Genomic DNA, 54,758 nt, shown 5'->3' with positions numbered 1-54,758 from the left:
GTTTCCTCCGAGATTGGTTCCTTGGCCCGCGCCGAACGCCGCGATGCGGTAGCCGGCCTGCGCGCAGTCCTCGGCGAACGCCGCCGAGGCGAAGTAAGCGTATTCCGCGGCCCGCGCCGCGGCAAGGGTGGAGCGCGCCCGCAGCGCCGCATCGTCGCGCCCCGGGTGGCAGAAGATCAGGGGATGCGCCGGGTGCGTCCCCGCATCGTTGAGGAATTTCTTGAAGAGATCGCGGTAAGGCACGGAAATCCCCAGGTCGTATGCGCCGCGGAAACCGCGGTTGCGGGCGATCCCCGCGGCATCCGCCAGGCGCGCATGCCGCGCCCCGAGCACCGCCAGCACCGCCGACTTGAACGGCGTCACGCCGCGCCGCAGCACCGCGGCGAGCGGTTCTGCGGTGCTGCGCGTCCACGCGGACGCGCCGTAGCGCCGCAGCATCTCGGCGATCAGCGCCTCGCGCACCACCGGAAAGACGTGGACGTGCTGATGCCCATCGACGAAGGCGGGCGCACCGCCGAAGGCATCCTCGAAGGCGTCGAGCTGGGCGCGGATCTCCGCCGCCACCTCCGCCGCATCCAGCCGCCGCAGGTGCGCCGCGCGCAACAGCGCCGAGAGCCCGGGCAGCGCGCCGCCCGGCGCAAGCCGCGGCAGCGGCGCGAGCGAATCGTGGTCGGTGAGCGTCAGGTGCAGGCCGACGTCCGCCGCGCCCGCCGCCGCGGCGCGCAGCCCCGCCGCGCGCTGCCGCCATTCCGCAAAGCCGGTCATCGCGCTCACCGCGCTCAGGCGGCGTTTTTCCAGCAGGTCTTCGATGGCGTCGCAGACCCCCGGCGAGATGCCGAAATCGTCGGCGCAGAGAACCATGCGCCGCTCTTCGTCGCCATTTGCATCCGCCGGTTTTTCGATTACCATGCCCCACCTTTGTTCGGAGTTTTTCTTCGATGCGCCAAGCGCAGCCGACACCGCAATCCGAAACCCTTCCGCCGCGGCAGCCCGCCCTGCTCTCGGTGGTCGTGCCCTGCTACAACGAATCCGACGGCCTGCGCGCCCTCCTGGCGGCGCTGACGCCGGTGCTGGAGCCGCTCGCGCCGCGCCACGAGATCATCCTGGTGGATGACGGCAGCCGCGACAATACCTTCGATATCGCGCAAGAACTGAGCCGTTCCGACCCGCGAGTCAAGGCGTTGCGCTTCGCCCGCAACTTCGGCAAGGAGGCGGCGATGGCCGCCGGGCTCGCCCACGCCCAGGGCGACGCCGTGGTGCTGATGGACGCCGACCTGCAGCACCCGCCCGCGCTGATCCCCGAGATGGTGGCGTGCTGGACCGCGGGCACCGACATGGTGATCGCGGTGCGCCGCCGCCGCGATACCGATTCCTGGCTGCGGCGGCTGGTCAGCCGCGCCTTCTACCACCTGTTCGACGCCGTCTCCGAGGTGCGCATTCCGCCGGGCGCGGGCGATTTCCGCCTGTTCGACCGCAAGGTGGCGCAGGCGATCGTTTCCCTGCCGGAGCGCAACCGCTTCATGAAGGGGATCACCAGCTGGGTCGGCTTCCGCCAGGAGTGCCTGCCCTTCGACGTGGCCGACCGCGCCAGCGGCCGCTCCTCGTGGAGCCTGCTCAAGCTGCTGCGCTACGCCTGGGACGGCATCACCTCGTTCTCCACCCTGCCGCTGCGCGTGTGGTCGGTGCTCGGCGTGACCATCGCCGGACTCTCCGCCCTCTACGGCCTGTGGCTGGTGATTTCCACCACCGTGTTCGGCATCGACGTGCCCGGATACGCGTCACTGATGGTTTCCACCCTGTTCCTCGGCGGCGTGCAGTTGATCTCTCTCGGCGTGCTCGGCGAATACGTCGGGCGGATTTTCCTGGAAGTGAAGATGCGGCCGATGTATCTGGTCGCCGACAGCGTCGGCTTCGACGATGCCGATGCCTCCGGAACCGGGAGAAAACGCCGGTGAGTTCCCTCTTCGCCCGCCTGCGGGCCAAACCCGGACGCACCGCCAGCCTGGCGGTGTTCGCCGTCATGGGCATCCTGCTGCTCGCCACCTTCCACCGCTACGGCATCTCCAACGACGAGGAAGTGCAGCAGACCTACGGCGAGCTTTTGATCCGCTACTACGCCAGCGGATTCGCCGACGACAACGCCTTCCACTACCGCAACCTCTACCTCTACGGCGGCCTCTTCGACCTCATCGCCGCGGGCATCGGCCCGCACCTGCCGATGGCCACCTACGAGTGGCGCCACCTGCTCACCGCGGTCTTCGGCATGCTCGGCATGTGGGGCACCTGGCGGCTCGCCCGCCTGCTCTCTTCCGACGGCTGGGCCTGCGTCGCGGTGCTGCTGCTCGCCGCCACCGGCGCCTGGTGGGGCACCCTGTGCAACCACACCAAGGACGTCTCCTTCGCCGGCGCGATGATCTGGGTCACCTATTACGCCGCGCGCATCGCGCCGCACCTGCCGCGGCCGCGGCCGCGCCACGTGATCGGCCTCGGCGCGGCCATGGGCTGCGCGCTGGGCCTGCGCATCGTCGCGGTCTACGCCGGGCTGGAAATCGCCATTCTCCTCATCGTCGCGGCAATGGACACGCGGGAGGGCTTCCGCGGCTTCGCCAGGGGCCTCGGCTCCTCGATCCTCCACCTTTTGCCCGCGGGCGCGGTGGGGCTTGCGATCATGGCGGTCTCCTGGCCGTGGTCGGTGCTCGCCCCCGGCAACATCCTCGTCGCCATCGACACCTTCCGCCGCTTCCCGATCAATCTGTGGACGCGCCTGGGCGGCGTGGCGATCAAGGCCGCCGACGTGCCGCGCTGGTACCTGCCCACCTATGTGGCGATCCGCCTGCCGGAACTCGCCCTCCTCGGGCTCGCCTGCGGCAGCGCGTGCTCGCTGCTCGACACCTTCCGCCGCCGCTTCGAGCGCCTGCACGCGCTGCGCCTGCTGCCGGTGCTGCTGGCGGTGGCGGTGCCGATGGGCCACGCGGTGTTCTCCGACCCGGTGCTCTACAACGGCCTGCGCCACTACATGTTCCTGCTGCCGCCGCTTGCGGTGCTGGCGACGCTGGGCCTGCGCGCCGCCTATCACTGCATCGTGCGCCGCCTCGGATTGAGGATGGGACGTGCCTTCCTCGCCGTCTGCGCCGCCCTGTGGATGGTGCACGCGGGCACCCTGGTGCGCCTGCATCCCTATGAGTCGGTGGCCTACAACAGCTTGGCCGGCGGGGTTTCCGGCGCGGCGGGGCGTTACGAATTCGACTACTGGGGCAATTCCATCCGCGAGGCCACGAACCGCCTGACCCGAATGGTCGCGGCGGAAGAAGCCTCCGGCAAGCAGGACCGCCGCTTCGGCCCGCCCTACCGCGTCGCGGTGTGCGCCGAGCAGATCCAGGCCGACGAATACCTGCCCGCGAAGTTCAGGATGACCACCAACTGGCTCACCGCCGACTTCTTCATCTCGCAGATCCAGGACGGTTGCGAGAACGATATGGACGGCAAGGTGGTGATCGACATCAAGCGGCTGGGCACCACCATCGGCGTGGTCAAGGACCGCCGCGCCATCACCCGCGCGGAACGAGGCGAAAATTGATCGACTGGCAGATGCAGGCGCGGCGTTTCCTGAGGTTCGCGGCGGTCGGAGTGGTCGGCACCGGCGCGCATTACGCCACGCTCACCGCGCTGGTGGAGCTGCGCGGCATGGACCCGGTGCTCGGTTCGGTGCTGGGATTCCTGGTGGGCGCGCTGGTCAATTATGCGCTCAACTACCGCCTCACCTTCCACAGCACCAAGCGCCACCGCGAGGCCGCCGGCAAATTCCTGGCGGTCGCGGGGAGCGGATTCCTGCTCAATGCGCTGCTGATGGCCCTCCTGGTCAAGGAGGCGGGCGTACCCTATCTGCTCGCCCAGATCGCGGTCACCGGCATGCTGCTGTTCTGGCATTACGCCCTGAACGCGATCTGGACCTTCCGCTGACCCTTATCGGATCGTGGTGTCGCGGACGAGGCGGGTGTCGCGGCCCTGGAGAATCAGCACCCGTTCGCCGACGCCGAGCTGCTGCTCGTTGCTCTGCACGATGGCGACGGTCGAGCCGTTGTCCATCTGCACGATGAACTCGATGGCCGAACCCTCGGTGACGGCGCTTTCCGTCGCCGCGCCCGCGACGCCGCCGAGCAGCGCGCCGCCGATCGCGCCCAGCGCGTTGGCCCGGCCGCCGCCGCCGAGATACGACCCGGCGACGCCGCCCGCCACCGCGCCCGCGCCGATGCCGACGCCGCTCTGCTCACCGCCGGTCTGCACAACGCGCATGGAGAGAATCCGCCCCTTCTGGACGGAGGAGGTCTGCATCATCTGGCCGCGCTGATAGGAGCTGGCCGAAGGACCGGTCTGGCAGCCCGCCACGGCCAAGGCCGCCAGCACCAGAGGAATGTAACGGAGACGCATGGTCGCAAACCCTGTTCAGATATAACCAAGGCTATGATTTTCGGTGCGCATCGGGGTTTCCGCAAGCCCCCGGCGCGTCAAGAAAGCGAAAAATCCCCCGCCGCCCACGGGCTTGACATGCGGAGGCATGGCGGCCAAATCGGAACGGCATCGGCATAAGGCGGCAGTATCTTGAATATCCTGGTGATCCTCAATTCCAAGAGCGCACCCGCCGGGCTGATGGCGGAACGCATCGCGGCGCGCGGCTGGACCATGACGCTGACGGACCCGCACCGGGGCGACCCCCTGCCCGGCCCCACGGCGGCGGATGGTTTGGTGGCGCTCGGCGGCCCGCAGGATGCCTGGGACGACGCCAAGAACCCGGCCTTTTCCGCAATCATCGCCGCCATCCGCGGCTTCATCGGCGCGGAAAAGCCGGTGCTCGGCCTCTGCCTCGGCGGCCAGCTGCTCGCCCGCGCCCTCGGCGCACGGGTGCGGCGCATGGAAACCGGCTTCGAACGCGGGCTGATCGCCATGGCCGCGCCGCCCGGCGCCCCCGCCTCGATCGTCCCCGCCGGGCCGCTGCTCCTCACCTCCTGGCACCGCGACAGCTTCGATCTGCCCGCAGGCGCGGAATTGCTGCTTTCCAGCAATGCCTGCGCGCACCAGGCGTTCCGCGTGGGGCCGCGCGTCTACGGCTTCCAGTGCCACGTCGAGGCGACGCCGCAAACCCTCCTCGACTGGGTGAAAACCGGCTCCGGCAAACCATCCCCGGAGGAAGCCGCGGCGATCGAAGCCGCCGTGCACAAGGATTTCCCCAAGGCCCAGGCCACCGGCGCCGCAATCCTCGACGCCTGGCTCGACCTCTCCGCCGCTGCGGGGTAAAAGCAAAAACCTTGCGAGGGGACTCGGTCCCCTCGCGCACCCCATAACTTTGGTTTTTGCGCGTAGCGCCATAAACTTGTATGGCTGCAACGTGGATATTGCCTGCCGCTTCGCGGCAAAAAAGTAAGGGAGGTTTGGAGGGCCCAAGGCCCTCCAAGCGGGGCGCGGGGCGGCAGCCCCGCCAGCATTTCTGGAGGCGGAGATGTGCACGCGGTACCGGGTCGGAGCGAGCGGGAAGAAGCTGGCGGAGCGGTATGGCGCGGTGGAGGCGGCGTGCGATGCGCCCGGCGTGGAGGCGTTCCCCAAGCGGCGGGGCTGGGCGGTGTGCGCGGTGAAGGGCGAGTTGCGTCTGGGGACGATGGGCTGGGGATTTCCGCCGCCGCCGAACGGCCGCGCGCCGGTGGTCAACGTGCGCAATCTTGCCTCCCCCTTCTGGCGCGACGCGCTGGCGCGCCCGGCGCAGCGCTGCCTGGTGCCGGTGACGGAATTCTGCGAATGGGAGGGCGAGGCGGGCCGCAAGCGCGACCGCTGGTTCTCCGTGCCGTCGCTGGAGATTTTCAGTTTCGCGGGAATCTGGCGGCAGACCGCGGCGGGGCCGGTCTACGCCTTTCTCACCTGCGCGCCGAATGCGCTGGTCGCGCCGGTCCACCCCAAGGCGATGCCGGTGATCCTCCACCCGGAGGACGAGGCGCGCTGGCTCAGCGGCAACATCGCCGAGGTCCTCCCCCTCGCCGCGCCCTTCCCATCGCAGTTGATGGCGCTGGCGGAGTGAACGGAAATGCGTTGCCACCTGTGCGCCCGCTCCATGCGGCGGGTGCAAGTGCGGTTACTTCACTTCAGCCCGGCGACCTTTCGGAGATCGGCATTGATGCGGCTCTGCCAGCCCGGGCCGCCCGCACGGAAATGCTCCAGCACGTCTGCGTCGAGGCGCAGCGTCACCTGTCGCTTCGGGGATTCTGCCTTCGGACGACCGCGCAGCTTGTGGGCGAGTTCGGGGAAAGCCTCGGCGAACGGCTTGGCGTTCTTGAAGTCGGCCTCGGTCCATTCCGGGTTGTCGGAAACGGCAGTCATGTCGGCGTCGGTATATCCCTTACGCGTGGTGGGCATCGAACAGCCTCCTTTCGGTCTTGCTCGCGGGCCGCATGCTGATGACGGCGATGCCCTCGGTTCCGAGCGTGGCGAACACCACGGCAGTAGTGCCGTCCTCGAACCGCCCCTCTTTCGCAGGCACCACGAGCGCATTCAGGAAGAACACCCCGTCCTCCAGATCGGCGAAGTCCATCCCGTGCTTATCGAGATTGGCAAGGCGCTTCGGAGGGTCGTAGGTGATGTTCATGTGAATTAATGTAGCTACATTGATGCTGTGCGTCAAGATTTTCCGTAGCTACAAATAAACCCCATCCCCGCCGTGGGGACAGTGGTTAGAGGTGGAAGATTCCCACTTCTAACCTGACTGCCGGGCAGCATTGACGGAATTCTGCGAGTGGGAGGGCGAGGCGCGCTGGCTCAGCGGCGACCTCGCCGAAATCCTCCCCCTCGCCGCCCCCTTTCCCTCGCAACTGATGGCGCTGGCGGAGTGAACGAAAAAGGGGTTGAGCCTGTCGGCGCAACCCCTTGAATTCTATGGTGAGCGCGGCGGGACTCGAACCCACGACCCGCTGATTAAAAGTCAGCTGCTCTACCGACTGAGCTACGCGCTCGCACGTTTCCGCCGGAAACCGGGGAAGGCGGACCATAATCGGCGCCGCCCCCCGCGGTCAAGCCGCAATTCCGCGAGCCCTTATTTCAGGCCCTTCATCCGTTCGGCGTCGGCCATCACCTTGACCGAGACGATCTTGGTGGGCTCGCGCACCTGGCCGTTGTTGGACTCGGAGCCCTTCTTGATCTGGTCCACCACGTCCATGCCTTCGGCCACCTCGCCCCAGACGGTGTATTTGCCGTCGAGGAACGGCGCGGGCGCGAAGCAGATGAAGAACTGGCTGTCGGCGCTGTCGGGGCTGGCGGCGCGCGCCATCGAGGCGGTGCCGCGCACGTGTTTGGCCTTGGAGAATTCCGCCTTCAGCTTCTTGCCGGAACCGCCGGAGCCGGTGCCCGTGGGGTCGCCGCCCTGGGCCATGAAGCCGGGGATGACGCGGTGGAACGGCGTGCCGTCGTAGAAGCCCTCGCGCGCCAGCTCCTTGATCCGCGCCACATGGTTGGGCGCGAGGTCGGGGCGCATGGCGATCACCACCTTGCCCGCGGGCAGTTCCATGATCAGGGTGTTCTCGGGGTCCAACGGCGCGGCTTCGGCGGTGTTCTCGCTCACCAGGCATCCTCCCATAACTATCATCGCGGCGGCGGCCGGCCCCAGCGCCCAGCGCGCCAGGGACCGCCCATAGGTTTGCATCGTGCGTATCATCGTGCCTCTTTCCGGAACTGTTCCAGCAACTGCTTTTGCACCCGCGACGGCACGAACTGACCGACGTCGCCGCCGAGGCGTCCCACCTCCTTGACGAAACGCGAGGAGATGAACTGGTTGTGTTCCGACGCCATCAGGAACACCGTTTCGATATCCGAGTTGAGCCGCACGTTCATGCCGCACATCTGGAACTCGTATTCGAAGTCGGAGACCGCGCGCAGCCCGCGGATGATGAACTTGGCGCCGCACTCCAGCGCGAAATTCATCAAGAGGTTGGAGAAGGGCCGCACCTCCGCGCATTTGCCCGGCGGCAGGTCCAGCGCCGCGACCTCGCGTTGCGCCATCTCCACCCGCTCCTCCACCGGAAACATCGGCGATTTGCCGTCGCTTGCCGCGACGCCGACGATCAGGTGGTCCACCAGCCGCAACGAACGGGCGACGATGTCGAGGTGCCCGTTGGTGATGGGGTCGAACGTCCCCGGATAGATGCCGATCCCGACGGACATGGTCCAGCTCCCTCCCCCTTAGAGTTCATATCGTGTGCGCCGCCCCCGCGGCGCAGCGATCGGGCCTATGCTTCGCCGGGCGGCACATCGTCCATCTCCGGTGCGCGCTCCGGCGCGTCGGCCCCGGCGCCGTTTTCCGTGTCGTCCAGGACGTCGCCGTTCTCCTCTTCCATATCGGCGTCGTCGAGGCGGGTGGCGGACACCACGCGCTCGTCCTCCGCCGTGCGGAACAGGGTGACGCCCTGCGTCTTTCTCGCAGCAATGCGGATATCATGCACCGGCATCCGGATCAACTGTCCACCGTCGCTGACCAGCATCACCTGGTCGGAATCCTTGACCGGGAAGCTGGCCACCACGTCGCCGTTGCGGTCGGTGGCGTCGATGTTCATGATCCCCTGCCCGCCGCGCCCGGTGATGCGGTAGTCGTAGGCCGAGGTGCGCTTGCCGAAGCCGTTCTCGGTGACCACCAGCATGAACTGCTCCGCCTCGTGCATCTCCGCATAGAGGTCGTCGGAGATCGCGGCGGAGGGTTCCACCGCCTCCTCGCCCTCGGCGGCGTGCTCTTCCAGGCGGCGGCGCTTGAGGTAGGCGTCGCGGGTTTCCACGTCGTAGGCGGTGTGGCGCAGCACGGTGAGGCCGATCACGTCGTCGTCGGCGGCCAGCCGGATGCCGCGCACGCCGGTGGAGGTGCGCCCGGCGAACACCCGCACCTCGTCGATCGGGAAGCGGATGCACTTGCCCTTGCGGGTGGAGAGGAAGAGGTCGTCCTCGGAGGAGCAGTTGCGCACCGAGATCAGGCGGTCGCCGGAATCCAGCTTCATCGCGATCTTGCCGTTGGACATCACGTTGCCGAAGTCCGACAGCAGGTTGCGCCGCACGTTGCCGCGCGCCGTGGCGAAGGCGATGAACATCTTCTCCCACTCGGCCTCGTCCTCCGGCAGGCGGAGAATCGCGGCGATGGTCTCGTTCTCCTGCAACGGCAGAAGGTTGACCAGCGGCTTGCCGCGCGACTGCGGGTTGCCCAGCGGCAGGCGGTAGGCCTTGAGCTTGTAGACCATGCCGAGGGAGGAGAAGAACAGAAGCGGCGTGTGGGTGCTGGCCGAATAGACGCGGCGCACGTAGTCCTCCTCGCGCGTCGCCATGCCGGCGCGGCCCTTGCCGCCGCGCTTCTGCGCGCGGTAGGTGGAGAGCGGCACCCGCTTCACATAGCCCTTCGAGCTGTAGGTGACGACCATCTCCTCGCGCGGAATGAGGTCCTCGATGTCGTGCTCGAACTCGTTCTCCTCGAACATCGTGCGCCGCGGGTCGGCATAAAGGCCCTTCACCTCCAAGAGTTCGCCGCGGATGATGCCGTAGAGCTTTTCGCGCGAGCGCAGGGTTCCCAGGTAATCCTCGATCTTCAGGCCGATCTCGCGGATCTCGTCGTGCACCTTGTCGCGTTCCAGCCCGGTCAGGCGGTGCAGGCGCAGATCCAGGATGGCGCGGGCCTGCGTCTCGGAGAGGCGGTAGGCGCCGTCCACCACGCCGCGGCCCGGCTCGTCGATCAGCGCGATCAGGGGCTCCACGTCGGCGGCGGGCCAGTCGCGCGCCATCAGCCCCTCGCGCGCCGAGGTCGGGTCGGAGGCGGCGCGGATCAGCGCGATCACCTCGTCCAGGTTGGCCACCGCGATGGCGAGGCCGACCAACACGTGGGCGCGGTCGCGCGCGCGCGCGAGTTCGAACTCGGTGCGGCGGCGCACCACCTCCTCGCGGAAGCGGACGAAGGCGACGATCACCTCCTTCAGGGTGAGCAGTTGCGGCCGCCCCTCGTTGAGCGCCAGCATGTTGACGCCGAACGAGCTTTGCAGCGGCGTGAAGCGGTAGAGCTGGTTGAGCACGACGTCGGGCTGGGCGTCGCGCTTCAGCTCGATCACCACGCGCACGCCGCGGCGGTCGGATTCGTCGCGCAGGGCGGCGATGCCGTCGATCTTCTTGTCGCGCACCAGTTCGGCGATCTTCTCGATCATCGCCGCCTTGTTGACCTGGTAGGGCACCTCGTGCACCACCACGGCCATGCGGTCCTTGCGGATTTCCTCGATCTCGCACTTGGCGCGGAGGATCACCGAACCGCGCCCGGTGGCATAGGCGGCGTGCGATCCGGCGCGGCCGACGATGGTGCCGCCGGTGGGGAAATCCGGGCCGGGAACGATCCCCATCAGCTCGTCGAGGCCGATATCCGGGTTCTCGATGTAGGCGCAGCAGGCGTCCACCACTTCGCCCAGGTTGTGCGGCGGAATGTTGGTGGCCATGCCGACGGCGATGCCGCCCGCGCCGTTGACGAGAAGATTGGGGAACCGCGCCGGAAGCACCATCGGCTCTTGCGAGCTGTCGTCGTAATTGGGCTGGAAGGCGACGGTGTCCTTGTCGATGTCGTCGAGCAGGCACTGCGCGCTCTTCGCCAGGCGCGCCTCGGTGTAGCGCATCGCCGCGGGCGGGTCGCCGTCCATCGAGCCGAAGTTGCCCTGGCCGCTGACCAGCGGCAGGCGCATCGAGAAATCCTGCGCCATGCGCACCATCGCGTCGTAGATCGCGGAGTCGCCGTGCGGGTGGTAGCGGCCCATCACGTCGCCGACGATGCGCGCCGACTTTCTGAAAGGTTTCGTATGGTCGTAACCGCTTTCCTTCATCGAATACATGATGCGGCGGTGCACCGGCTTCAGCCCGTCGCGGACATCCGGAATGGCGCGGGCCACGATCACGCTCATCGCGTAATCGAGGTAGGAGCGCTTCATTTCTTCTTCGATGTGGATGGGCTGGATATCGGCCCCGGTCGCTTTGATCGGCGTATTGGTCAAGGCACACACACTTTCATGAAAACCAAGCCTTCCCGTGGCGGAAAAGCGTTGCAGTCTAGCATCCTCACCGCCGGGACTCAATCATCCCAGGCTGTGGCGGGCGCCATTACAACACAATTTCTGTGTTATTTATAGTAATTGACATTCATCAATTGTTGTTAGACCCTACGCCCAGCGCCTCCCCTGCTTTTCGGGGTCAGGGGGCGTAGCTCACCGGCAGTTCGGTGGTGGACTTGATCGTCTCCATGGCGAACATCGAGGTCACGTCGGACAGTTCGATGCGCTCGATGAGGCGCTTGTAGACCGAATCGTAGGCCGCGATGTCGGGCACCACGGCGCGCAGAAGATAGTCGATGTCGCCGCTCATGCGGTAGAATTCGACGATCTCCGGGATGTCCTGCACCGCGACTTGGAATTTCTGAAGCCATTCGCGGGAGTGATGGTTGGTGCGCACGGCGATGAACACGGTGACCCCCACGTTCATCTTCGCCGGGTCCAGCAGGGCGACGCGGCGGCGGATCACGCCGTCGGCTTCGAGTTTCTGGATGCGGCGCCAGCACGGCGTGGAGGACAGACCGATGCGCTCGCCGATTTCCGCGACCGGGAGCGTGGCGTTCTGCTGCAGCAGGGAAAGAATTTTCTTGTCCAGAGCGTCCATTGGGATAATCTACCACAAGATATGTGTGTATGGGCATCTTTTTCTCTAATTCTGGAACATCGCCCACGCACTTAGCAAGCTTTTTCAAACCGCCGTGCTACAATTTGCGGCATTGAAAAAAACCAGCCCAAAGCATGAGCACGTACCGCTTCGGGCCGACGCACCTCCAACCCACGGTGCCCCCGCACCGCCAGCAGGACCCTGACGCCATGAACAGAATGGACCGCTTCCATGCCGCCGTCGAAGGCCGCTCCGTAGACCGCATCCCCTTCATCATGTGGCTGCATTTCGTCACCAGCTCCCTCGACGGGGCCGAATCGGCCCGGCTGCACGCCCGCTTCTTCCGGGAGTTCGACCTCGACGTGGCCAAGGTGATCAGCGACTACCGCTGGCCCCTGCCCGCCGGCATGGAAACCTTCGAGTCCCCGCGCGACATGGCGAAGATCGGCGTCGCCGACATGGCGGACGATTCCTTCCAGCAGCAGTTCCGCCTGCACCGCGTGCTGCGCGCCGACCTCGGCGCCGACTGGCCGCTGATGGACACCTCCTTCGACCCGGTGCAGCAGATCACCCGCAAAACCGGCCTCGACACCACGCAGATGATCTACGACAACCCCCGCGAATCGAAGCCGATGCTCGAGGCGCTGACCGAAAGCCTCATCCTCTACATCCGCGAACTCAAGAAGATCGGCGTGGACAGCGTGCTCTATTCGATCCACGGCGCGATCCGCCCGCCGCACGGCATCGGCATCGACGAGGCCATCTTCAACGAGTTCCACAAGCCCTACGACATCGCCATTCTCGAGGAGATGAAGGGCATGGTGCGCGTGCTGCACGCCTGCCAGTGGCACCTCGACTTCGACCGCATCAAGGACTACCCCTTCGAGGTTCTTTCCTGGGCCGACCGCCACGAAACCAACCCCTCGCTCGCCGCGGCGCGCGAATTCTTCCCCGGAAAGTGCCTGATGGGCGGCTTCGACCACACCAAGGTGATCGGCCGCTCCCTGCCCGCCCTGCGCGCGGAGATCAAGGACGCCATCGCCCAGACCGGCGGGCGCCGGATGATCCTCGCACCGGGTTGTACCATCGCCTCGCAAGTTCCCTGTCATCTGATCGATTGCATCCGTCGGACCGCGGACGAGGCCGGTCCGGTTACCGTTTGACCGAATACGCCATTCATCGAGAGACCCCCTCCAAGCCAGAGGAGCACACCATGAAGAACTACTTGAGCGCGTTGGGTATGGGACTGGTCGCCGCCGCCGTGGGGTTCGCCGGACCCGCGTTCGCGGCCAAATACGAGCTGAAGCTCGCCACCGTGGTCAAGGCGCCGCATCCGTGGATCACGGGCGCGGAGTTCATGTCCAAGGAAATGGCCAAGCGCACCAACGGCGAGGTCACCATCAAGGTCTACGACAGCGGCTCGCTCGGCGACGACAAGACCGCGATCGACCAGATGCGCCTGGGCAGCATCGACCTGATCATCGGCGGCACCACCAACGCCACCGCCTTCGTCAAGGACTTCCAGGTGTTCAGCATCGACTACCTGTTCAAGGACCTCGACGCCTTCCGCAAGGTCACCGCGCCGACCAGCCCGGTGGTCAAGCACATCCAGGAGAAGGTGGCGAAAAAGGGCGTCGGCTTCGAGCTTCTCTCCCTGTGCAGCGGCGGCACCCGCAACTTCAGCAACTCGCTGCGCCCGGTGAAGACGCCCGCCGACCTCGACGGCATGAAGATGCGCGTCCCCGGCGCCAAGATGGCCTCGGTGATGTGGGCCACCCTCGGCGCGGTGCCCACCTCGCTGCCGTGGACCGAAGTCTACTCCGCCACCCAGACCGGCGTGGTCAACGCCTTCGAGAGCACCGTCAGCTCGTACTACGGCGCCAAGCTCTATGAAGTCGCGCCCTACCACAGCAAGACCGAGCACCAGATCATGACCTCCCACATCTCGGTCGGCTCGGCGACGCTGAAGAAGCTGCCGCCCGCCTATGCCAAGATTCTCCGCGAGGTCGCGGCCGATGCCGGCAAGGTGATCACCGACAAGGGCGAGGAATACGACGCCCAGTTCATCAAGCAGCTCGAGTCCAAGGGCGCCAAGGTCACCGCGGTGGACAAGAAGGCCTTCATGGACAAGATCGTCCCGCTGCATGAGCGCTTCGCCAAGGAAGCCGGCGCCGAGGACATGCTGAAGATGATCCGCGACATGACGAAGTAAGACCCGCTTCCGGCGGCGGGGGTTGCGTCCCCCGCCGCCGCTGTCTCAGAGAGACCTCACAACACGATCGATCCGAGCGGAGGGTTTGGTGTTAAAGACCGTCAATTCCCTTGTCGAGCGCGCCCTCATCCTGGTTGCATGGCCGATGTTCTCCCTCTACATCGTCGCCATCTTCACCCAGGTCGTCGCCCGCAATTATCTGCAAATCCCGATTACCTGGCTGGACGAGATCGCCCGCATGCTCTTCCTCTGGACGATCATGCTGGGCTCCGCCGTCGCGGTGCGGCGGCGCGTGCACTACGATATCGAGATCTTCCCGCCGCGCTTCGTGCGCATCAATATCGCGCTCAAGTTCGTCGCGCATACGGTGACGCTGGCCGTCATCCTGGTGATGCTGGTCTACGGCTGGCAATACACCGACATGAGCATGTTCAACGAATCCGAGGCGCTGGAGGTGCCGTGGGCCTATACCTACGTCTCCATGCCGATCGCCGCCGCGGCGATGCTCTCCTTCTGGATCGAAAACCTCATCGACGACCTGCGGTCGTTGCAGCAGACCCCGGCGGAGGCCTGAACCATGGGCGACACCATTCTTCTCATCGGCGGCTTCCTGCTCCTCATCCTGTTGCGGGTGCCGATCGCGTTCGCGCTCGCCGCCTCATCCCTCGTCACCATCCTCACCCTCGGCCTGTCGCCGGTGACGGTGGCCAACCAGATGTTCTCCGGCATCAACTCGTTCTCGCTGCTCGCCGTGCCGTTCTTCCTCTTTCTCGGCAAGCTGATGAACGACGGCGGCATCACCGACCGCCTGCTCAAGGTGGCCGACACCCTCGTCGGCCCGATCCGCGGCGGCCTGGGCCACGTCAACGTGCTCGCCAGCATGATGTTCGGCTGCATTTCCGGCTCCGGCGCGGCGGACACCGCCTCCATCGGCTCGGTGCTCATTCCCGCGATGAAGAAGGCGGGTTACGACCTTCCCTACACCGTGGCGATCACCGCCTGCTCCTCGACGCTGGGCATGGTCATCCCGCCGAGCATCCTGATGGTGCTCTACGGCGCCTTCGGCAACGTCTCGATCGGCGCGCTGTTCATCGGCGGGCTGGTGCCGGGCATCCTCATCGGCGTCGGCCAGATGGCCTACACCTACTACGTCGCGGTGAAGAACGGCATGGAGCCGACGCCGCGCCAGCCGGTTTCCGAGGTGGCCAAGGCGGTCTACAACGCCATCCCGCCGCTGTTGCTGCCCGCGATCATCCTCGGCGGCATCATGAGCGGCGTGTTCACCGCCACCGAGGCCGCCGCCGTGGCCGTGGTGCTGGGCCTCATCCTCGCCCTCTTCGTCTACCGCGAGCTGTCGATCCGCGACCTGCCCTACGTGCTCGGCCGCGCCGTGGTGGACTATTCCCTGCCGATGTTCTGCGTCGCCACCGCCGGGATCATGGGCTGGCTGATCGCCTACCTCAACATCGCCAACGACATCGCCACCTTCATCCTGTCGATCACCCACTCCTCGTTCGGCATCATGATGATGATCTCGGGCTTCCTGATCATCGTCGGCACGGTGCTGAGCCCGGTGACCGCGGTGATCATCTTCCTGCCGATCATCCAGGCGCTCGGCGACGTGGCGCACATCAACGACGTGCACATGGGCCTGATCGTGGTGCTGTCGCTGACCACCGGCCTGGTGACGCCGCCCTACGGCATCTGCCTGCTGATCGGCTGCCAGATCGCCGAGATCTCCGCGACGCGCGCCTTCGTCGCGGTGATCCCCATCCTTTGCATCACCATCGGCATGATCGTGCTGGGGTCGCTGTTCCCCGACCTCATGCTGTTCCTGCCCAAGCTGGTGATGCCGGAGGCCTTCGCGGGGGGCTGACGCCCCACGCCTCGCCGTGGCCCCCGGCGTCCCACGCGGACGCCGGGGATGCCGCGTCGCCACGCCTTGTGGGATAATTTTTTCCATAGAGATATTATAGAAAAATCATCTCCTTATTTTCCCAGATATATGAGTAAATTATTCTAGTTATTGCGTTTCATGCGCAATACTTTGCAAACATATTTTAGCCCCCCGGTGGTAGCTTCTCCTCAGTCGAAAATCTCGCACGGCGGCGCTTGCGCATGTTGCGCATGCCCAGCCGCCGCGGCGGGGACGAATGGTAAAGGAGATTCGCGTGATGCGTGGAGACGTACGGCAGGACATCGGCGAGGCGGCCGTCATCGCGGTTCTCAAAGAGGAAATCTGCCGCGCCACCGGCTGCACCGAGGTCGGCGCCGCCGCCCTGGTCGCGGCGCGCGCCGCCGAGGCGCTGGGCCGCGTGCCGGAGAAACTGCGGATCACCGTCAGCCCCAACGTCTACAAGAACGCGGCGCATGCCGGCGTGCCGGGCACGCCGTTCCGCGGCATCGCCCCCGCCGCCGCGCTCGGCGCGGTGATCGGCAAGGCCGCGGCGGGGCTCGCCGTGCTCGACGCGGTGACCCAGGACACCATCGCCCAGGCCACCGGCCTGCTGCGCGAGGGCCGGGTGCACGCCACCTTCGAACTCGGCGACGACGGCCTCTACCTGCGCGCCGAGGCCGAAGCGGGCGGCGACGCCGCGCTCGCCGAAATCACCGGCGCGCACGACCGCTTCACCCTGGTGACGAAGAACGGCGAGACGCTGCTGCGCGACGACGCGCCGCCGGAAGAGGCCGACCCCGCCACCATGCTGCGCGACGTGCCGGTGGCCCACCTGCTGGACGTGGTGGCGCACATTCCCGCCGCCGACCTGGAGTTCCTCATCGAAGCGGCGGACCTCACCGCCGCCGCCGCGCGAGCCGACCTCGATTCCGGCGCGCCGCTCGGCCGTGCGCTCTCCCAACACGCACAGGCCTCCCCCTCCCCCCGCGCCGCTGCGCAAGCCCTTGCGGGCGCCGCCAGCGAAGCGCGCATGAGCGGCGCGCCGGTCCCCGTGATGGCGATCACCGGCAGCGGCAACCACGGCATCACCAACTTCCTCGGCGTCCTCGGCTTCGCCCAGTCGATCGGCGCCAGCCGCGCAGAACTCGCCCGCGCGCTCGCCATCTCGTCGATCATCACCGTGGCGATCAAGGCCCACACCGGCAAGCTCACCGCCTTCTGCGGCTGCGCCGTGGCCCCCGCCACCGGGCTCGCCGCCGCCGCCGCCTATCTGCTGGGCGGCGGCCTCGCGGCGCAGGAGCACGCCATGCAGTCGATGATCGGCACCTTCGCCGGGCTGCTCTGCGACGGCGCCAAGGCCTCCTGCGCCTACAAGGTGGCCACCGTGGTCGGCGCGGCGATCGACCTCGCCACCCTCGCCGTGGAGGGCGTACACGTGCCCGACGGCGACGGCATCCTCGGCGCGGGCGTGGACGCGAGCTTCGCCAACCTCGGCCGCCTCAACGACCCCGGCATGCGCGGGACCGAAGAGGTCGTCCTCGGCATGATCGAACACTAGCGTTCCGGCGCTGCCCCGCCGAAACGCCAAGGCCGCGGATTTCCGCGGCCCTTTTTTTTGCGGACTCGCCCGGACGACCGCCTCACGAATCTTCCTTGTCCCCGCCCAACGTCATGGCGATCGTTTCCATGATCCTCCGGGTTTCGCACAGAACCTTGATGATGCGCTGATAGTGCTTGATGGTGTCGAAGGACAGAGCCCGTCCCTTGCGGTCCTTCAGCCATTTCTGCGCCGGTTGATACCCGCCGATGAAGAAGGACCATGCCGAATCCGGCACATCGGCGAAAAACTGGGTCTTGTTGATCCGCACCTTGCCGTCGTCGAAACGAACGTCGCCCACCATGCCGTCGCCCTCCCCCCGGAAAGGATAAGGCGCGGGGCCGACGGCCTGCGGTTCCATCAGGTGCAAGCGGCGCAGCTGCCCGCCCTTTTCCGCCACATCCCAGAATTCGGCGGGCGAAGCGGGCCAGGGGATTCTGGGGAAATCGCGGCGCAGGAACTCCGCATAGGCTTCACGGTAAGCCGGACAGTGCAGCACGCCGTAGACATAGTCGAAGACCTGCACCTCGTCCGGCGCGCCACGCCCGGGATTTGCGGCAAGGCGCTTGATCTTCTCGAATATCTTGGGGTCGAAATTGACGCGGCGGGTTTTATCCAGGTCCTGCCCGGACGGATAGAGGTAGAGCGGCATGCAATAATCCTGGCCGCGGTTGCCGAGATAGAATGTACCGTGATTGCAGGCCACATTCGACACGCCGGCAAAGGAAAAATAATCGCGCACCGTCTGGCGATTCACGATAAGGGATATATTCGAGCGCCCCACGATGTGGCTCATGATTTCGCGACGGGGGTAAGACACGAATCCCTTGGTCTTGCCCGAGTAATATAAGTAACGAATATCGAAAGGCTTATACAAGAATGGAACGATGTTCCCATTGCCGTTGAGAACATCTTCCTTGGCGGATCGGATGCTCCAGTCCCTTCCGTCCGGCGGAAGACCGAATTTCGATCGTATCTCCGCCTCATCGAGGCGCTTGAAATCCTCGATGACGGAGATGAGAGCTTCTTTCCCTTCCGACACGCAGATGCCATCCCGTTTGGTCTGAATCCCCGAACTATAGGAGAGAAACAGGCCGTTCACGGGAAAACCGTCGTCATAGGCAATCTTCCCGTCCGCATTCCGCGGCTTGAAGAGGAACAGCGGCGCCTCGGCCCCGATCGCCGAAAAACCGTCCCCGAGGGCGGAATCCTCCAACCCCCTGTATTTGTGCGCGCGCTCCCCGGATATCTCGCCGTACAGCACCTCCGCGAGGCGATCTCGCTGCACCTTGCGGGCAGACATTACGACGATGGCGACGCCCTGCGTGATGTCGAATACGTTTTCATCCTTCCCGGATTCGGAGGATTCACTCCTGATGTCGCCATGCAGATTCAGAATGTAAATCTTATCGAATGTTTGCCGCAGATGCTTCCGCATCTGTCTATGGGTGACTCCATCGAGGAATGAATTGTTCGTGATCATGGCGACGATGCCGCTATCGTTCTTTTCAATGAGAGATTCGGCAAATCTCAGGAATTTGATATAATCATCGTCGAGGTTTAACTTCTTTTCCGACAGCCCTTCCTTATATGCACGGATTTTGTTTTTGATCCATACACCGGTGTTCGTGCTGCTTTTGTTATAGGGCGGGTTGCCGATCACGCACATGATCGGCATGTCGCGCTTGATCGCATTGGCCTGTTTGACTTCGTTGGAAAGCCACTGGGCGAACGGCAGGGTCTGGTCGGCGGGTTCCCCCTCTTCCAGGCTGTTGGTCAGGTACACCGACAGGCGCGGCGGCGCAGCCGTCGGACGATATCCCATCTCCTTCAAAATCAATTCGAGCTTCATGTGACACATGGCATAAGACGCCATGAGAATCTCGAATCCGTGCAATCGCGGGATTAGATCGCGCTCGACATAGGCCGACCACATGCCCTCCGCGACATCCTTCACCCGAGGCGCAATCTGCTTGACGACTTCAGCCAGGAAGGTGCCCGTCCCCGTCGCCGGATCGAGTATCTGGACGCGGTGCACCTCCTTCCTGATCGAAAGCGGCTTGCCCTTCTTGTCGGTTTGCCCGGTGTCCCAGTCGATCACGACCTTGGAGGTGTCGGCCAGGCCGTCTTCCAGGCCGAATTCGCTCCGCAACACCCGGTCCACCGCGCGGACGATGAAATTCACCACGGGTTCCGGGGTGTACCAGACCCCCCGCGCCTTCCGCTTGGCCGGGTTGTAGGCGGCAAGGAAGCTTTCGTAAAAATGCAGGAAGGGGTCGTTGCGGCCGGTCAACTTGCCGAAGTCGTTCATCAACCCGGCCACATCCGCAGCCTGGAACACATCGGCCAGGTCGTCGATGATCCACTTGATGCGGTCGTCGAGGCCGGCCCCCGCGATGTAGCCGAACAGGCTGCGCAGGAACGGATTGGTTCTGGGCAGGAGTTCCAAGGCCTCCTGGCGGCTGAAGCTTTCCAGCGTGACATCGTGCAGACGCGCGGCGAACATGCCGTAGGCGATGGTCTCGGCATAGATGTCGGCGAAGTCTTCCGGCGTGATGTCGTGAATCAGGTGCTCGCGGAACGCCTCGTACTGTCCCCCGAGGTCGGAGAGCAGCCCACCGTCCTCGCGCAGGACCTTGAACAGCACATCCTTGATCAGCGCCGCCTTGCCCGCCATCATTTCCGCCAGGGTGCGCGACGAAGTGATCGTCTGAGGCTTTTGCGCAACGAACTCGCGCAGAAGATTCTCCAGAACCGGGAATTCGTCGGGACGCGGGCGAATTCCCATCAGGCGGTCGGCGATGGCGACCGAAGCGACGCGCTCGCCCGCGCGATAGAAATCCCAATCCAGGCAGTTGGTGTAGATCAGGTTCGGCAGGGCCTTGAGATAGCGCTGCTGCTGATCCTCGTTCGCATCCTTCATCGCCCGCAGGTCGATGCCGATGTCCTTCGCCTCGGCATGGCCGACGACGATCCCGCCCCTCTGGACGATGAAATCGGGCGCGCCGCACTTCACCCGCTTGGGTTCGTTCAGCGCGACGACGCCGTCTTCCAGGGCGTTGAACAGCGCCTCCAGGGCGGGGCGATAGGAATGCTCCGTCGCCACGCCGGTCTTGTGGACGGCCTGCACCTTCGAGAGAAAATCCGCAACGAGAGCCACGTCGGTCACCGTTCCGGTCCGGCATTCACCCTGAACGAGACCGGACCACGCCTTGCCTTAGAACGGGATGTCGTCGTCGAGGGCCGAGGAGGGCGGCGCGTCCCAGCCGCCGCCGCCGCCGCTCTGGCGCGGTGCGGGGGAGGAGAAGCCGTCGCCGCTGCCCGCGGAGTCGCCGCCGCGGTCGCGCGCGCCGTCGAGCATGGTGAGTTCGCCGCGGAAGCGGCCGAGGACGATTTCCGTGGTGTATTTCTCGGTGCCCGACTGATCGGTCCACTTGCGGGTCTGGAGGCTGCCCTCGACGTAGACCTTGGAGCCCTTCTTCAGGTACTTCTCCGCCACCTGGGCGAGGTTCTCGTTGAAGATCACCACGCGGTGCCATTCCGTGCGTTCCTGCCGCTGGCCGGACTGGCGGTCGTTCCAGCTTTCCGAGGTGGCGATGTTGAGGTTCACCACCTTGCCGCCGTTCGACATGCTGCGCACTTCCGGGTCGCGGCCCAGGTTGCCGATGAGAATGACTTTGTTGACCGATCCGGCCATGTGGTTTCCCCTTTCCTATGCGCGTGGTCGTTCGAGGCCGTAGCCTAGTGCATTAACCGCCGACAGGAAAGCCCCCGAGAGGGTCCCCGGGGGCTTTCCCGCATGGTGCGCGCACCGCCTACTTCGCGTAGTCGAAGGTGCCGCCGTTCCACTCGTAGAACACGTAGCCCGGCGCCTTGGGGTCGCCGTTCTTGTCGAACTCGATCATGCCGAGCAGGGTGTCGAACTTGCCCGCGTGCAGCGCCTTGTTGAGGTCCTTCGCCTTGACGCTCTTGGCCATGGCCGCGGCCTGGGCGAACGCCTGAACCGTGGCGTAGCTGTTGAGGGTGTAGCCCTCGGGCTCGAAGCCGGAGGCGCGGAAGGCCTCGACGATCTTCTTGTTCTTCGCGTCCTTGCGCGGATCGGGGGTGAAGGTGAACAGCGTGCCGTCCGCCGCCTTGCCCGCGATCTGGCCGAATTCCGAGGTGGCGAGGCCGTCGCCGCTGACCATGCGGGGGTGATAGCCCTGCTCCGCCGCCTGGCGCATGATCAGGCCGCCCTCGGTGTGGTAGCCGCCGAGGTAGACCACCTCGACTCCCAGGTTCTTCATCTTGGTCACCAGGGCGGAGTAGTCCTTCTCGCCCGCGGTGTAGGCTTCGTAGAGGGTTTCCTTGATCCCCATCTTGTTCAGGCCGGCCTTGGTGGCGTCCGCCAGGCCCTTGCCGTAGCCGGTCTTGTCGTGGAGGATGGCGACCTTCTTGCCCTTGAATTTCTTCGCGATCATCGCGGCGGCGACCGGGCCCTGCTGGTCGTCGCGGCCGCAGACGCGGTAGATGTTGGCGAAGCCCTGCTCGGTCAGCTTCGGATTGGTCGAGCTGAACGACATCATCACGATGCCTTCGTCCTGGTACACCGCCGAGGCCGGAATCGACGAGCCGGAGCAGAAGTGCCCGGCGACGAACGCCACGCCGTGGTTGGCGAACTGGTTCGCCACGGAGACCGCCTGCTTCGGGTCGCAGGCGTCGTCGCCGACTTCCAGCTTCAGCTTCTGGCCGAGCACGCCGCCCTTGGCGTTGATGTCCTTGACCGCCTGCGCGGCGCCCTGGAACACCTGCTCGCCGAAGTTCGCATAGCCGCCGGTGCGCGGCCCCGCGACGCCGATCAGGATGTCCGCACGGGCGGCCCCCGAGCCCAGCGCCGCGAGCGCGACGCCGACGTATAAAGCCTTCTTCAACATGCGCATTACCTCCATGGGGGATGGCCCCGGGTTCCTTTCTTGCCTGCAAACCTAGTGTCGCGGCACGAAATTTCAAAGATGTGTTTTCCGGCGGTATTTTAAATAACACACCCCGACATGGAGAAAACCCCCGGGCGTTCCGGCGCCTCCGAGGATCGGAGGAACCGGCGCGCCGCAGGGGTTTCCGTTCAAACGGCTATGCCGCTTACTTCACGTAGTCGAAGGTGCCGTTCTTCCACTCGTAGAAGGTGAAGCCCGGAGCCATCAGGTCGCCCTTCTTGTCGAAGCCGAAGTCGCCGAGCACGGTCTTGAACTTCATGCCGTGCAGCTTCTTGTTGACCTCGGCGGGCTTGGTGCTCTTCGCCGCTTCGACGGCCTGCGCGTAGGCCTGCATCGCGGCGTAGGTGTAGAGGGTGTAGCCTTCCGGCTCGTAACCGCCGGCGCGGATCGCCTCGACCAGCTTCTTGTTGGCCGGGTTCTTGCGCGGATCGGGGTTGAACGAGAACAGCACGCCGTCGCCCGCCTTGCCCGCGATCGCCGCGAACTCGGAGGTGCCGAGCGCGTCGCCGCCGACCATGGTGGCCTTCAGGCCCTGCTCATACGCCTGACGGATGATCAGGCCGCCCTCGGCATGGTAGCCGCCGAGGAAGATCACGCCGATGTTGGCCTGCTTCAGCTTGGTCACCAGGGCGGAATAGTCCTTCTCGCCCGCGGTGTAGGCCTCGTACATGGTCTCCTTGACGCCGAGCTCGTTGAGCTTCTTCTTCATCTCGTCGGCGAGGCCCTTGCCGTAGGCGGTCTTGTCGTGGAGGATCGCGACGTTCTTGCCCTTGAACTTCTTGAAGATCAGCTCGGCGGCGGTCGGGCCCTGCTGGTCGTCACGGCCGCAGACGCGGTAGACGTTGGCGAAGCCCTGCTCGGTCAGCTTCGGGTTGGTCGAACCCCAGGAGATCTGGATGATGCCCTCTTCCTGGTACACCGCGGAAGCCGGGATCGAGGAACCGGAGCAATAGTGGCCGTTGACGAACTTCACGCCCTTGTTGGCGAACTGGTTCGCCACCGCGACCGCCTGCTTCGGGTCGCAGGCGTCGTCGCCGACTTCCAGCTTCAGCTTCTGGCCGAGGACGCCGCCCTTGGCGTTGATGTCCTTGACCGCCTGTTCGGCGCCCTTCAAGCCCTGCTCGCCGAAGGAGGCGTAGGGACCGGTCATCGGACCGGCGACGCCGACGACGATATCGGCCTTGGCGATGCCCGCGCCCAAAGCCAGAATCGCAACGCCCGCGCACAAAGTCGTTTTCAACATCTTGGTAAACTCCTTAACCGGTTATCGCCATGTGAGAGTCTCTGTCCACCCGTACGCTTCTTCTTGTCGCGGGCCTCAGAATGGATGCCCGCACGCCGGAGCCGTTTCGCTCCTTAATGGGTTTCCTCGGCCACTGCGTGGCGGCGTTCCCGCCAGTCGAAGGGGCCGCTGCGCTCGTAGAGCCAGGGGTACTGCGCAACCATCTTGAAGGCCTCCTTCTCGCGGTGCGAGGCGAAGCCCACCAGAACCAGATACACCGAACCGATCAGCCAGCCGGAAACCGAAAGCAACTGCCCGCCGAACAGCGAAAACACGAAAAAGCGATTCGCCAGGCCGAGCAGCAGGCAATACGGCACCACCTGCCGGCGCGGACGCCAGGTGTTGGCGATGGCGCGCCCGGTCATGAAGGAGATCCACCCCATCATGATGCAGGTGAAGCCGATGAACACCGTCAGACTGGACCCCAGTGCCGCAATCATGCGTGGCCTCCTTCCAGATAGGCGGCGCGGATTTCCGGATTGTCCAGAAGCTCCTTGCCGGTGCCGCTCATGGTGATCACGCCGTTGACCATGACATAGCCGCGGTGCGCCAGTTTCAAGGCGTGGAAGGCGTTCTGTTCCACCAGGAACACCGTCACCCCCGCCTGGTTGATCTTCTTGATGATGTCGAAGATCTGGCGCACCACCAGCGGCGCAAGACCGAGGGAGGGCTCGTCGAGAAGCAGCAGGCGCGGCTTGCTCATCAGCGCGCGGCCGATCGCCAGCATCTGCTGTTCGCCGCCCGAGAGCGTGCCGCCGCGCTGGGTGCGGCGCTCCTCGAGGCGCGGGAACAGGTCGAAGACCATGCGCACGTCTTCGTCGAAGGTGGAGCCGTCGGTGCACAGCGCGCCCATCTGTAGGTTTTCGAACACCGTCATGCGGGCGAAGATGCGGCGGCCCTCCGGCGACTGGGCGATGCCCAGGCGCACGATCTCGTGGGTCGGCACGCGGGTGAGGTCGCGCCCTTCGTAGAGGATGCGGCCGTGGCGCGCCTTGGGCTTGCCGAACACCGTCATCAGGAGGGTGGACTTGCCCGCGCCGTTGGCGCCGATCAGGGTGACGATCTCGCCCTGCTTGATCTCCAGATCGACGCCCTTGAGCGCCTCGATCTGGCCGTAGAAGGTGTGGACGCCCTGAATCTTAAGCATCTGCGCCCTCCCCGTCTTCCGCTTCGCCCAGGTAGGCGCGGATCACCGTCGGGTCGTTGCGCACGAAGGCCGGATCGCCGTCGGAAATCTTCCGGCCGTGGTCCAGCACCACGATGTGGTCGGAGATTCCCATCACCACGCTCATGTCATGTTCGATCAAAAGAATGCCGATCCCCTGCTCGTCGCGGATCGACAGCAGCAGCTCGTTGAGCTCCAGGGATTCGCGCGGGTTGAGGCCCGCCGCCGGCTCGTCGAGGCAGAGCAGGCAGGGGGCGATGCACATCGCGCGGGCGATCTCCAGGCGGCGCTGGTCGCCGTAGGGCAGATTGCCCGCCTCCCAGTCGGCGCGCGCGGTGAGGTTCACCCGGTCGAGCCAGAACTTCGCCTTCTCCACCGCCGCCTTTTCCGCGACGCGGTAGCGGGCGAGCCCCAACAGCCCCGCGAGGGCGAAGACCGAGGCCTTCATCAGCCGGTTGTGCTGCGCGATGATGAGGTTTTCGAGAACCGTCATCTTGGGGAACAGGCGGATGTTCTGGAAGGTGCGGCCGACATCGGCGACCTGCGCGATGCGGAAGCCCTCCATGCGCTCCAGGTAGTATTCCCCCTTGTCCGGATGGCACAGCCGCAGCCGCCCCACCGTGGGTTTGTAGAACCCGGTCAGGCAGTTGAACACCGTGGTCTTGCCCGCCCCGTTGGGGCCGATGATCGAGGTGATCTCGTGGACGCGCGCGGTGAACGAAAGGTCGTCGATGGCGAGCAGGCCACCGAAGCGCATGGTCAGGTGTTCGACGTCGAGAAGCGCGTCGTCCGCCGTCTGAATCATCGTCGCGGCGCTCATCGGGCGGCCTCCGGTTTCTTGCTCTTGCCCACCGGGTGCAGCCGGATGGTCGGTTCGCGGTGGCCCATCACGCCGGTCGGCTTGACCACCATGATCGCCACCATCGCCGCCCCGAACAGGAACATGCGGTACTGCTCGAACTCGCGGAACCACTCCGGCAGCACCACCAGGGCGAACGCCGCCAGCACCACGCCGAGCTGCGACCCCATGCCGCCGAGCACGACGATGGCGAGGATGATCGCGGACTCCATGAAGGTGAAGCTCTCCGGGCTGACGAAGCCCTGGCGCGTGGCGAAGAACGCCCCGGCGAAGCCCGCGAACATCGCGCCGAGCGCAAATGCCGAGAGCTTGACGTTGGTCGGGTTGATGCCGAGCGAGCGGCAGGCGATCTCGTCCTCGCGCAGCGCCTCCCAGGCGCGTCCCGTCGGCAGCTTGCGCATCCGCAGGGTGAACAGGTTGGTGATCGCCGCGAGCGCCAGGATGAGGAAGTAGAGGAACACCACGCGGTGCATCGAGGAGTATTCGATGCCCAGAAGGTCGGAGAAGGTGGTCACGCCTTCCGGCGCGGAGCGGGAGAACGGCGCGCCGAAGAAGCTCGGCCGCGGAATCCCGGAAACCCCGTCCGGACCCTTGGTGAAGTCCACCCAGTTCATCAGGATGACGCGGATGATCTCGCCGAAGCCGAGGGTCACGATCGCCAGGTAGTCGCCGCGCAGGCGCAGCACCGGGAAGCCCAGCATCAGGCCGAACATCGCGGCGAAGGTTCCGGCCAGCGGCAGGCACACCCAGAACGACCACCCCGCCTGGGTCGAGATCAGGGCGTAGGTGTAGGCCCCCACCGCATAGAACGCGACGTAGCCGAGATCCAACAGGCCGGCGAGGCCGACCACGATGTTCAGCCCCCAGCCGAGCATCACGTAGATCAGGAAGGTGGTGCCGATATCCACCACGTAGCGGTTGGAGAACGGCAGGAACGGCAGCACCACCGCAAGCGCGAACCCGGCGAAGCCGATCGCCTTCATGTGGCTGTTGCCCCAGGCGGCCAGCGACGCCTTGGCGTCTCCGGCGGCGGTATGCGCGGTTGCGCGCTGCGCCTTCGCGGCGCTGCGCAGCCGCCACAGCGAAACCAGCACCCGCCCGGCGGCGACCGCGCCGACCATGGCGAGCATCAGGGGCCAGCGGGTAACCAGGGTCAGCGCGGTGCCGACGCTGTCGCTTTTGAGGCCGATGAAGGGAACCGCCAGGACCAGCGCCACCACGGCGGTGAGCAGCGTGTCGCGCGCGATCACGCTGACGGCGGACGCAGAAGCGGCCTTGTGTGAGGTGGTCATCTCGCTCATCGCCTCACACCTTCTCGATTTCCGGTTTGCCGAGCAGGCCGGTGGGCCGGAAGATAAGCACCAGGACAAGGATGGAGAAAGCCGCCACATCTTTGTATTCGATGGTGAAATAGGCCGACCAGAAGGCCTCGATGAGGCCGATCAGGATGCCCCCCAGCATCGCGCCCGGCAGCGAGCCGATGCCCCCCAGCACCGCCGCGGTGAACGCCTTCATCCCGGCGAGGAAGCCGATGTAGAAGTCCACCACGCCGTAGTAGAGCGTCACCATCACCCCCGCCACCGCGGCGAGCGCCGCGCCGAGGACGAAGGTGGTGGAGATGGTGCGGTCCACGTTCACCCCGACCAGCGCCGCCATCGTGCTGTCCTGCTCGCAGGCGCGCTGCTGGCGGCCGAGCGGGGTCTTGTCGATCAGATAGCTGAAGCCGACCATCAGCGCCGTGGTCAGGATCATGATGAAGATCTGCAGCGTCGAGAGCCGCACCGTGAAGCCGTTCTGCTCCATCACCGTGAAGCCGCCGGAGATGATCGGCGCCAGCGCCTTGACGCGCGCGCCCTGGGTCAGCTGCACGTAGTTCTGCAGGGCGATCGACATGCCGATCGCCGAGATCAACGCCGCCAGCCGCGGCGCGCCGCGCAACGGCCGGTAGGCGATGCGCTCGATGCTCCAGCCGTAGATCGAGGTGAACAGCATCGACGACAGCAGCATCACCAGCAGAACCAGCGGAATGTAGCTCAGCCCCAGCGCCGACAGCACGAGGTAGGTCACGACGGAGACGAACGCGCCCAGCATGTAGATTTCGCCATGGGCGAAATTGATCATGCCGATGATCCCGTAAACCATGGTGTAGCCGATCGCGATCAGCCCGTAGATCGCGCCGAGCGTCAGCCCATTGATGAGTTGTTGGAAAAAATAAGCCAAATCGAAACGGCCCCTGAAGATGATCCGGAGTTTCCCGCGCATGTCCCGGTCGCGTCGCTGATTCCGGCCCTCCCCGAGCCGTCAGCGACCTTCACGCCCCCCGGCGATTTCGACCTCAAACATGCGCGTTACCCCTAGCAAGTCAAGCGGCTTTGCGCAAGCCTTGATCAGACGCTTGGCGCGGCGGGGGCGACATCCTATTTTTTGAGCAACGGGTTGGCCGAAAGCTAGGCAACGCTGCCCCGGGACGCCCCCGCCTTGACGCGGACGGAGTCCTCCTTGCATGTTATGAGCCAATGGCTTTCCCGCCTTTTGATGATGGTTGCAAAAACTCCATGACCCACGAACACGCCCCCCGCAGCGAAACCCCGGTTCTTTCGGTCCGCGGCGCGCGGGAACACAACCTGCGCAACGTTTCCGTCGATATCCCGAAGAATCGGCTGGTGGTGATCACCGGCCTGTCGGGATCGGGGAAGTCGTCGCTCGCCTTCGACACCATCTACGCCGAGGGGCAGCGCCGCTATGTGGAGAGCCTCTCCGCCTATGCGCGGCAGTTCCTCGAAATGATGCAAAAGCCGGACGTGGACGCCATCGACGGCCTCTCCCCCGCCATCTCCATCGAGCAGAAGACCACCTCGCGCAATCCGCGCTCCATCGTCGGCACAGTGACCGAAATCTACGACTACATGCGCCTCCTCTGGGCGCGCATCGGGGTGCCGCACTCCCCCGCCACCGGCCTGCCGATCGAAAGCCAGACCGTCTCGCAGATGGTGGACCGCATCATGGCGCTGCCCGAAGGCACGCGGCTCTACCTGCTCGCCCCGGTGGTGCGCGGCCGCAAGGGCGAATACAAGAAGGAACTCCGCGACTTCCAGGCGCGCGGCTTCCAGCGGGTGAAGATCGACGGCACGCTCACCGCGATCGAGGAGGCCCCGGCGCTGGACAAGAAGTTCAAGCACGACATCGAGGTGGTGGTGGACCGCGTGGTGGTGCGCGAAGGGCTGGAAAGCCGCCTCGCCGCCTCGCTGGAAACCGTGCTCGAACTCGCCGACGGCCTCGCCTTCGCCGAGGACGCGGAAACCGGCGAGCGCCACACCTTCTCCGCCAAGTTCGCCTGCCCGGTCTCCGGCTTCACCATCGACGAGATCGAGCCGCGCCTGTTCTCCTTCAACAACCCGTTCGGCGCCTGTCCGGCGTGCGACGGCCTCGGCGTGCGGATGTCGATCGACCCGCAACTGGTGGTGCCCGACCCGTCGCGCTCGCTGGCCGACGGCGCCATCGCGCCGTGGATGGGCACCTCGTCGCAATACCTGACGCAGGCGCTCGCGGCGGTGTGCGCCGGCTTCCACGCCGACGTGCGCCTGCCTTTCCGCAATCTGCCGCAGGAGGCGAAGGACGCCATCCTCCACGGCACCGGCAAGACGCCGATCCGCCTGGTGCTGGAGGACGGCAAGAGCCGCTACGAGAGCAACAAACCGTTCGAGGGGGTGATCCCCAACCTCGAACGCCGCTTCCACGAGACGGACTCCGCCTGGATCCGCGAGGACATCGCCAAGTACCAGACCAGCTCCCCCTGCGAGGCCTGCCACGGCGACCGCCTGAAGCCCGAGGCCCTGGCGGTGAAGATCGACGGCAGGAACATCGCGGAGGTGACGCAGCTCTCCATCGGCGAGGCGCTGGTGTGGTTCCACGGCCTGGAAACCCGCCTGCCGGAAAAGAGCCGCGAGATCGGCCGCCGCATCCTCAAGGAGATCGACGAGCGCCTGCGCTTCCTCGCCAACGTCGGCTTGAGCTATCTGTCGCTGTCGCGCACCTCGGGCACCCTCTCCGGCGGCGAGAGCCAGCGCATCCGCCTCGCCAGCCAGATCGGCTCCGGCCTCAGCGGCGTGCTCTACGTGCTCGACGAGCCCTCCATCGGCCTGCACCAGCGCGACAACGACCGCCTGCTCGGCACGCTCAAACGCCTGCGCGACCTCGGCAACACAGTGATCGTGGTGGAACACGACGAGGACGCCATCCGCACCGCCGACTACGTCATCGACATGGGTCCCGGCGCGGGCGCGCTGGGCGGCACCGTGGTCGCCGAGGGCACCCCGGAGGCGGTGATGGCCGAACCGAAAAGCCTCACCGGCCAGTACCTCACCGGGGTGCGGCAGGTTCCCCTGCCCGCACAGCGCCGCCGCGGCAGCGGGCTTTTCCTCGGCATCCGCGGCGCGCGCGGCAACAACCTGAAGGGCATCGACGTGGACATCCCGCTCGGCACCTTCACCTGCGTCACCGGGGTTTCCGGCGGCGGCAAGTCCACCCTGATCCTCGAAACCCTCTACAAGGCGGTAGCCCGGCAGTTGAACGGCGCGCGCGACCTGCCGCTTGCCCACGACGAGATCACCGGACTCGCCGCGATCGACAAGATCGTCGATATCGACCAGTCGCCGATCGGCCGCACGCCGCGCTCCAACCCCGCCACCTATACCGGCGCGTTCACCCCGATCCGCGACTGGTTCGCCGCCCTGCCCGAGGCGCAGGCGCGCGGCTACAAGCCCGGGCGCTTCTCGTTCAACGTCAAGGGCGGGCGCTGCGAGGCGTGCCAGGGCGACGGCCTGATCAAGATCGAGATGCACTTCCTGCCCGACGTCTACGTGCAGTGCGACGTCTGCAAGGGCAAGCGCTACAACCGCGAGACGCTGGACATCCGCTTCAAGGGCAAGACCATCGCCGACGTGCTCGACATGACGGTGGACGAGGGCGTGGAGTTCTTCAAGGCGGTGCCCGCGATCCGCGACAAGCTGGAGCTGCTGCAACGCGTCGGCCTGGGCTACATCCACCTCGGCCAGCAGGCCACCACGCTGTCCGGCGGCGAGGCCCAGCGCGTCAAGCTCTCCAAGGAACTGGCGCGGCGCGCCACCGGGCGCACCCTCTACATCCTCGACGAGCCGACCACCGGCCTGCACTTCGAAGACGTGAAAAAGCTGCTGGAAGTGCTGCACGCCCTGGTCGAGACCGGCAACACCGTGGTGGTGATCGAGCACAACCTCGAGGTCATCAAGACCGCCGACTGGATCATCGACCTCGGCCCCGAAGGCGGCGACGGCGGCGGCGAGGTCGTCGCCACCGGCACGCCGGAAGACATCGTCGCATCGAAAAAGGGCTACACCGCCCCCTACCTCGCCACCGCGCTCAAACCGCGCGCGGCGGAGTAGCGCCGCAAAGAAAAAACTTCGCGAGGGAACTCGGTCCCCTCGCGCACCCCATAACTTGTTCGTTTTGCGCGCAGCGCCATAGAGCCATCACGCGGCGCGGCGAAAAAAGCAAGGGGGGGGGCCGGAGGGACCGAGTCCCTCCGGAAAGTTTCAGCGTTTTTCAGCTCGCGTACTTCACCGAGCAGCCGTAGGGACGCGTCACCGGCGTGGCCACCGGCCTGCCCTGCACCACCGCCTGCATCGCGTCGCGGAACAGCGGCTTGGCCTTCGGCACGTCGGAAACGCTGGTGGAGGCGATGCTGTCGATGCCGCCCATGTAGCGCAGCACCCCCTCGCGGTCGATGACGAACATGTGCGGCGTCGTCACCGCGCCGTAGAGGCGGCCGAGGTCGCCCTTGGGGTCGAGCAGCACCCCGGCGGGCGTTGCGCCGCGGCTTGCGCTCAGGCGGTTGGCCTCGGCGGCGTTCACATGGCCCTGCTGCCCCGGCGCGGAAGAGATCACCGACAGCCACACCACGTCTTCCCCGGCCGCCTGCTTCTGCAGGGACTGCATGTTGCCGGAGGTGTAGTGTTTGATCGTGAAGGGGCAATCGGCGTTGGTCCATTCCAGCACCACCACCTTGCCGCGCAGGTCGGCGAGGCGGCGCATCGTGCCGTTGGCGTCGGCCAGCGCGAAGGCGGGCGCGGGCCGGTCGATCTGCGGCGCGGCAAGCGCCGGAAGCGCGGCGGCGCAGGCGAACAGCAGCGCGCCGCCCGCGAGCACGGCGCGGCGGCGGAAGCGGGAGGAAAGAAAAGCGGAAGACTGCATGCGCGACCTCCTGTTCGGTCAATTCGGGGAACCCGGCGCGCCCGCAAGCGCGTCGAGCATCGCGGTTTCGGTGAGCAGCGGCGGCAGCACCCTGGGGTCGCCGCCCGGCGGGTAGAAGGCATAGAACGGCACGCCGTCGCGGCCGAAGCCGCGCAGGAACGCGGTGATCGCCGGGTCGCGGCGGGTCCAGTCGCCCTTCAGGTAGACGATGCCGCCCGTCTTGAAGGCGGCGCGCACCGCCCCGGTGGAGAGGGCGACGCGTTCGTTGACCAGGCAGCTCAGGCACCAGTCGGCGGTCATGTTGACGAACACCGGGGCGTCCCGGGCGCGCAGGTCCGCCAGGCGGGCGGCGGAGAACGGCTCGCTCTCCGCCGCCGCGGCCGCGCCCTGCGGCGCTCCGGCATCGACGCGCGGCAGCAGCGCCAGCGCCGCGGCCAGCGCCAGCGTGGCGGCCAAGGCGGCGCGGCGGGAGCCGCCGCTCCGCTGGGCGAGCCCGAGCAGCCAGGCGGCCAAGGCGACGAGAAGCGCCCCCGCCAGCCCGAAGGGCAGCCCCTCGCCGCCGGTCTGGCGCGCCAGCACCCAGACCAGCCATGCCGCCGAGGCGTACATCGGGAAGGCGAGCGCCTCGCGCAGGCGCAGCATCCACGGCCCCGGCCGCGGCAGGCGGCGGGAGAGCGCGGGGAGGAGCGCCAGCGCGGCATAGGGCGCGGCGAGGCCGAGGCCGAGGGCGAGGAACACCGCAAGGCAGGCGAGCGGCGGCAAGGCGAGCGCCGCGCCGAGGGCGACGCCCATGAACGGCGCGGTGCACGGCGTCGCCACCACCACGGCGAGCAGCCCGGTGAAGAAGCTGCCCGCATGCCCGCCGCCCGCGGCGGTCCCGGCGAAGCCCGGCATCCGCACCTCGAACACGCCGGAGAGGTTGAGGCCGACGGCGAGCATCAGCCAGGCCATGGCGGCGATGAAGGGCGGCGACTGGAACTGGAAGCCCCAGCCCACCGCCGCGCCGCCCGCGCGCAGGGCGAGCAGCACCCCGGCCAGCGCGGCGAAGGCGGAGAGGATGCCGAGGGTGTAGAACGCCGCCGAGAGGCGCACCTCGCGCAGTTCGCCGCCGGAGAGCCTGGCCACCGCCGCGGCCTTCATCGCCAGCACCGGGAAGACGCAGGGCATGAGGTTGAGGATCAGCCCGCCGAGCAGCGCGAACAGCACGGCGCGCCACAGCGGCGGCGGCGGAGCGCCGGGGACCGCGGTGAGCGGCGCGACGGAAAACCAGCGGACGCCGCCGCCGCCGTCGGTGAGGACGAGCAGGCCGGAGACCGCCTGCCCCGGCGCGTAGGCCGGGCCGCGGGAAAGCGCGAGGGAAAGCCGCCCCGCCGATGCGGCGGCGCGCGGCGGCGCGGCATAGTCGAGCACGCCCCAGGAATCGGGGAAGAAGTCGGCGCTGCGCACGCTCTCGGCGGAGAGCCCCGCCCCGGCCAGCGCGAGGGCAAGGCCCCCGTCCCCGGCCCGCAGCTCCGCCCGCCACGGCAGCGGCTGCGGCATGCGCGCGTCCGCGGCGGCGAATGCGGCGGCGACATCGCCCCCCGCCGGGCGCGGCGCGGCGGCGACCGGCAGGTCGAGGCCGAAGCGCCCTTCCTCGGGGATGCATTCCTCGGCGCAGACCAGCCAGCGCGCCTCCGCCGAGACCGCGAAGCGGCCGCCGGGGCGCGCCGTATCGGGCACCCGCACGGTGACCGGCAGCACGATCTCGTCGCGGTAGCCGAAGCTCACCGCCGGGCCGGAGACGATGCGCTCCGGCCCCGGCCAGGCGATCCCGCCCGCGCTTGCGCCTTCGGGCAGCGCGAGGCGGATTTCCGAGGGCTCCCCGGCGTCGCCCGGATTCTTCCAGTAGGTGTGCCAGTGCGGCGTCAGGCGCTGCCGCAGGCCGAGGCGCACGCTGCCGCCGGGCGCGACCGCGTCCGCATCCGCCACCAGGGTGACGGTGGCGCGCGGGCTGACCGCGGGCGCGCTTTCGGCGGCGAGCCCGGCACCGGGCAGAAGCGCGGTCAGGGCAAGCGCCGCCAGCCGGAAGAACCGGGGGGCGGAGAAGAAGGCTCGAAGTCGGCGGGGCGGAAACGTCCGGCGCATGCCACCTCCCGGATGGGACGCGGCGCGTCCCGCAACCTGCGAACGAGACGCATTATATGGGAGGCCCCGCCGGGGGCGTGCAAGACGGCGGCGTGAATCCGTGCGCCGCCCTCAGGCGGAAACCCGCGCGGTGAAGGCGGAAAGCTCCGCAACGCTCACCACGTCGTAGCGGTGCAGGCAGGAATCCACGGTGGAGGCGGTCTTGGCCCGCCACTGCGCCAGCGCATCGGCGGGGGTGAACGGCCCGAAGACCTCCAGCGCGCGGCCCGGCGCAAGACGGGCGAAGCCGGTGTCGGCGTACTCGCCGCCCACCACATAGGCCGGGTCGGCGGCGTCCCGCTCCTCCACCACGTAGCGCACCATGGCGTTGTCCACGGTCTTGCCGGTGAGTTCCCGCCACAGGGCGTGGGCCTCGGCCTCGGTCAGCGGGCCGCGGCAGTCCAGGGCTGCGCCCGGCGCCGGGCGTTCGAACGCGGTATCCGCGTATTCGCCCCCCACCACATAGAAACAGCGCTTCCCCGTCTTGGCGGTCATCGGTCGTTCTCCTCCGGCAATGGGGTGGTGGGCAGCCCGGCGGCGCGCCAGGCCTTCAACCCGCCCCGCATCAGGGCGACGTTGCACATGCCGTTGCTCTGCATCAGCTTCGCGGCCAGGGTGGCGCGGTCGATCGCGGTGTCGAAAACGATCACCTCGGCGGTGCGCAGCTCCTGGAACCTGCGGTGCGCCGCCATCTCGCGCAGCCTCGCCGGAACCTGCTCCAGCGGCAGCACCAGCGCGCCGGTGATGGTGTGGGGATCGCGCCTCTTGTGCACGGGCTTGCGGGTGTCCCAGACCAGCGGGTCCTCGCCCGCGGCGATCAGCTCCTGCACCTGGACGGGTTCGAGAATGCGGCCCTTCCAGCGGTCGCGCCGCCAGGCGTAGATCGCCGCCCAGATCGCCACGCCCAGGCACCCCGCCGCCACCCAGAACTGCTGGGTGGAAAGAATTCGGTCGAACAACGCCGCGTCCATGTCGCCCCCGCGATTGCATCTCCGCCCGATGGAGTACCGCACGGCCTCTGCCGACGCAAGCCTGGACAGTGCGGGCAAGAGAGCTTAAGTGAGCAGACCGCCCGCGAGAAAAGGAAAAAAGATGCCCACGGACCGCTCCACCGTCCATGTCGTCGGCGCCGGACTCGCCGGCAGCGAGGCCGCCTGGCAACTCGCGCAGGGCGGCGCGGCGGTGGTTCTCCACGAGATGCGGCCGGTGAGATCCACCCCGGCGCACGTCACCGGCGGCTTCGCCGAACTGGTGTGTTCCAACTCGCTGCGCTCCGACGACGCGCAGGCGAGCGCCGTCGGCCTGCTGCACGAGGAGATGCGCCGCGCGGGCTCGCTGATCCTGGCCTGCGCCGACGCCCACCGCGTGCCCGCGGGCGGCGCGCTGGCGGTGGACCGCGAGGGCTTCTCCGCCGCGGTGCAGGCGGCGCTGGAGGCCCACCCCAACGTCACGGCGATCCGCGAGGAGGTCACCGCCCTGCCGCCGCCGGATGCGGGGCCGTGGATCGTCGCCGCCGGGCCGCTCTGCTCCCCCGCGCTTTCGGCGCAGATCCAGGAGGTCTCCGGCGCGGACGCGCTTTCCTTCTTCGACGCCATCGCGCCGGTGGTGACCAGGGACAGCATCGATTTTTCCAAGGCATGGTTCCAGTCGCGCTGGGACAAGGGCACCGGCAAGGACTACGTCAACTGCCCGATGACCGAGGCGGAATACCGCGCCTTCGTCGCCGCGCTGACCTCCGCCGACTACGTGGAGTTCAAGGACTGGGAGAAGGACACCCCCTACTTCGAGGGCTGCCTGCCGGTGGAGGTGATGGCGGAACGCGGCGAGATGACCCTCGCCTTCGGCCCGATGAAGCCGGTGGGCCTGACCGACCCGCACACGCCGGGGGTGAAGCCGTTCGCCGTGGTGCAGCTGCGCCAGGACAACGCCCTCGGCACCCTCTACAACATGGTCGGCTTCCAGACCAAGCTGAAGCACGGCGAGCAGTTGCGCATCTTCCGCACCATTCCGGGGCTGGAACGGGCGGAATTCGCCCGCCTCGGCGGCATTCACCGCAACACCTTCCTGAACGGTCCCAAGGTATTGGATGAAGCGCTTCGCCTGAAATCTCAGCCGAACCTGCGCTTCGCCGGGCAGATCACCGGCTGCGAGGGCTATGTGGAAAGCGCCGCCGTCGGCCTCATCGCCGGGCGCTTCGCCCTGCGCGAAAGCCTCGGCCTGCCGCCTGCGCCGCCGCCGCCGGTCACCGCGCTGGGCGCGATGCTCGCCCACATCACCGGCGGCGCGGATGCGGAAACCTATCAGCCGATGAACGTCACCTTCGGCCTCTTCCCCGAGCTGCCCCCCGCCGAGCCGAAGAAACCCGGCGGCAAGCCGCGCCACCTCAAAGGCGGCGAGCGCAAGGCGGCGCATGCCGCCCGCGCGCTGGAAGCGCTCGCCGCCTGGCTGGCGGAGACCGCTACGACCGCCTGATCCCCAGACGCCGCAGGAAACGGTAGACCGCGTCCTTCTCCCGCACGCTCTGGTGCGGCGGTGGCGGCGGCGCGTCTTCCTCCGCCGCCGCCGCGGCGCTGCCGCCCCGCACCGACCCCTCCGGCGGGTACGGGATGCTGCCGCGCAGCGCGTCGATGCGTTCCGGCGTGAAACTCGGCAGTTGCATCTCCCCCGCCTCCCGCCACGCCTTGACCTTTTCCTCCACGGCGCGGCGCTTCTCCGTGTCGGGTTCCTCGTCCTTCGCCATGTAGACGGTCTGCGAGGGAAAGGCGAAAGAGGCGCCGCTCGCCGCCACGATGTCCATGATGCGCAGCGTCAGATCCTCCTGGATTTCCAGGAATTCGTTGATCTCCACGGTGTCGATGTAGGCGAAGATCTCGATGCTCAGGCTGTCCGCCCCGAGGCCGGTGAAGCGCACCCGCGCCGGGTCCGGATCGACGCGGGGGTGGCCGTAGAGCATCGCCCGCAACTCGACGAGGAGGTAGCGCATCTGGTCCGGCGTGGTCTCGTAGCGCAGCGACAGGGTGGGATGGAACCAGAACTTGTCGCGCACCGCGAAGTTCTCGATCTGTAGGGCGGAAAACTCGCCGTTGGGCACGGTGATGACGGTGCGGTCGAGGGTGCGGATGCGGGTGGAGCGCATGCCGATCTCCTCCACCAGGCCCAGGGTGCCGTTGCCGAAACGGCAGAAATCCCCCTCCCGCACCGGATGATCGGCGATCAGGGTGAGGCTGCCGATGAGGTTCTCCACGGTCTTCTGCGCGCCCAGCGCCACCGCGATGCCGCCGATGCCGAGGGCGGCGAGACCGGCGCTGACGTTGAAGCCCAGGGTGTGCAGCACGACGATCGCCACCGCCGCGATCACCAAAAACTTGGCGGCGCGGCGGAAGAAGCGGATGGCGGAGAGCGCCTCCCACTGGTTGCGCTGGGAAATCGCCTCGATTCCCGCCGCGCCCAGGGCGTCGGCGATGCGCCAGAGGAACCACCCCAGGCCGACCCAGCCGACGACCTCGGCGGCGAGGCCGAAGACCTGCCGCGCCACCACCGCAACGCCGAGGTAGAGGCCGCCCAGTGCGAACAGCCACACCGCCAGGCAGATGCGCAGCGGCGGCATCGCCGCCTCCACCAGCCGCACCCGCAGCGACTGCTCGCGGCGACGCCACACGGCATGCAGCCCGAAGGAAGCCAGGGCGGTGAGAATCCACGCCGCGGCATAGGAGGCGATGGCGAAGGCCAGCAGCGCCGCCCACTGCACCAGGGGCGCGCCGAGGATGCGCGGACCGGCCTTCAGCCACTCCGGGATGATGCGTTCGATCAGCCCGGTATCGACGTGCGCGAGCAGGCCCGGAATCGCCGTCACGGTCCTGGCGGAGACCAGCCAGATCGGCGCGCCGTCCGGCCCCTTCACCCGCTGTGCGAAGAGATCGACGTTGCCCTTCGGCGTGCGCACCGTGGCGAAGCGTTCGAGGTCGGGGGCGAGCCCGTCGTCGAGGGAACCTTGCGGCTTGTCGCTCAACTGCCATTTGGTGGCGAGCCAGCCGCCCTCGTCCAGCATTTTCAGGAGGTTGCGGGCGGTTTCCTCTCCCCGCGCGGCACGCCGGGACTGCGATATGCCGGAAAGATCGAGGTACTGCGCCGCCCGTGCGAAGTCCTGCTCCGCCATCGCCTTGACCAGGCCGCGGACGAATCCCTCCGGGGTGTCGCGGCCGAGCGCGTCGCGCGGCGCGGCGGGCTCGCTCACCGCGGGCGGCGGCGCATCGGCGGCGCGCGCCGCCCCGACGGGTGCGGCGAGAAAAACCGCAAGGAACGCCACGCACGCCGCGGCGAGAAAGACCGGGGTGCGGCGCGGAACCGCTGTCGTGGGAACGCTGTGCAAGTCGCAGGCCTCCTTCCTGGAACCTATTAGGTAGGACGGCCCGGCCGCTCGCGCACGCCTACAGCCGTTTGCGCGCGCACAGCCAGAGGAAGCCGAGGCTCACCCGGCTGGGGGCGGAGAAGCGCGCATCCAGGATGTCGTAACCGTTGCGGCGGAGGAGGCGCAGATGCCGGTGCGCCAGGGCCGCGGGCGCGGCGAGGAAGAACGCCTCGCGCGGCAGGCGCGCCGCAGCCGCGGCCGCGATCGCCGCCTCCGCGCGGTCCGCCGCGTCGCGGGCGAGCGCGGCGCGCGCCGCCGTATCGGAGAGGTCGGCCTCCCACGGATTGCGCCGCGCCGCGATCAGCCCCGGCGTGGCGCGCAGGATGCCGACGAGGCCGTGGCCGCGCGCCGCGGCGCGCACGCCGGGGGCTTCCGCCAGGTCCGGCAGGCCGCCCGCCACCGCCATCGCGCCCGCGAGCGGCGCGGTGGTGGCCGCGGCATAGGCCTCCGCCGCCGCCGCGCCGGAAAACGGCGGGTCGTCCAGGTCCTTCTGCCGTGCGTCGATCAGCTGCGCGAGCAGCGGCCTCAACTGCGGCCACAGGCGCAGCCCGGCGAGCACGCGCAACAGCGGCGCGGCCTCCGCATCCTCATCCACCGCGGCGCGCGCCAGGGCGTCGCGCCACCATTGCAGGCGGATATGCCCCATCATCGGTTCGGCGACGCGTTCGCGGATGCGCGCGATCTCGCCGTTGAAAGCCAGCACCGCGAGCACCGCGGCGCGGCGCGGCGGCGGGCAGAGCATCGCGGCGATGAAACGGTCCCGGTCCTGGCGGCGCACGCTGTCGGCCAGCCAGGGCTCCACGGTCGCTTCGGTCACGGCAGGACTCTCCTTGCAGCATCGGGCGTTTTGGCTGCCGCGGCGGCGGCGAATTGCCGTATAGTGGGCAAGACCCATCGAACCCCGGAGCCGCCTTGACCCGCGACGCCATGATAGCCTCCCGCATCGACGAATGCACGGTATGCGGAACCCGGCGGCCGGAAAACTTTCCGGTCGCGTCGCTGCTGCTGGCGCCCGGCTGCCGCGTGGCGATCCGCGCCTATTACCGCTTCGCCCGCTTCGCCGACGACATCGCCGACGCGCCGGACCTCGCCCCCGCGGCGAAGCTCGCGGCGCTGGACGCCCTGGACGCGGCGCTGCGCGGCGAACCCGCCGACGAAGCGGCGGTGGACACCGCCCCGGCGGTGCGGCTGCGCGCGGTGCTGGCCGAGCGCGGCATGGAGACCGGGCACGCGCGCGCCCTGCTCGCCGCCTTCCGCCGCGATGCGGAGGGCCACGGCACCGCCGACTGGGACGAACTGATGCGCTACTGCCGCGCCTCCGCCGCGCCGGTGGGGCGCTTCCTCCTCGACCTGCACCGCGAGCCGCGCCGCGCCACCGAGGCGGCGGACGCCCTGTGCGCCGCGCTCCAGGTGCTCAACCACGTGCAGGACATCGCGGAGGACAAGCGCCTGCGCGACCGCGTCTACGTGCCGCTCTCCTGGCCCGACGGCGCCCGTGCCGACGCGGCGGAAATCGATGCGCCCGCCGCCTCCCCGGCGCTGCGCGGCTGCCTCGACCGCACGCTCGCGAACTGCGCCCGCCTGCTCGACGCGGCGGAGCCGCTGCCCGGACTGCTGCAATCGCCGCGCCTGCGCGGCGAGGCGGCGGCCACCCTTTCCCTCGCCCATGCGCTGCACCGCCGCCTGTGCGCCGGCGACCCGCTGGCGGCGCGCATCCGCCCCACCGCGTTCGACGTCGCGCGCGCCGCGGCGGCGGCCCTCTCCGCCCTCGTCGCGCCGCCCTCCCCCGGCCTGCTGCCGCCGGAGGCGCGACGCACCGTCGCCGCCATCGTGCGCGAGTCCGGCAGTTCCTTCCGTCTCGGGCTTTCCTGCCTGCCGCGCCTGCGCCGCGAGGCGATGCAGACGGTCTATGCCTTCTGCCGCGTCCTCGACGACATCGCCGACGACCCGGGCATGCCGCGCGAGGCGCGCCTCGCCGATCTGGACGCGTGGAGCGCCCGCCTCGACGCCCTGGAAAGGAACGCCGTGCCCGCCGATGCGCCGCCGCTGTTCGCCGCGCTGGCCGCGGCGGACGCGCGTTTCGGCCTGGATATCGGCGAGTGCCGTTCCCTCATCGAGGGCATGCGCATGGACGTGGAAGGCCCCATCGTCGCGCCGGACGAGACCGCCTTCGCGCTCTATTGCCGCCGCGTCGCGGGCAGCATCGGGCTGATCTCCCTGCCGCTGTTCGGCGCGCGCGACGCCGCGGCGCGGCGCTTCGCGCTGACCCTCGGCGACGCCCTGCAATGCGTCAACATCATCCGCGACGTCGCCGAAGACGCGGAAATCGGGCGCTGCTATCTGCCGCGCACCATCCTCGAGGACTGCGGCATCCCGATCGGCGATGCCGCGTCCATCGCCGCCCACCCGGCGATCGGCCGCGCCCGCGAGCTGCTGGCGGCGCGGGCGGAGACCCACTTCGCGCTCGCCCGCGGCGCGCTCACCGCCGCCAACGCGCGCGCCCTGCTGCCCGCGCGGGCGATGATGGCGGCCTACCGCGACGTTCTCGACCGCATCGCCAAACAGGGCTGGTCCGACCTCTCGCCGCCGCCGCGCGCGGGCATGGCGGCGCGCCTCTACTGCCTCCTCACCCGCCTGCCGCGCCGGGTCTGAACGCCATGGCCCGCCGCCGCGCCGCCTCCGGGGACGCCCCGGTCTGCCACGTCGTCGGCGCGGGCCTCGCCGGGCTCGCCGCCGCCTGCCGCCTCGCCTCGGCGGGGATGCGGGTGCGCCTCTACGAAGCCGCGCCGCAGGCGGGCGGGCGCTGCCGTTCCCTGCCCGACCAGCGCTTCGGCACCGCCATCGACAACGGCGCGCACGTGCTGATGACCGGCAACCGCGCCGCGTTGTCCTTCCTGCGCGGCATCGGCGCGCCCTCCACCGCGCTCGCGCCGCTGGACGCGCTGGAGTTCCGCGACCTCGGCGACGGCAGCGCCTGGCGCATCCGCCCCGCGGGGGAGAGCGCCGCCTGGATGCTCGGGCGCGGCCTGTCCATTCCCGGCGTGCCGCGCGGGCGGCTGCTGTGGGAGGGGTTGCGCCTGCTGTCCGCCCGCGCCGGAAGCCGCGCCGGGGAGCGGCTCTCCCCCGGCGGCCTCGCCTGGCGGCGGCTGTGGCGGCCCTTCCTCAAGACGGTGTTCAACGCCGAAGCGGCGGAGGTTTCCGCGCCGCACGCCGCGGCGGTGCTGAAGCGCCTGTTGTCCGAGGGCGCGGCGAGCGGCCGGGTGCTGCTGGCGGCGCGTCCGTGGTCGGAGATCGCCGCCGAACCCGCGGTGGCCTGCCTGCGGCGCGCCGGCGCGGAGATCGCCTTCGGCAGCCCGCTCTTGGCGCTGGAGCGCGGCGAAGGCCGGGCGCGGCGGCTGATCTTCCGCAACCGCGCCGTCGATGCCGGGCGCGACCCGGTGATCCTGGCGGTGCCCAACGCCGCGGCGCGCCGCCTCTGCCCCGATCTCGTGCCCGCGCTGCCGCATGCGCCGATCCTCAACCTGCACTTCGAGACGCCGGAGGACCTCGGCCTCGGCTTCCGCTGCCCGGTCGGCGGCCTGGTGGATGCGGTGTTCTGGCGCGGCCCGGTGGTTTCCGTCACCATCGGCGGCGCAACCGGCGACGGCGACGCCGAGGCGCTCGCCGCGGCCGCCTGGGCCGAGGCGGCGGCGGTGCTGCCGCGCCCCCCTTCCCTCACGCCGCCGCCGTGGCGGCGCATCGTGGAGAAGCGCGCCACCGTGGCGGCGACGCCGGAAGCCTTCGCCCTGCGGCCGGGAACCGCGACGCCGGAGGCGAACCTCTTCCTCGCCGGGGATTGGACCGCCACCGGCCTGCCGTCTACGATCGAGGGCGCGGTGGTTTCCGGCCGCACCGCGGCGGAGGCCGCGCTCGCCGCCGGAACGCAGTGACGTTTGTGCAAAAAATCGCGTCAAGGGCTTAATTTCACACGCACACGCATTAACTTTTGCGGTGAAGAAGAATTCTACGCGGCGCCGCCTCCGGCGCCGTCAGCACCGGCAAGGAGACACTCATGGCCTTCGAACTTCCCGCTCTTCCCTACGACTCGACGGCGCTCGAGCCCTACATCTCCGCCAACACCCTGAGCTTCCACCACGGCAAGCACCATGCCGCCTATGTCGCCAACCTCAACAAACTGATCGACGGCGGCCCGCTCGCATCCAAGCCTCTGGTCGATATCATCGAGAAGGCGGCGGGCGACCCGGAGAAGATCGGCGTGTTCAACAACGCCGCACAGACCTGGAACCACACCTTCTTCTGGAACAGCATGAGCCCCAACGGCGGCGGCGCGCCCACCGGCGAACTGGCCGAGCGGCTGACCGCCGCGTTCGGCTCGCTCGACGGCTTCAAGGAACAGTTCAAGGCCGCCGCGGTGGCGCAGTTCGGCAGCGGCTGGGCGTGGCTGGTGCTCGACAAGGGCGAGCTCAAGATCACCAAGACCGGCAACGCCGACCTGCCGCTGACGCACGGCCAGAAGGCGCTGTTCACCGTGGACGTGTGGGAGCACGCCTACTATCTCGACTACCAGAACCGCCGCCCCGACTTCGTGCAGACGGTGCTCGACCGCCTGATCAACTGGTCGTTCGTCGCCCAGAACCTGAAGTAAGGGCCTCTCCCGAACGCAAAAACGGCGGGGATGTCCCCGCCGTTTTTTGTGCCCGCAGCGTCCGGCTCAGGGCCGGGAGGGCTCTTCCTCCTCCAGCGCGCCGACCGCGTCGGTGTTGCGCAGGTGGAAGTAGATCAGCACCGGCAGCGAGATGTAGATCGACGAATAGGTGCCGACGATGACGCCCCAGATCAGCGCCAGGGCGAAGCCGCGCAGCACCTCGCCGCCGAAGATGGCGATCGCCACCACCGAGAGCACCGTGGTGCCGCTGGTCAGGATGGTGCGCGAGAGCATCTCGTTGATGCTCAGATTCATCAGCTCGGCGAGCGGCATCTTCTTGTATTTGCGCAGATTCTCGCGCACCCGGTCGTACACCACGACGGTGTCGTTGATCGAGTAGCCGGCGATGGTGAGCACCGCGGCGACCGAGGTGAGGCTGAACTCCATGCCGGTGATCGAGAACAGCCCCATGGTCGCGGTCACGTCGTGCAGCAGCGTCAGCATGCCGCCGACGCCGTATTGCCACTCGAAGCGCAGCCACAGGTAGGCGCCGATGGCGAGAATGGCGAGGCTCACCGCGAGCAGGCCGTCGCGCACCAGTTCGCCGCCCACCTTCGGCCCCACCACCTCGGTGCGGCGGTCCTCGAAGGACGGCCCCAGCGCCTCGCGCACCTGCTTCAGCGCCGCGTTCTGCACCGTCTCGTTGTCGAAGGCGGGAATGCGGATCATCACCTCGCGGCCGGTGCCGCCGATGCCCTGCAGGCCGATCTCGCCGACGCCGAGGCCGTTGAGCTTGCCGCGCAGGCCCGACAGATCGACCTTCTCGGTGGAGCGCACCTCCATCTGGATGCCGCCCGCGAAGTCGATGCCGAAGTTGAGGCCGTGGACGGCGAGCAGGACCATCGAGCCGACGATCACCACGATCGACATCCCCAGCGCGATCAGGCGCTTGCCGACGAAGTCGATGCGCATCCCCTCGGGGAGAAATTTCATGCCGTGATACATCGTGTGCTTCCCCTAGACCGGCAGCGGCAGAACGGAAGGCCGCTTGCGGCGAGCCCAGAGATAGACCTGAAGCCGGGTCACCATCACCGCGGTGAACATCGAACTCAGAATGCCGAGCGACAGGGTCACGGCGAAGCCGCGCACCGGCCCGGAGCCGAATTGATAGAGCAGAGCGCCCGCCACCAGGGTGGTGATGTTGGCGTCGAAGATGGTGGCGAAGGCGCGCCCGAAACCGGCCTCGATCGAGGACAGCACGCTGCGCCCGTTGCGCACCTCTTCGCGCATGCGTTCGTAGATCAGCACGTTGGCGTCCACCGCCATGCCCATGGTGAGCACGATGCCCGCGATGCCCGGCAGCGTCAGGGTCGCGCCGATGCCGGAGAGGCCGCCGATGAGGAGCACCATGTTGACGATCAGCGCGACGTCGGCGAACAGGCCGAACAGGCCGTAGGCGGCGGCCATGAAGACGATCACCAGACCGAGGCCGACGAGGCTGGCGATCATCCCCGCCTTGATCGAGTCCGCGCCGAGGCTCGGGCCGACCGAACGCTCCTCGAGGAAGGTGATCGAGGTCGGCAGCGCGCCGGAACGCAGCACCAGGGCGAGATCGTTGGCCCCCTGCACGGTGAAGCCGCCGGTGATCACGCCGCTGCCCTGCATGATCGGGCCGCGGATGTTGGGGGCGCTCACCACCTTGTTGTCGAGCACGATGGCGAGGTTGCGGCCGACGTTCTCCTGCGTCACCTTGCCGAAGATGCGCCCGCCCAGCGCATCGAAGCGGAAGGAGACGACGGGGCGGCTCTGGTCGAAGGTGGGCTGCGCATCGACCAGATGCTCGCCCGCCACTTCCACCTTCTTGCGCACCACGTAATAGGTCTTCTGCCCCTTCGCGCCCGCATCCATGCCTTCCAGCAGCATCGAGCCGGGCGGCACGCGGCCCTTGAGCGCGTCCTGCACCGAGGTTTCGCCGTCCAGCAGGTGGAAGGTCATGCGCGCGGTCTTGCCGATCACCTCGCGCGCGCGCTTCGGGTCGGAGACGCCGGGCAGCTGCACCACGATGCGGTTCGCCCCCTGGCGCTGGATCGAGGGCTCGCGGGTGCCGAGTTCGTCGATGCGCTTGCGGATGATCTCCAGCGTCGTGGAGAGCGCGCCCTCCAGCATCTCGGCGCGCGCCTTCTCGCCGTAGGAGATGCGCAGCTTGCCCTCGGCGTCCACGTCGATGTCGGCGTTGGGGATGACGTTGCGCACCGCCTTGCGCGCCGTGGCGCGCGCCGCCTCGTCGCCGAGGATGGTGGCGACCACCGCCTCGTCCTTCACCCCGAGGCCGGTATAGCGCATGCGCTCGGCGCGCAGCGCGCCGCGCACCACATCCACCACGCCTTCCAGGCGGTCCTTCAGGAGTTCGCCGGTGTTGAGTTCCAGAAGCAGGTGCGAGCCGCCCTGCAGGTCGAGACCCAGGCTGAGGGGTTGCCACCAGTCCGGCAGGGAGTCGCGCTTGTCGCGGCTCATCAGGTTGGGGGCGGCGAACACCAGCCCCGCCCCGACCACCAGGGCGACGAGCGCAAGCTTCCACTTCTGAAAATACAGCATCGGAGAACCTTCGAGAAACCGGACGTCAAGCCGCCGCGCCGGGCGATGCCGGGCGCGGGCGGCCCCCCAGAGTTCTTACTTGCCGCCCAGAAGACGGCGCAGCTTCGACCCGGCGCCGGGCTTTTCCGCCGCGGCGGCCTCGCCTTCCGCCTTCGCCTCGGCGGGCGGAGCGGCCACCGGCTCGCGGTAGAGACCGAGAACCGACTCGCGGGTGACGCGGACGCGCACGTTCTCGGCGATCTCCACGGTCAGTTCGGAGTCCACGGTCTTGATCACGGTGCCGACGATGCCGCCGCCGGTGATGACGCGGTCTCCCCGCTTGATGCCGGCGAGCAGCGCCTTATGTTCCTTGGCGCGCTTCTGCTGCGGACGGATCAGCAGGAAATAGAAAATACCGAACACCAGGACCAGCGGCAGGATTTGAAGGCCGAAGTCCGGGCCACCGGCGGACTGGGCGAAAGCAGGCGAGATCAGCATGTATCGAGTGCTCCTGAGTGGGGGCCCGGGACGCGGGCGATTCGACGGACTATAACCATCACGCTCCGAGATTCAATGTTTAACCGATGTCCGATTTGTGATTGTCTCACCCGACGGGTCCCGCCCCCCCCTGTAAGCCTGGAGCTAAGACGATGGACGACCTCGCGCAAGTCCTGCACACCCTGGAGCGCATCGCCGCGGCGCTGGAACGCCGCACGCCGAAGCCCGAGCCGGTGCGCATTCCCGACGGCGTGGACGCCTTCGTCTGGCAGGCCGACCCCGACGCCCTGATCCCGGTGGAACGGGTCAACCGCCTGCCGATCGGACTGCTCAAGGGAATCGAAAGCCAGAAGGCCAAGCTCCTCGACAACACCCTGCGCTTCGCCCGCGGCCTGCCCGCCAACAACGCGCTCTTGTGGGGGGCGCGCGGCACCGGCAAATCCTCCCTGGTCAAGGCGGTGCACGCGGAAACCAACGCCGAAACCGGGGCCGCCATCGCGATGATCGAGGTGCAGCGCGAGGATATGCCCTCGCTCGCCCGCCTGATGCGCCACCTCAAGACCGGCAACCGCCGCATCCTGCTGTTCTGCGACGACCTCTCCTTCGAGAACCAGGACGAAAGCTACAAGTCGCTGAAATCCATCCTCGACGGCGGCCTGGAAGGACGCCCGGACTCCGTGCTGTTCTACGCCACCTCGAACCGCCGCCACCTGATGAGCCGCCAGATGATCGAAAACGAACGGGCGACCGCCATCCACCAGGGCGAGGCGGTGGAGGAAAAGGTCTCGCTGTCCGACCGCTTCGGCATGTGGATCGGCTTCCACAACATGGACCAGGACACCTACCTCGACATCATCCGCGGCTATTGCGACGCCGCCCGCCTCTCCATCCCCTTCGAAGAGGTGCAGCCCAACGCGCTGGAATGGTCGATGACCCGCGGCGGACGCTCCGGCCGCGTCGCCTGGCAGTTCTTCCTCGACCTCTGCGGCCGGCTCGGCCTGCCGCCGCAGTTCGAGTGAAGAGATAAAACAAGGCCAGGGGCGCTGCCCCTGGACCCCGTTGGGGCCATGGGCCCCAAACCCCATAAGTTTTTCGCCGCGCAGCGGCAATCGACCGTCACGCGGCGTGATGGTTCTCTCGCGCTACGCGCAAAAACGAGTAGTGATGGGAGGTGTGGAGGGACCGAGTCCCTCCACAAAGTTTTGATTTTTCTTCAGTTCAAAAACTTCATCGGATCAACGGCTTTTGAGCCTTCTCTCACCTCGAAGTGCAACTGCGGAGAGGTCACGGAGCCGCTCTGGCCGACCGAGGCGATGATCTGGCCGCGCTTCACCGTGGCGCCGCGTTGCACCTTGATCTCGTCGGCGTGGGCGTAGGTGGTGATCAGGCCGCCGCTGTGCTTGAGCAGCAGCATGTTGCCGAAGCCCTTGAGTTCGTTGCCCGCGTAGGCGACCACCCCGGCCTCGGCGGCGCGCACCGAGGTGCCGAGCCTGGCGGAGATATTGATGCCGTCGTTGCGCATGCCCTTGGCCACCGAGCCGAACGGCACCGCCACCTTGCCGCGCACCGGCCAGTCCAGCCCCCGCCCCTGGCGCGGCGGCGGCGTGGGGATGGCCGCGGCCCTGGGCGGCGGCGCGGCGGCCTGTTGCGGCGCGGCGGGTCGTTCCTCCTGCGCCTGTTGCGGCGCGGCGGCCTGCACCGGGGGCATCGGCGGGTCGAGGGCGGGTTCGGTGGTGCCGGGCAGTTGCAGCACCTGGCCGATATGGATGACGTAGGGCTCGCGGATGGCGTTGACCCGCACCAGGGCGCTCATGTCCACGTTGTGGATCTTGGCGATGCGGTAGACGGTTTCGCCGCGCCGCACGGTGTGGGTCGGGCGGTCGGGGATCGTCAGCGCCTGGCCGACCTGTAGGGTATAGGGCGGGGCGAGGCGGTTGACCTCGATGAAGCGGCGCACCGGCACGCCGTGGGACGTGGCGATGCGGTAGACGGTGTCGCCGCGGCGCACCGTATAGCCGCCCGTCGCCGCCGCGCCGCGGCTTTCCGCGTGGGAGGAGGAGGAGGAGGAGGAGGACGGCCACGACGGGAGGAACGAATAGAGCCGCGGCCCCGAGCACCCCGACAGCACCGCGAGACCACAGACGGCCACCCACACCTGCACCGATCTGGTCATGTGCGCCACTATACGGGGCCGCCGCAAGGCAGACAACGCTTCACGCCACCGGGTCCGGCACGCCGGGCAGCAGCGGCACGAAGCGCACCGGGAACAGGGTTTCGGTGGAGAAGCCGCCGGCGGTGCGGCGCACCCGCACCACGTCCTGGCGGTCGGGGCCGGTGTCCACCGGCGCGACCAGGATGCCGCCCTCGCCGAGCTGGGCGAGCAGCGCGGGCGGCAGTTCCGGCGCCGCCGCGGTGAGCAGGATGCGGTCGAACGGCGCCTGCGCGGACCAGCCCTTGATGCCGTCGCCGAGCATGGCGACGATGTTGGTGATGCGCAGGGCGCGGAAGCGCGCCTCCGCCTCGGCGAGCAGGGCGCGGTGGCGTTCCAGGGTGTAGACGCGGCGGGCGAGCGCCGCCAGCACCGCCGCCTGATAGCCGGAGCCGGTGCCGATTTCCAGCACCTTCATCCGCGGCGTCAGTTCCAGCGCCTGGCTCATCAGGGCGACCACCAGGGGCTGGCTGATCGTCTGGCCGCAGCCGATGGGCAGCGCGGCGTTGTCCCACGCCTGATCGAGGAAGGGTTCGGAGACGAAGGCGCCGCGCGGCACCTTTTCGATCGCCGAGAGGACGCGGGTATCGGTGACGCCGCTGCGCCGCAGCTCCATCAGCAGGCGGATGCGCAGCGCCGCGTTCATCGTCCCCTCAGGATGCGCGCACGGCGTCGAACGCGCCGGCGAGGTGGTCGAGGGTGGCGCGGTGCGTCAGGTTCACCGAAAGCGGCGTGACCGTGGCCCAGCCCGCGCCGTTGCGCTCCATGTCGGTGCCCTCGGCGAGCGGCGAGCCCGCATGCAGGCTGCCGATCCAGATGTAGGGGCGGCCGCGCGGGTCGATGCGCTCCACCAGGTTGTCGCCGACCTTGTGGTGCCCCTGCGGCGCCAGCGCCACGCCCTTCACCGCGGCGGCGGGCACGTCGGGGAAGTTGACGCTCATCAGCACCTCGGCGGGCCAGCCGCGGGCGCACAGGCGGCGGATGATCTCCGGCGCGTGGACCTCGGCGGTGCGCCACTTCACCGGCTCCTGCGGGGTGAACACCTGGCTCACCGCGATCGAGGGCACGCCGAGCAGCGTGCCTTCCATCGCCGCGGCGATGGTGCCGGAATAGGTGACGTCGTCGCCCATGTTGGCGCCGCGGTTGACGCCGGAGAGCAGGAGGTCGGGCTTGGCCTCGGCCATGAACTTGTTGATCGCCAGCAGCACGCAGTCGGTGGGGGTGCCCTCCACGCCGAAGCGGCGCTCCCCCGCCTGACGCCAGCGCAGCGGCCGGTGCAGGGTGAGCGAATGGCCCGCGCCGCTCTGCTCGGTTTCCGGCGCGACCACCCAGGCCTCCATGCCGAGCGCCAGGGCGACGCTTTCCAGCACCTTGAGGCCCGGCGCGTGGATGCCGTCGTCGTTGGTGATCAGCACCCGCGCGCCCGCGAGCGGCGGCAGGGCGAACATCGGCGCGGCGTTCATGCGTTCCTCTTCAGCACCGGGAGCCCGCCCATGTAGGGGCGCAGCACGTCGGGAACGACCACGGAGCCGTCCGCCTGCTGGTAGTTCTCCAGCACCGCCACCAGGGCGCGCCCCACCGCGACGCCGGAGCCGTTGAGGGTGTGGACGAAGCGGGTGCCCTTGGCCTCGGCCGCCGGGCGGTAGCGCGCGTTCATCCGCCGCGCCTGGTAGTCGCCGCAGGTGGAGCAGCTGGAAATCTCGCGGTAGCGGTTCTGCCCCGGCAACCACACCTCGATGTCGAAGGTGCGGCAGGCGGTGGCCCCCATGTCCCCGGCGCACAGGGCGACGACGCGGTAGGGCAGTTCCAGGCGCTTCAGCACCGTTTCGGCGCAGCCGAGCATGCGGCGCTGCTCGTCGTCGGAGGCCTCGGGCGCGGTGATCGAGACCATTTCCACCTTGTAGAACTGGTGCTGGCGGATCATCCCGCGGGTGTCCTTGCCCGCCGCCCCGGCCTCGGAGCGGAAACACGCGGTGAGCGCGGTGAAGCGCTTCGGCAGGTCCTTCTCCTCGAGGATGGTCTCGGCGACGAGGTTGGTGAGCGGCACCTCGGCGGTGGGAATCAGCCAGAAGCCGTTCTCGGTGCGGAACAGGTCTTCCGAAAACTTCGGCAACTGGCCGGTGCCGCGCACCGCGGCATCGCGCACCAGGACCGGCGGAGAGATCTCCTCATAGCCGTGCTCTGCGGTGTGCAGGTCGAGCATGAACTGGCCGAGGGCGCGTTCCAGGCGGGCGAGCCCGCCGCGCAGCACCACGAAGCGTGCGCCGGAGAGCTTGGCCGCATCGTCGAAGGACATCAGGCCGAGCTTCTCGCCGATGGCGTCGTGTTCCAGCGGCGCGAAGCCGAAGCCGCGCGGCGTGCCGATGCGGCTCCGCTCGACGTTGGAGTCCTCGTCCGGGCCTTCCGGCACGTCGTCCGCGGGCGCGTTGGGAATGCCGAGCAGCAGCGATTCCAGGTCCGCCGCCTTCCGCTTTTCCGCTTCCTCGGTCTCGGCCATGCGCTGTTTCAGCGCCGCCACCTCGTCGATCAGGGCCGCCGCGTCGCCGCCCGCCTTCTTCACCGCGCCGACCTGGCGCGAGGCCTCGTTGCGGCGGGCCTGCATCTCCTGCCAGGCGGTCTGCAGGGCGCGGCGCTCGCGGTCCAGCGTCAGCACCGCCTCGGCCATGGCGGGCTTGCCGCGCCGCGCCAGCGCAGCGTCGAGGAATCCCGGATTGTCGCGGATCATGCGGATGTCGAGCATCGAAGAATACCTTGTCTCAAGTCTCAAAGCCGGTGGACGCGGTTTTATATCTCCGCTGCGGCGCGGCGTCCACCGCGCATCACGGCGCGGGAGGCACGGTTTCCTCGGCGGCCTCCGCCGCGGCGCGGCTGCGCTCGATGCGGCGGCAGGCGATGATCGAGCCTTCGTAGAGCAGCAGCAGCGGCACCGCGAGGCCGATCTGGCTGACGATGTCGGGCGGCGTCAGCACCGCGCCGACGACGAAGGCGATGACGATGGCGTAGCGCCGCTTCGCCGCCAGGGCGGCGCTGCTGACCAGGCCGACGCGCGCGAGAAGGGTGAGCAGAACCGGAAGCTGGAAGCTGACGCCGAAGGCGAAGATCAGGGTCATGATCAGCGACAGGTATTCGCCGACCCGCGCCTCCAGCTCGATCGGCAGCACGGTCTGGCCGCCGTGGGTCTGGAAGCCGAGGAGGAAGGTCCAGGCGAGCGGAATGACCAGGAAATAGACCAGCATCGCGCCGAGCACGAAGAGCACGGGGCTGGCGATGAGGAACGGCAGGAAGGCGTTGCGCTCGTGCTTGTAGAGGCCGGGCGCGACGAACAGCCAGAGCTGCGTCGCCAGCACCGGGAAGGAGATGAACAGCGCGCCGAACGCCGCCACCTTGACCTGGGTGAAGAAGCCCTCGGTGAGCGCGGTGTAGATCATCCGCTGGGTGCCGCCGACCTCGGCCATGACGCGGGCGAGCGGACGCATCAGAATGTCGTAGATCTCCAGCGAGAAGCCGTAGCACAGGGCGAAGGCGACGACGAAGCCGAGCGCCGCGAACATCAGCCTGCGGCGCAGTTCGAGCAGGTGCTCCATCAGCGGCATCGGGGAATCGCCCTCGGGGCCTTCGCGTTCCTCTTCGCTCATCGCTGCGCCTCCCCTTCCCCTTTCGGGGCGGCTTTCTTGCGCGGCTTGCGCTTGCGCGGCGGCTTCGGCTCCGCCGGAGGTTCGGCGGGCGTCTGCGGGTCCGGGGACAGGGAATCGCGCATCACCCGGTCGGGGTCCACCGCATCCTCGACGATGCGGCCGAAATCGGCGCTGCGCGCCGCATCCGCCGCCTTGCGCAGGTCGTCGAGCTCCGCCTCGCGGATCATCTCGTCAAGCTGGTTGCGGAAGCCGGCGGAAAGGGCACGCAGCCGCCCGATGACGCGCCCGAGGGTGCGCAGCGTCGCGGGCAGTTCGTTGGGGCCGATGACGAACACCGCAACGACCACCACCAGCGCCAGTTCCCACCCGCCGATATCGAACATCCTGCCTCGTCCTCAGCGCGTCAGGCCTTGCCGGACGAGTCCTTGTCGTCTTTCTCGATCTGTTTCGCGGAGGCCGGGTCGTCTTCCTTCAAGCCCTTCTTGAAGGCGTTGACCCCCTTGGCGACGTCCCCCATCAGGCGCGGAATCTTGCCCGCTCCGAAAAGCAGAAGAATCACCACGATGATGAGGAGAATTTGCAGCGGTCCAAGGCTCATGGACGTCTCACTTTCCAGTCGGCGGAACCCAAAACGCCGGTGCGGGCATGCGCCCCCGGCATGGCGCGGATGATGACAGATATCGCCCCCCCGTGCAATCCGCCCACCGGAGATTATTGGACTGGTTGGTCCAAAAAGGTATTGCGCGCCGCGTCGCCTCCCTCTATATTCCGTTTTCCTGGACCCATCGGTCCAGGAATTCGTGCGGCACCGCCGCACCCATTTCAGGATCTTTTTCATGCGAAAGCGTTTGATTCTCGGCGCGGCGGCGGCCGCCCTCTGCATCGGCGGCTATTCCGGCTGGTCGTGGTACGGCCATGGCCGTTTCATCGAGAGCACCGACAACGCCTACGTCTCGGGCGACATCGTCGCCATCGCGCCCAAGGTGCCGGGGCGCATCGCCGCCCTCGCGGTGGCCGACAACCAGCCGGTGAAGGCGGGCGACCTGCTGCTGCGCCTCGACGACGCCGACTACCGCGCCGCGGTGGACCAGGCGCAGGGGCAGCTCGACGCCGCGGCGGCCGCGGTGGCGGTGGTGGACGGCAACATCGCGGTCGCCGGAAGCAGCATCGCCGAGGCGGAAGCGGCGCTCGCCTCCGCCCAGGCGGAGCGCACCCGCGCGAGCGCCGACCTCGCCCGCTACAAGACTCTCGAAGCCGCGAAATACGCCTCGCAGCAGAAGATGCAGACCGCGCAGGCCGACGCCGGGAAGGCCGCCGCCGAGGTGCGCCAGGGGTCCGCCGCGCTCGCCACCGCGAAGAGCCGCCTCGCCCTCTTGTCGGCGCAGCGCCGCCAGGCCGAGGCCGAGGAAGAGACCGCCCGCGCCGCTCTCGCCGCCGCGCGCATCCGACTCGCCGATACCGAACTGCGCGCCCCGGTGGACGGCGTGGTCGGCAACAAGGGCGTGCAGCTCGGCCAATACGTGCAGCCCGGCCAGCAGACGATGAGCGTGGTGCCGGTGGCGGGGGTGTTCGTCGTCGCCAACTTCAAGGAGACCCAGCTCTCCCGCATGCGCCAGGGCCAGCCGGTGACGATCACCGTGGACGCCTACCGCGGGCGCACCCTGCATGGCGCGCTCGACAGCGTTTCGCCCGGCAGCGGCGCGGTGTTCAGCCTGTTGCCGCCGGAAAACGCCACCGGCAACTTCACCAAGATCGTGCAGCGCATTCCGGTGAAGATTCTCCTCGACGACGCCGCGCGCCAGACCCTTCTCCTGCCCGGCATGTCGGTGGAGGCGAAGGTGGATACCCGCGGCAGCGGCGCCGGGCTCTCCCGCGAGGACGCCTTCGCCGCGGCGAAGACCGCCTCGCAGACCGCGGCGCGCTGACCGGCCATGGCCGCCCCCCGCGAAAAAATCCCGCCGCGCCTGCTGATCGGCTTCCTCGCCATGGTGCTGGGGATGTTCATGGCGATTCTCGACATCCAGATCGTCGCCGCGTCGCTGGCCGAGATCCAGGCCGGGCTCGCCGCCTCCGCCGACGAGATCGTCTGGGTGCAGAACGCCTATCTGATCGCCGAAGTGATCATGATCCCGCTGTCGGGATACCTCTCCCGCGCGCTCGGCACGCGCTGGAGCTTCGTCATCTCCGCCGCCGGGTTCACCCTCGCCAGCATGGGCTGCGCGATGGCGCAGAACATGAACCAGATGATCGTGCTGCGCGTCATCCAGGGCTTCATCGGCGGCGCGATGATCCCCTCGGTGTTCGCCGCCGCCTATACCGTGATGCCGCGCAGCCGCCAGGCCTCGGTCACCGTGATGATCGGCCTCGTCGCCACCATCGCGCCGACCATCGGCCCCACCCTCGGCGGCTGGCTCACCGAGACCTTCTCGTGGCACTGGCTGTTCCTCGCCAACGTGGTGCCGGGGATCGTCGTCACCCTCACCGTCGCCGCGTTCATGGACGTGGACAAGCCGCAACTGGAGCTGATCCGCCGCCTCGACGTGCTCGGCCTGGTGCTGATGGCCGCATTTCTCGGCTGCCTCGACTTCGTGCTGGAGGACGGCGCGCGCAACGACTGGTTCGCCGACGACGCGATCCTCGTCTGCGCGGTGGTCTCCGCGCTCGCCGGGGTCGGCTTCTTCTGGCGCACCCTCACCGCGGACAACCCGATCGTCGATCTGCGCGC

Annotated in this window: 51 protein-coding genes and 1 tRNA gene (2 of these 52 cut by a window edge); 18 read left to right on the top strand and 34 right to left on the bottom strand. The window is 68.0% G+C overall.

Annotation, left to right across the window (positions count from 1 at the left end):
- Nucleotides 1–909 carry the 5' portion of a ChbG/HpnK family deacetylase gene (locus O7R11_RS00475; protein WP_337995508.1) on the bottom strand. The gene continues 3 nt to the left of window position 1, outside the view, so the window shows 909 of its 912 coding nt (coding positions 1–909); its start codon is at nt 907–909; the stop codon falls past the left edge of the window.
- Between the two features lie 29 nt (nt 910–938).
- Here O7R11_RS00475 and O7R11_RS00470 point away from each other — a divergent pair, with 29 nt between their 5' ends.
- The 3 genes from O7R11_RS00470 to O7R11_RS00460 are packed head-to-tail and all read left to right on the top strand — an operon-like array spanning nt 939 to nt 3,960.
- Nucleotides 939–1,955, top strand: coding sequence for a glycosyltransferase family 2 protein (locus O7R11_RS00470; protein ID WP_337995507.1), 1,017 nt, complete (start codon nt 939–941; stop codon nt 1,953–1,955).
- On the top strand, nt 1,952–3,577 hold the full coding sequence (locus tag O7R11_RS00465) for a glycosyltransferase family 39 protein (protein ID WP_337995506.1): 1,626 nt from the start codon (nt 1,952–1,954) through the stop codon (nt 3,575–3,577). Before O7R11_RS00470 ends, O7R11_RS00465 begins: the two co-directional genes overlap by 4 nt.
- Nucleotides 3,574–3,960, top strand: a complete 387-nt coding sequence (locus O7R11_RS00460) for a GtrA family protein (protein WP_337995505.1) — start codon at nt 3,574–3,576, stop codon at nt 3,958–3,960. Before O7R11_RS00465 ends, O7R11_RS00460 begins: the two co-directional genes overlap by 4 nt.
- Nucleotides 3,961–3,963: 3 nt before the next feature.
- Here O7R11_RS00460 and O7R11_RS00455 read toward each other — a convergent pair whose 3' ends face one another.
- A complete protein-coding gene (locus O7R11_RS00455) occupies nt 3,964–4,428 on the bottom strand; it encodes an outer membrane lipoprotein (protein WP_337995504.1) in 465 nt (154 codons plus the stop codon).
- 171 nt (nt 4,429–4,599) lie between these two features.
- Here O7R11_RS00455 and O7R11_RS00450 point away from each other — a divergent pair, with 171 nt between their 5' ends.
- Together O7R11_RS00450 and O7R11_RS00445 are read left to right on the top strand one after the other, a co-directional pair.
- A complete protein-coding gene (locus tag O7R11_RS00450) occupies nt 4,600–5,292 on the top strand; it encodes a type 1 glutamine amidotransferase (protein WP_337995503.1) in 693 nt (230 codons plus the stop codon).
- 202 nt (nt 5,293–5,494) lie between these two features.
- Complete coding sequence (locus O7R11_RS00445; RefSeq protein ID WP_337995502.1) at nt 5,495–6,064, top strand: SOS response-associated peptidase; 570 nt, start codon at nt 5,495–5,497, stop codon at nt 6,062–6,064.
- 59 nt (nt 6,065–6,123) lie between these two features.
- Here the strand turns inward: O7R11_RS00445 and O7R11_RS00440 are convergent, their stop codons facing one another.
- The 7 genes from O7R11_RS00440 to O7R11_RS00410 all read right to left on the bottom strand — a co-directional run bounded on the left by O7R11_RS00440 (nt 6,124) and on the right by O7R11_RS00410 (nt 11,688).
- The gene (locus tag O7R11_RS00440) at nt 6,124–6,399 is read right to left on the bottom strand and encodes a BrnA antitoxin family protein (protein WP_337995501.1); all 276 of its coding nucleotides are present in this window, start codon (nt 6,397–6,399) and stop codon (nt 6,124–6,126) included.
- Nucleotides 6,383–6,664 carry a BrnT family toxin gene (locus O7R11_RS00435; RefSeq protein ID WP_337995500.1) on the bottom strand — a complete coding sequence of 94 codons (282 nt, stop codon included), beginning with the start codon at nt 6,662–6,664 and terminating at the stop codon, nt 6,383–6,385. Before O7R11_RS00435 ends, O7R11_RS00440 begins: the two co-directional genes overlap by 17 nt.
- A gap of 252 nt (nt 6,665–6,916) precedes the next feature.
- Nucleotides 6,917–6,992 (bottom strand) — tRNA-Lys (locus O7R11_RS00430).
- 80 nt (nt 6,993–7,072) lie between these two features.
- Nucleotides 7,073–7,621, bottom strand: coding sequence for a peptidylprolyl isomerase (locus tag O7R11_RS00425; protein ID WP_337995835.1), 549 nt, complete (start codon nt 7,619–7,621; stop codon nt 7,073–7,075).
- A 65-nt stretch (nt 7,622–7,686) separates the two neighbouring features.
- Nucleotides 7,687–8,196 carry a pantetheine-phosphate adenylyltransferase gene (gene coaD / locus O7R11_RS00420; protein WP_337995499.1) on the bottom strand — a complete coding sequence of 170 codons (510 nt, stop codon included), beginning with the start codon at nt 8,194–8,196 and terminating at the stop codon, nt 7,687–7,689.
- A 65-nt stretch (nt 8,197–8,261) separates the two neighbouring features.
- The gene (gyrA, locus tag O7R11_RS00415) at nt 8,262–11,030 is read right to left on the bottom strand and encodes a DNA gyrase subunit A (RefSeq protein WP_337995498.1); all 2,769 of its coding nucleotides are present in this window, start codon (nt 11,028–11,030) and stop codon (nt 8,262–8,264) included.
- A gap of 196 nt (nt 11,031–11,226) precedes the next feature.
- Nucleotides 11,227–11,688 carry an Lrp/AsnC family transcriptional regulator gene (locus O7R11_RS00410; RefSeq protein ID WP_337995497.1) on the bottom strand — a complete coding sequence of 154 codons (462 nt, stop codon included), beginning with the start codon at nt 11,686–11,688 and terminating at the stop codon, nt 11,227–11,229.
- Nucleotides 11,689–11,897: 209 nt separating this feature from the next.
- Between O7R11_RS00410 and O7R11_RS00405 the strand changes: the two genes are divergently transcribed.
- The 5 genes from O7R11_RS00405 (at nt 11,898) to O7R11_RS00385 (ending at nt 17,355) form a co-directional block, all read left to right on the top strand.
- Complete coding sequence (locus tag O7R11_RS00405) at nt 11,898–12,851, top strand: uroporphyrinogen decarboxylase family protein (protein WP_337995496.1); 954 nt, start codon at nt 11,898–11,900, stop codon at nt 12,849–12,851.
- A gap of 50 nt (nt 12,852–12,901) precedes the next feature.
- Nucleotides 12,902–13,900, top strand: coding sequence for a TRAP transporter substrate-binding protein (locus tag O7R11_RS00400; protein WP_337995495.1), 999 nt, complete (start codon nt 12,902–12,904; stop codon nt 13,898–13,900).
- A gap of 88 nt (nt 13,901–13,988) precedes the next feature.
- The gene (locus tag O7R11_RS00395) at nt 13,989–14,474 is read left to right on the top strand and encodes a TRAP transporter small permease (protein WP_337995494.1); all 486 of its coding nucleotides are present in this window, start codon (nt 13,989–13,991) and stop codon (nt 14,472–14,474) included.
- 3 nt (nt 14,475–14,477) lie between these two features.
- A complete protein-coding gene (locus O7R11_RS00390) occupies nt 14,478–15,776 on the top strand; it encodes a TRAP transporter large permease (RefSeq protein WP_337995493.1) in 1,299 nt (432 codons plus the stop codon).
- Between the two features lie 298 nt (nt 15,777–16,074).
- A complete protein-coding gene (locus tag O7R11_RS00385) occupies nt 16,075–17,355 on the top strand; it encodes an L-serine ammonia-lyase, iron-sulfur-dependent, subunit alpha (RefSeq protein WP_337995492.1) in 1,281 nt (426 codons plus the stop codon).
- Between the two features lie 82 nt (nt 17,356–17,437).
- Here the strand turns inward: O7R11_RS00385 and O7R11_RS00380 are convergent, their stop codons facing one another.
- From O7R11_RS00380 to O7R11_RS00340, 9 genes are all read right to left on the bottom strand, one after another.
- The gene (locus tag O7R11_RS00380) at nt 17,438–20,563 is read right to left on the bottom strand and encodes a type ISP restriction/modification enzyme (protein WP_337995491.1); all 3,126 of its coding nucleotides are present in this window, start codon (nt 20,561–20,563) and stop codon (nt 17,438–17,440) included.
- Between the two features lie 48 nt (nt 20,564–20,611).
- Complete coding sequence (gene ssb, locus O7R11_RS00375; protein WP_337995490.1) at nt 20,612–21,091, bottom strand: single-stranded DNA-binding protein; 480 nt, start codon at nt 21,089–21,091, stop codon at nt 20,612–20,614.
- A gap of 118 nt (nt 21,092–21,209) precedes the next feature.
- Nucleotides 21,210–22,313, bottom strand: a complete 1,104-nt coding sequence (locus O7R11_RS00370) for a branched-chain amino acid ABC transporter substrate-binding protein (RefSeq protein WP_420792959.1) — start codon at nt 22,311–22,313, stop codon at nt 21,210–21,212.
- Between the two features lie 199 nt (nt 22,314–22,512).
- Entirely contained in the window at nt 22,513–23,610 is a 1,098-nt protein-coding gene (locus tag O7R11_RS00365; protein WP_337995488.1) for a branched-chain amino acid ABC transporter substrate-binding protein, read from the bottom strand.
- Between the two features lie 113 nt (nt 23,611–23,723).
- A complete protein-coding gene (locus O7R11_RS00360; RefSeq protein ID WP_337995487.1) occupies nt 23,724–24,089 on the bottom strand; it encodes a DUF6867 family protein in 366 nt (121 codons plus the stop codon).
- Nucleotides 24,086–24,796, bottom strand: coding sequence for an ABC transporter ATP-binding protein (locus O7R11_RS00355; protein WP_337995486.1), 711 nt, complete (start codon nt 24,794–24,796; stop codon nt 24,086–24,088). The genes O7R11_RS00360 and O7R11_RS00355 overlap by 4 nt, the downstream gene beginning before the upstream one ends.
- Nucleotides 24,789–25,634 (bottom strand): ABC transporter ATP-binding protein, encoded by an 846-nt coding sequence (locus tag O7R11_RS00350; RefSeq protein WP_337995485.1) that lies wholly within the window; start codon nt 25,632–25,634, stop codon nt 24,789–24,791. Before O7R11_RS00350 ends, O7R11_RS00355 begins: the two co-directional genes overlap by 8 nt.
- Nucleotides 25,631–26,974 (bottom strand): high-affinity branched-chain amino acid ABC transporter permease LivM, encoded by a 1,344-nt coding sequence (livM, locus tag O7R11_RS00345; protein WP_420792958.1) that lies wholly within the window; start codon nt 26,972–26,974, stop codon nt 25,631–25,633. The genes O7R11_RS00350 and livM overlap by 4 nt, the downstream gene beginning before the upstream one ends.
- 4 nt (nt 26,975–26,978) lie before the next feature.
- A complete protein-coding gene (locus O7R11_RS00340) occupies nt 26,979–27,893 on the bottom strand; it encodes an ABC transporter permease subunit (protein ID WP_337995484.1) in 915 nt (304 codons plus the stop codon).
- Nucleotides 27,894–28,228: 335 nt separating this feature from the next.
- On the opposite strand from O7R11_RS00340, the gene uvrA reads away from it, so the two are divergent.
- Nucleotides 28,229–31,093, top strand: coding sequence for an excinuclease ABC subunit UvrA (uvrA, locus tag O7R11_RS00335; RefSeq protein ID WP_337995483.1), 2,865 nt, complete (start codon nt 28,229–28,231; stop codon nt 31,091–31,093).
- 160 nt (nt 31,094–31,253) lie between these two features.
- On the opposite strand, the gene O7R11_RS00330 is transcribed toward uvrA, so the two are convergent.
- From O7R11_RS00330 to O7R11_RS00315, 4 genes are all read right to left on the bottom strand, one after another.
- Entirely contained in the window at nt 31,254–31,901 is a 648-nt protein-coding gene (locus tag O7R11_RS00330; RefSeq protein ID WP_337995482.1) for a redoxin domain-containing protein, read from the bottom strand.
- 18 nt (nt 31,902–31,919) lie between these two features.
- Nucleotides 31,920–34,025, bottom strand: coding sequence for a protein-disulfide reductase DsbD family protein (locus tag O7R11_RS00325; RefSeq protein ID WP_337995481.1), 2,106 nt, complete (start codon nt 34,023–34,025; stop codon nt 31,920–31,922).
- A 111-nt stretch (nt 34,026–34,136) separates the two neighbouring features.
- Complete coding sequence (locus tag O7R11_RS00320; protein WP_337995480.1) at nt 34,137–34,559, bottom strand: DUF4170 domain-containing protein; 423 nt, start codon at nt 34,557–34,559, stop codon at nt 34,137–34,139.
- The gene (locus O7R11_RS00315) at nt 34,556–35,035 is read right to left on the bottom strand and encodes a rhodanese-like domain-containing protein (RefSeq protein ID WP_337995479.1); all 480 of its coding nucleotides are present in this window, start codon (nt 35,033–35,035) and stop codon (nt 34,556–34,558) included. The genes O7R11_RS00320 and O7R11_RS00315 overlap by 4 nt, the downstream gene beginning before the upstream one ends.
- Nucleotides 35,036–35,156: 121 nt before the next feature.
- Here O7R11_RS00315 and trmFO point away from each other — a divergent pair, with 121 nt between their 5' ends.
- Nucleotides 35,157–36,536 carry a methylenetetrahydrofolate--tRNA-(uracil(54)-C(5))-methyltransferase (FADH(2)-oxidizing) TrmFO gene (trmFO, locus tag O7R11_RS00310; protein ID WP_337995478.1) on the top strand — a complete coding sequence of 460 codons (1,380 nt, stop codon included), beginning with the start codon at nt 35,157–35,159 and terminating at the stop codon, nt 36,534–36,536.
- On the opposite strand, the gene O7R11_RS00305 is transcribed toward trmFO, so the two are convergent.
- Both O7R11_RS00305 and O7R11_RS00300 read right to left on the bottom strand, forming a co-directional pair.
- The gene (locus tag O7R11_RS00305; RefSeq protein ID WP_337995477.1) at nt 36,523–38,433 is read right to left on the bottom strand and encodes a mechanosensitive ion channel family protein; all 1,911 of its coding nucleotides are present in this window, start codon (nt 38,431–38,433) and stop codon (nt 36,523–36,525) included. The genes trmFO and O7R11_RS00305 overlap by 14 nt on opposite strands.
- Before the next feature lie 58 nt (nt 38,434–38,491).
- Nucleotides 38,492–39,289 (bottom strand): squalene/phytoene synthase family protein, encoded by a 798-nt coding sequence (locus tag O7R11_RS00300; protein ID WP_337995476.1) that lies wholly within the window; start codon nt 39,287–39,289, stop codon nt 38,492–38,494.
- Nucleotides 39,290–39,384: 95 nt separating this feature from the next.
- Between O7R11_RS00300 and O7R11_RS00295 the strand changes: the two genes are divergently transcribed.
- The 3 genes from O7R11_RS00295 to O7R11_RS00285 all read left to right on the top strand — a co-directional run bounded on the left by O7R11_RS00295 (nt 39,385) and on the right by O7R11_RS00285 (nt 43,117).
- Nucleotides 39,385–41,124, top strand: a complete 1,740-nt coding sequence (locus tag O7R11_RS00295) for a squalene/phytoene synthase family protein (protein WP_337995475.1) — start codon at nt 39,385–39,387, stop codon at nt 41,122–41,124.
- 5 nt (nt 41,125–41,129) lie between these two features.
- Complete coding sequence (gene hpnE, locus O7R11_RS00290; RefSeq protein ID WP_337995474.1) at nt 41,130–42,401, top strand: hydroxysqualene dehydroxylase HpnE; 1,272 nt, start codon at nt 41,130–41,132, stop codon at nt 42,399–42,401.
- A gap of 122 nt (nt 42,402–42,523) precedes the next feature.
- Nucleotides 42,524–43,117: a superoxide dismutase gene (locus O7R11_RS00285; RefSeq protein WP_337995473.1), complete on the top strand. Its 594-nt coding sequence runs from the start codon at nt 42,524–42,526 to the stop codon at nt 43,115–43,117.
- A 66-nt stretch (nt 43,118–43,183) separates the two neighbouring features.
- Here the strand turns inward: O7R11_RS00285 and secF are convergent, their stop codons facing one another.
- The 3 genes from secF to yajC all read right to left on the bottom strand — a co-directional run bounded on the left by secF (nt 43,184) and on the right by yajC (nt 46,189).
- A complete protein-coding gene (gene secF, locus O7R11_RS00280) occupies nt 43,184–44,110 on the bottom strand; it encodes a protein translocase subunit SecF (protein ID WP_337995472.1) in 927 nt (308 codons plus the stop codon).
- A gap of 24 nt (nt 44,111–44,134) precedes the next feature.
- Entirely contained in the window at nt 44,135–45,712 is a 1,578-nt protein-coding gene (gene secD / locus O7R11_RS00275) for a protein translocase subunit SecD (protein ID WP_337995471.1), read from the bottom strand.
- A 75-nt stretch (nt 45,713–45,787) separates the two neighbouring features.
- Nucleotides 45,788–46,189 carry a preprotein translocase subunit YajC gene (gene yajC, locus O7R11_RS00270; protein WP_337995470.1) on the bottom strand — a complete coding sequence of 134 codons (402 nt, stop codon included), beginning with the start codon at nt 46,187–46,189 and terminating at the stop codon, nt 45,788–45,790.
- 152 nt (nt 46,190–46,341) lie between these two features.
- Here yajC and O7R11_RS00265 point away from each other — a divergent pair, with 152 nt between their 5' ends.
- Nucleotides 46,342–47,208, top strand: coding sequence for an ATP-binding protein (locus O7R11_RS00265; RefSeq protein WP_337995469.1), 867 nt, complete (start codon nt 46,342–46,344; stop codon nt 47,206–47,208).
- 194 nt (nt 47,209–47,402) lie between these two features.
- Here the strand turns inward: O7R11_RS00265 and O7R11_RS00260 are convergent, their stop codons facing one another.
- The 7 genes from O7R11_RS00260 to tatA form a co-directional block, all read right to left on the bottom strand.
- Nucleotides 47,403–48,362, bottom strand: coding sequence for a peptidoglycan DD-metalloendopeptidase family protein (locus O7R11_RS00260; protein WP_337995468.1), 960 nt, complete (start codon nt 48,360–48,362; stop codon nt 47,403–47,405).
- A gap of 40 nt (nt 48,363–48,402) precedes the next feature.
- Nucleotides 48,403–49,044, bottom strand: a complete 642-nt coding sequence (locus O7R11_RS00255; protein WP_337995467.1) for a protein-L-isoaspartate(D-aspartate) O-methyltransferase — start codon at nt 49,042–49,044, stop codon at nt 48,403–48,405.
- Nucleotides 49,045–49,051: 7 nt separating this feature from the next.
- The gene (surE, locus tag O7R11_RS00250) at nt 49,052–49,861 is read right to left on the bottom strand and encodes a 5'/3'-nucleotidase SurE (protein ID WP_337995466.1); all 810 of its coding nucleotides are present in this window, start codon (nt 49,859–49,861) and stop codon (nt 49,052–49,054) included.
- Nucleotides 49,858–51,138, bottom strand: coding sequence for a serine--tRNA ligase (serS, locus tag O7R11_RS00245; RefSeq protein ID WP_337995465.1), 1,281 nt, complete (start codon nt 51,136–51,138; stop codon nt 49,858–49,860). The genes surE and serS overlap by 4 nt, the downstream gene beginning before the upstream one ends.
- 79 nt (nt 51,139–51,217) lie before the next feature.
- Nucleotides 51,218–52,033 (bottom strand): twin-arginine translocase subunit TatC, encoded by an 816-nt coding sequence (tatC, locus tag O7R11_RS00240; protein WP_337995464.1) that lies wholly within the window; start codon nt 52,031–52,033, stop codon nt 51,218–51,220.
- Nucleotides 52,030–52,416, bottom strand: a complete 387-nt coding sequence (gene tatB / locus O7R11_RS00235; RefSeq protein WP_337995463.1) for a Sec-independent protein translocase protein TatB — start codon at nt 52,414–52,416, stop codon at nt 52,030–52,032. Before tatB ends, tatC begins: the two co-directional genes overlap by 4 nt.
- A 20-nt stretch (nt 52,417–52,436) precedes the next feature.
- Nucleotides 52,437–52,631, bottom strand: a complete 195-nt coding sequence (gene tatA / locus O7R11_RS00230) for a twin-arginine translocase TatA/TatE family subunit (RefSeq protein ID WP_337995462.1) — start codon at nt 52,629–52,631, stop codon at nt 52,437–52,439.
- A gap of 238 nt (nt 52,632–52,869) precedes the next feature.
- Here tatA and O7R11_RS00225 point away from each other — a divergent pair, with 238 nt between their 5' ends.
- Together O7R11_RS00225 and O7R11_RS00220 are read left to right on the top strand one after the other, a co-directional pair.
- A complete protein-coding gene (locus tag O7R11_RS00225; protein ID WP_337995461.1) occupies nt 52,870–53,958 on the top strand; it encodes an HlyD family secretion protein in 1,089 nt (362 codons plus the stop codon).
- A gap of 6 nt (nt 53,959–53,964) precedes the next feature.
- Nucleotides 53,965–54,758, top strand: partial view of a DHA2 family efflux MFS transporter permease subunit gene (locus O7R11_RS00220; RefSeq protein ID WP_337995460.1) — the 5' portion only. 760 nt of this gene lie beyond the right edge of the window; 794 of the gene's 1,554 nt are visible here — the first part of the coding sequence; the start codon lies at nt 53,965–53,967; its stop codon lies off the right edge, out of view.

The sequence above is a fragment of the Oleispirillum naphthae genome, from assembly GCA_027864655.1.
GTDB classification, from domain to species: domain Bacteria; phylum Pseudomonadota; class Alphaproteobacteria; order Rhodospirillales; family Rhodospirillaceae; genus Oleispirillum; species Oleispirillum naphthae.
The sequence above is the reverse complement of the archived record's forward strand: the minus strand, read 5'-3'. Positions and strand labels throughout refer to the sequence as shown.

What these genes read in the sequence shown, in the direction of transcription:
- O7R11_RS00470 (WP_337995507.1), top strand. Translation starts at nt 939, where the DNA reads ATGCGCCAAGCGCAGCCGACACCGCAATCCGAAACCCTTCCGCCGCGG.
- O7R11_RS00455 (WP_337995504.1), bottom strand. Translation starts at nt 4,428, where the DNA reads ATGCGTCTCCGTTACATTCCTCTGGTGCTGGCGGCCTTGGCCGTGGCG.
- O7R11_RS00445 (WP_337995502.1), top strand. Translation starts at nt 5,495, where the DNA reads ATGTGCACGCGGTACCGGGTCGGAGCGAGCGGGAAGAAGCTGGCGGAG.
- O7R11_RS00440 (WP_337995501.1), bottom strand. Translation starts at nt 6,399, where the DNA reads ATGCCCACCACGCGTAAGGGATATACCGACGCCGACATGACTGCCGTT.
- O7R11_RS00425 (WP_337995835.1), bottom strand. Translation starts at nt 7,621, where the DNA reads ATGATAGTTATGGGAGGATGCCTGGTGAGCGAGAACACCGCCGAAGCC.
- coaD (WP_337995499.1), bottom strand. Translation starts at nt 8,196, where the DNA reads ATGTCCGTCGGGATCGGCATCTATCCGGGGACGTTCGACCCCATCACC.
- O7R11_RS00410 (WP_337995497.1), bottom strand. Translation starts at nt 11,688, where the DNA reads ATGGACGCTCTGGACAAGAAAATTCTTTCCCTGCTGCAGCAGAACGCC.
- O7R11_RS00405 (WP_337995496.1), top strand. Translation starts at nt 11,898, where the DNA reads ATGAACAGAATGGACCGCTTCCATGCCGCCGTCGAAGGCCGCTCCGTA.
- O7R11_RS00400 (WP_337995495.1), top strand. Translation starts at nt 12,902, where the DNA reads ATGAAGAACTACTTGAGCGCGTTGGGTATGGGACTGGTCGCCGCCGCC.
- O7R11_RS00390 (WP_337995493.1), top strand. Translation starts at nt 14,478, where the DNA reads ATGGGCGACACCATTCTTCTCATCGGCGGCTTCCTGCTCCTCATCCTG.
- O7R11_RS00385 (WP_337995492.1), top strand. Translation starts at nt 16,075, where the DNA reads ATGCGTGGAGACGTACGGCAGGACATCGGCGAGGCGGCCGTCATCGCG.
- ssb (WP_337995490.1), bottom strand. Translation starts at nt 21,091, where the DNA reads ATGGCCGGATCGGTCAACAAAGTCATTCTCATCGGCAACCTGGGCCGC.
- O7R11_RS00370 (WP_420792959.1), bottom strand. Translation starts at nt 22,313, where the DNA reads ATGCGCATGTTGAAGAAGGCTTTATACGTCGGCGTCGCGCTCGCGGCG.
- O7R11_RS00365 (WP_337995488.1), bottom strand. Translation starts at nt 23,610, where the DNA reads ATGTTGAAAACGACTTTGTGCGCGGGCGTTGCGATTCTGGCTTTGGGC.
- O7R11_RS00360 (WP_337995487.1), bottom strand. Translation starts at nt 24,089, where the DNA reads ATGATTGCGGCACTGGGGTCCAGTCTGACGGTGTTCATCGGCTTCACC.
- O7R11_RS00355 (WP_337995486.1), bottom strand. Translation starts at nt 24,796, where the DNA reads ATGCTTAAGATTCAGGGCGTCCACACCTTCTACGGCCAGATCGAGGCG.
- O7R11_RS00350 (WP_337995485.1), bottom strand. Translation starts at nt 25,634, where the DNA reads ATGAGCGCCGCGACGATGATTCAGACGGCGGACGACGCGCTTCTCGAC.
- livM (WP_420792958.1), bottom strand. Translation starts at nt 26,974, where the DNA reads ATGAGCGAGATGACCACCTCACACAAGGCCGCTTCTGCGTCCGCCGTC.
- uvrA (WP_337995483.1), top strand. Translation starts at nt 28,229, where the DNA reads ATGACCCACGAACACGCCCCCCGCAGCGAAACCCCGGTTCTTTCGGTC.
- O7R11_RS00330 (WP_337995482.1), bottom strand. Translation starts at nt 31,901, where the DNA reads ATGCAGTCTTCCGCTTTTCTTTCCTCCCGCTTCCGCCGCCGCGCCGTG.
- O7R11_RS00325 (WP_337995481.1), bottom strand. Translation starts at nt 34,025, where the DNA reads ATGCGCCGGACGTTTCCGCCCCGCCGACTTCGAGCCTTCTTCTCCGCC.
- O7R11_RS00320 (WP_337995480.1), bottom strand. Translation starts at nt 34,559, where the DNA reads ATGACCGCCAAGACGGGGAAGCGCTGTTTCTATGTGGTGGGGGGCGAA.
- O7R11_RS00315 (WP_337995479.1), bottom strand. Translation starts at nt 35,035, where the DNA reads ATGGACGCGGCGTTGTTCGACCGAATTCTTTCCACCCAGCAGTTCTGG.
- trmFO (WP_337995478.1), top strand. Translation starts at nt 35,157, where the DNA reads ATGCCCACGGACCGCTCCACCGTCCATGTCGTCGGCGCCGGACTCGCC.
- hpnE (WP_337995474.1), top strand. Translation starts at nt 41,130, where the DNA reads ATGGCCCGCCGCCGCGCCGCCTCCGGGGACGCCCCGGTCTGCCACGTC.
- O7R11_RS00285 (WP_337995473.1), top strand. Translation starts at nt 42,524, where the DNA reads ATGGCCTTCGAACTTCCCGCTCTTCCCTACGACTCGACGGCGCTCGAG.
- secF (WP_337995472.1), bottom strand. Translation starts at nt 44,110, where the DNA reads ATGAAATTTCTCCCCGAGGGGATGCGCATCGACTTCGTCGGCAAGCGC.
- secD (WP_337995471.1), bottom strand. Translation starts at nt 45,712, where the DNA reads ATGCTGTATTTTCAGAAGTGGAAGCTTGCGCTCGTCGCCCTGGTGGTC.
- yajC (WP_337995470.1), bottom strand. Translation starts at nt 46,189, where the DNA reads ATGCTGATCTCGCCTGCTTTCGCCCAGTCCGCCGGTGGCCCGGACTTC.
- O7R11_RS00265 (WP_337995469.1), top strand. Translation starts at nt 46,342, where the DNA reads ATGGACGACCTCGCGCAAGTCCTGCACACCCTGGAGCGCATCGCCGCG.
- O7R11_RS00260 (WP_337995468.1), bottom strand. Translation starts at nt 48,362, where the DNA reads ATGACCAGATCGGTGCAGGTGTGGGTGGCCGTCTGTGGTCTCGCGGTG.
- O7R11_RS00255 (WP_337995467.1), bottom strand. Translation starts at nt 49,044, where the DNA reads ATGAACGCGGCGCTGCGCATCCGCCTGCTGATGGAGCTGCGGCGCAGC.
- surE (WP_337995466.1), bottom strand. Translation starts at nt 49,861, where the DNA reads ATGAACGCCGCGCCGATGTTCGCCCTGCCGCCGCTCGCGGGCGCGCGG.
- serS (WP_337995465.1), bottom strand. Translation starts at nt 51,138, where the DNA reads ATGCTCGACATCCGCATGATCCGCGACAATCCGGGATTCCTCGACGCT.
- tatC (WP_337995464.1), bottom strand. Translation starts at nt 52,033, where the DNA reads ATGAGCGAAGAGGAACGCGAAGGCCCCGAGGGCGATTCCCCGATGCCG.
- tatB (WP_337995463.1), bottom strand. Translation starts at nt 52,416, where the DNA reads ATGTTCGATATCGGCGGGTGGGAACTGGCGCTGGTGGTGGTCGTTGCG.
- tatA (WP_337995462.1), bottom strand. Translation starts at nt 52,631, where the DNA reads ATGAGCCTTGGACCGCTGCAAATTCTCCTCATCATCGTGGTGATTCTT.
- O7R11_RS00225 (WP_337995461.1), top strand. Translation starts at nt 52,870, where the DNA reads ATGCGAAAGCGTTTGATTCTCGGCGCGGCGGCGGCCGCCCTCTGCATC.